The sequence below is a fragment of the Desulfonauticus submarinus genome (assembly GCF_900104045.1).
In the GTDB taxonomy this organism is placed as follows: domain Bacteria; phylum Desulfobacterota; class Desulfovibrionia; order Desulfovibrionales; family Desulfonatronovibrionaceae; genus Desulfonauticus; species Desulfonauticus submarinus.
Map to the genome: position 1 here is coordinate 288,358 of NZ_FNIN01000001.1, position 57,671 is coordinate 346,028.

Annotated in this window: 62 protein-coding genes (2 of these 62 only partly in view); 14 read left to right on the plus strand and 48 right to left on the minus strand. The window is 28.8% G+C overall.

Features of this window, described 5'->3' with window-relative positions:
* The 6 genes from recO to BLP60_RS01390 all read right to left on the minus strand — a co-directional run.
* Positions 1 to 192 carry the beginning of a DNA repair protein RecO gene (recO, locus tag BLP60_RS01365; protein WP_092062219.1) on the minus strand. It extends 531 nt beyond the left edge of the window, so 192 of the gene's 723 nt are visible here — the first part of the coding sequence; the start codon lies at positions 190 to 192; its stop codon lies off the left edge, out of view.
* Between the two features lie 3 nt (positions 193 to 195).
* Entirely contained in the window at positions 196 to 1,032 is an 837-nt protein-coding gene (locus BLP60_RS01370) for a helix-turn-helix domain-containing protein (protein WP_092062221.1), read from the minus strand.
* A gap of 63 nt (positions 1,033 to 1,095) precedes the next feature.
* Entirely contained in the window at positions 1,096 to 2,037 is a 942-nt protein-coding gene (locus BLP60_RS01375) for a SurA N-terminal domain-containing protein (RefSeq protein ID WP_092062224.1), read from the minus strand.
* Positions 2,038 to 2,041: 4 nt separating this feature from the next.
* A complete protein-coding gene (locus tag BLP60_RS01380; RefSeq protein WP_092062227.1) occupies positions 2,042 to 2,956 on the minus strand; it encodes a SurA N-terminal domain-containing protein in 915 nt (304 codons plus the stop codon).
* Positions 2,944 to 6,309, minus strand: a complete 3,366-nt coding sequence (gene mfd, locus BLP60_RS01385) for a transcription-repair coupling factor (RefSeq protein ID WP_092062230.1) — start codon at positions 6,307 to 6,309, stop codon at positions 2,944 to 2,946. Before mfd ends, BLP60_RS01380 begins: the two co-directional genes overlap by 13 nt.
* A gap of 66 nt (positions 6,310 to 6,375) precedes the next feature.
* Positions 6,376 to 6,849 carry a chemotaxis protein CheW gene (locus BLP60_RS01390; protein WP_092062233.1) on the minus strand — a complete coding sequence of 158 codons (474 nt, stop codon included), beginning with the start codon at positions 6,847 to 6,849 and terminating at the stop codon, positions 6,376 to 6,378.
* Positions 6,850 to 6,981: 132 nt separating this feature from the next.
* Between BLP60_RS01390 and BLP60_RS01395 the strand changes: the two genes are divergently transcribed.
* Complete coding sequence (locus BLP60_RS01395; protein ID WP_092062236.1) at positions 6,982 to 7,200, plus strand: hypothetical protein; 219 nt, start codon at positions 6,982 to 6,984, stop codon at positions 7,198 to 7,200.
* Positions 7,201 to 7,270: 70 nt separating this feature from the next.
* Here BLP60_RS01395 and rbp read toward each other — a convergent pair whose 3' ends face one another.
* Positions 7,271 to 7,516 carry an RNA-binding regulator gene (gene rbp / locus BLP60_RS01400; protein WP_092062239.1) on the minus strand — a complete coding sequence of 82 codons (246 nt, stop codon included), beginning with the start codon at positions 7,514 to 7,516 and terminating at the stop codon, positions 7,271 to 7,273.
* Between the two features lie 162 nt (positions 7,517 to 7,678).
* Positions 7,679 to 8,932: a UDP-N-acetylglucosamine 1-carboxyvinyltransferase gene (gene murA, locus BLP60_RS01405; RefSeq protein WP_092062242.1), complete on the minus strand. Its 1,254-nt coding sequence runs from the start codon at positions 8,930 to 8,932 to the stop codon at positions 7,679 to 7,681.
* A 243-nt stretch (positions 8,933 to 9,175) separates the two neighbouring features.
* Between murA and BLP60_RS01410 the strand changes: the two genes are divergently transcribed.
* Together BLP60_RS01410 and BLP60_RS01415 are read left to right on the plus strand one after the other, a co-directional pair.
* A complete protein-coding gene (locus tag BLP60_RS01410; RefSeq protein WP_092062245.1) occupies positions 9,176 to 10,480 on the plus strand; it encodes a phenylacetate--CoA ligase family protein in 1,305 nt (434 codons plus the stop codon).
* A 9-nt stretch (positions 10,481 to 10,489) separates the two neighbouring features.
* Entirely contained in the window at positions 10,490 to 10,921 is a 432-nt protein-coding gene (locus tag BLP60_RS01415) for an ACT domain-containing protein (protein ID WP_092062247.1), read from the plus strand.
* A gap of 18 nt (positions 10,922 to 10,939) precedes the next feature.
* Here BLP60_RS01415 and uvrC read toward each other — a convergent pair whose 3' ends face one another.
* Both uvrC and BLP60_RS01425 read right to left on the minus strand, forming a co-directional pair.
* On the minus strand, positions 10,940 to 12,724 hold the full coding sequence (uvrC, locus tag BLP60_RS01420; RefSeq protein ID WP_092062250.1) for an excinuclease ABC subunit UvrC: 1,785 nt from the start codon (positions 12,722 to 12,724) through the stop codon (positions 10,940 to 10,942).
* Between the two features lie 16 nt (positions 12,725 to 12,740).
* Positions 12,741 to 13,487 carry a hypothetical protein gene (locus BLP60_RS01425; protein ID WP_092062253.1) on the minus strand — a complete coding sequence of 249 codons (747 nt, stop codon included), beginning with the start codon at positions 13,485 to 13,487 and terminating at the stop codon, positions 12,741 to 12,743.
* 280 nt (positions 13,488 to 13,767) lie between these two features.
* Here BLP60_RS01425 and BLP60_RS01430 point away from each other — a divergent pair, with 280 nt between their 5' ends.
* Together BLP60_RS01430 and trpS are read left to right on the plus strand one after the other, a co-directional pair.
* Positions 13,768 to 14,409: a site-2 protease family protein gene (locus BLP60_RS01430; RefSeq protein ID WP_092062256.1), complete on the plus strand. Its 642-nt coding sequence runs from the start codon at positions 13,768 to 13,770 to the stop codon at positions 14,407 to 14,409.
* Between the two features lie 14 nt (positions 14,410 to 14,423).
* The gene (gene trpS / locus BLP60_RS01435; protein WP_092062259.1) at positions 14,424 to 15,410 is read left to right on the plus strand and encodes a tryptophan--tRNA ligase; all 987 of its coding nucleotides are present in this window, start codon (positions 14,424 to 14,426) and stop codon (positions 15,408 to 15,410) included.
* Here trpS and BLP60_RS01440 read toward each other — a convergent pair.
* Genes BLP60_RS01440 through BLP60_RS01460 form a run of 5 tightly spaced genes read right to left on the minus strand, consistent with a single transcriptional unit; the run spans position 15,407 to position 21,700 of the window.
* Positions 15,407 to 17,794, minus strand: a complete 2,388-nt coding sequence (locus BLP60_RS01440) for a DNA internalization-related competence protein ComEC/Rec2 (RefSeq protein WP_092062262.1) — start codon at positions 17,792 to 17,794, stop codon at positions 15,407 to 15,409. The genes trpS and BLP60_RS01440 overlap by 4 nt on opposite strands.
* A 6-nt stretch (positions 17,795 to 17,800) precedes the next feature.
* Positions 17,801 to 19,870: a DNA translocase FtsK gene (locus tag BLP60_RS01445; RefSeq protein ID WP_092062264.1), complete on the minus strand. Its 2,070-nt coding sequence runs from the start codon at positions 19,868 to 19,870 to the stop codon at positions 17,801 to 17,803.
* Positions 19,871 to 19,883: 13 nt separating this feature from the next.
* Entirely contained in the window at positions 19,884 to 20,441 is a 558-nt protein-coding gene (gene efp, locus BLP60_RS01450; RefSeq protein WP_092062267.1) for an elongation factor P, read from the minus strand.
* Complete coding sequence (gene aroQ / locus BLP60_RS01455) at positions 20,442 to 20,891, minus strand: type II 3-dehydroquinate dehydratase (protein WP_092062270.1); 450 nt, start codon at positions 20,889 to 20,891, stop codon at positions 20,442 to 20,444.
* Positions 20,892 to 20,893: 2 nt separating this feature from the next.
* The gene (locus tag BLP60_RS01460; RefSeq protein WP_092062273.1) at positions 20,894 to 21,700 is read right to left on the minus strand and encodes a hypothetical protein; all 807 of its coding nucleotides are present in this window, start codon (positions 21,698 to 21,700) and stop codon (positions 20,894 to 20,896) included.
* A gap of 87 nt (positions 21,701 to 21,787) precedes the next feature.
* On the opposite strand from BLP60_RS01460, the gene yihA reads away from it, so the two are divergent.
* The gene (gene yihA / locus BLP60_RS01465) at positions 21,788 to 22,372 is read left to right on the plus strand and encodes a ribosome biogenesis GTP-binding protein YihA/YsxC (RefSeq protein WP_092062276.1); all 585 of its coding nucleotides are present in this window, start codon (positions 21,788 to 21,790) and stop codon (positions 22,370 to 22,372) included.
* On the opposite strand, the gene BLP60_RS01470 is transcribed toward yihA, so the two are convergent.
* Genes BLP60_RS01470 through BLP60_RS01480 form a run of 3 tightly spaced genes read right to left on the minus strand, consistent with a single transcriptional unit; the run spans position 22,369 to position 24,782 of the window.
* On the minus strand, positions 22,369 to 23,445 hold the full coding sequence (locus BLP60_RS01470) for an LptF/LptG family permease (RefSeq protein ID WP_092062279.1): 1,077 nt from the start codon (positions 23,443 to 23,445) through the stop codon (positions 22,369 to 22,371). The genes yihA and BLP60_RS01470 overlap by 4 nt on opposite strands.
* A gap of 7 nt (positions 23,446 to 23,452) precedes the next feature.
* Positions 23,453 to 24,592 (minus strand): LptF/LptG family permease, encoded by a 1,140-nt coding sequence (locus tag BLP60_RS01475; RefSeq protein ID WP_092062282.1) that lies wholly within the window; start codon positions 24,590 to 24,592, stop codon positions 23,453 to 23,455.
* Between the two features lies 1 nt (position 24,593).
* Positions 24,594 to 24,782, minus strand: coding sequence for a hypothetical protein (locus BLP60_RS01480; RefSeq protein WP_092062285.1), 189 nt, complete (start codon positions 24,780 to 24,782; stop codon positions 24,594 to 24,596).
* Positions 24,783 to 24,889: 107 nt separating this feature from the next.
* Here BLP60_RS01480 and BLP60_RS01485 point away from each other — a divergent pair, with 107 nt between their 5' ends.
* The 6 genes from BLP60_RS01485 to BLP60_RS01510 all read left to right on the plus strand — a co-directional run bounded on the left by BLP60_RS01485 (position 24,890) and on the right by BLP60_RS01510 (position 29,540).
* Positions 24,890 to 25,684: an amino acid ABC transporter substrate-binding protein gene (locus tag BLP60_RS01485; RefSeq protein WP_092062288.1), complete on the plus strand. Its 795-nt coding sequence runs from the start codon at positions 24,890 to 24,892 to the stop codon at positions 25,682 to 25,684.
* A gap of 98 nt (positions 25,685 to 25,782) precedes the next feature.
* A complete protein-coding gene (locus BLP60_RS01490; RefSeq protein ID WP_234970922.1) occupies positions 25,783 to 26,712 on the plus strand; it encodes an amino acid ABC transporter permease in 930 nt (309 codons plus the stop codon).
* A complete protein-coding gene (locus tag BLP60_RS01495) occupies positions 26,699 to 27,478 on the plus strand; it encodes an amino acid ABC transporter ATP-binding protein (RefSeq protein WP_092062295.1) in 780 nt (259 codons plus the stop codon). Before BLP60_RS01490 ends, BLP60_RS01495 begins: the two co-directional genes overlap by 14 nt.
* Positions 27,479 to 27,481: 3 nt before the next feature.
* A complete protein-coding gene (locus tag BLP60_RS01500; RefSeq protein ID WP_092062298.1) occupies positions 27,482 to 28,288 on the plus strand; it encodes an undecaprenyl-diphosphate phosphatase in 807 nt (268 codons plus the stop codon).
* A gap of 15 nt (positions 28,289 to 28,303) precedes the next feature.
* Complete coding sequence (gene pyrR, locus BLP60_RS01505) at positions 28,304 to 28,843, plus strand: bifunctional pyr operon transcriptional regulator/uracil phosphoribosyltransferase PyrR (protein ID WP_092062301.1); 540 nt, start codon at positions 28,304 to 28,306, stop codon at positions 28,841 to 28,843.
* A gap of 7 nt (positions 28,844 to 28,850) precedes the next feature.
* Positions 28,851 to 29,540: an MgtC/SapB family protein gene (locus BLP60_RS01510; protein WP_092062304.1), complete on the plus strand. Its 690-nt coding sequence runs from the start codon at positions 28,851 to 28,853 to the stop codon at positions 29,538 to 29,540.
* Positions 29,541 to 29,563: 23 nt separating this feature from the next.
* Here BLP60_RS01510 and dapA read toward each other — a convergent pair whose 3' ends face one another.
* From dapA to BLP60_RS10675, 18 genes are all read right to left on the minus strand, one after another.
* A complete protein-coding gene (dapA, locus tag BLP60_RS01515; RefSeq protein WP_092062307.1) occupies positions 29,564 to 30,442 on the minus strand; it encodes a 4-hydroxy-tetrahydrodipicolinate synthase in 879 nt (292 codons plus the stop codon).
* Positions 30,443 to 30,451: 9 nt separating this feature from the next.
* Positions 30,452 to 31,273, minus strand: coding sequence for a diaminopimelate epimerase (gene dapF, locus BLP60_RS01520; RefSeq protein ID WP_092062310.1), 822 nt, complete (start codon positions 31,271 to 31,273; stop codon positions 30,452 to 30,454).
* Positions 31,274 to 31,275: 2 nt separating this feature from the next.
* The gene (locus BLP60_RS01525) at positions 31,276 to 32,124 is read right to left on the minus strand and encodes a UshA-like (seleno)protein family 2 (protein WP_420705150.1); all 849 of its coding nucleotides are present in this window, start codon (positions 32,122 to 32,124) and stop codon (positions 31,276 to 31,278) included.
* Positions 32,125 to 32,141: 17 nt separating this feature from the next.
* The gene (locus BLP60_RS01530; protein ID WP_092062316.1) at positions 32,142 to 32,417 is read right to left on the minus strand and encodes an HU family DNA-binding protein; all 276 of its coding nucleotides are present in this window, start codon (positions 32,415 to 32,417) and stop codon (positions 32,142 to 32,144) included.
* A gap of 58 nt (positions 32,418 to 32,475) precedes the next feature.
* Complete coding sequence (locus BLP60_RS01535; protein ID WP_092062319.1) at positions 32,476 to 33,282, minus strand: MinD/ParA family protein; 807 nt, start codon at positions 33,280 to 33,282, stop codon at positions 32,476 to 32,478.
* A 5-nt stretch (positions 33,283 to 33,287) separates the two neighbouring features.
* Positions 33,288 to 34,109 carry a GGDEF domain-containing protein gene (locus BLP60_RS01540; RefSeq protein WP_092062322.1) on the minus strand — a complete coding sequence of 274 codons (822 nt, stop codon included), beginning with the start codon at positions 34,107 to 34,109 and terminating at the stop codon, positions 33,288 to 33,290.
* Positions 34,096 to 35,221 (minus strand): peptide chain release factor 2 gene (prfB, locus tag BLP60_RS01545; RefSeq protein ID WP_200779092.1). Its coding sequence is split into 2 segments (ribosomal slippage): positions 34,096 to 35,145 and positions 35,147 to 35,221, totalling 1,125 coding nucleotides; the frame shifts between segments, so codons are not numbered across the junction. The genes BLP60_RS01540 and prfB overlap by 14 nt, the downstream gene beginning before the upstream one ends.
* Positions 35,222 to 35,233: 12 nt before the next feature.
* Positions 35,234 to 36,706, minus strand: a complete 1,473-nt coding sequence (lnt, locus tag BLP60_RS01550; RefSeq protein WP_289626248.1) for an apolipoprotein N-acyltransferase — start codon at positions 36,704 to 36,706, stop codon at positions 35,234 to 35,236.
* A gap of 10 nt (positions 36,707 to 36,716) precedes the next feature.
* Entirely contained in the window at positions 36,717 to 37,535 is an 819-nt protein-coding gene (locus BLP60_RS01555; protein WP_092062331.1) for a hemolysin family protein, read from the minus strand.
* A 13-nt stretch (positions 37,536 to 37,548) separates the two neighbouring features.
* The gene (locus BLP60_RS01560; RefSeq protein ID WP_092062334.1) at positions 37,549 to 38,586 is read right to left on the minus strand and encodes a PilZ domain-containing protein; all 1,038 of its coding nucleotides are present in this window, start codon (positions 38,584 to 38,586) and stop codon (positions 37,549 to 37,551) included.
* The gene (locus BLP60_RS01565; RefSeq protein ID WP_092062337.1) at positions 38,561 to 39,235 is read right to left on the minus strand and encodes a hypothetical protein; all 675 of its coding nucleotides are present in this window, start codon (positions 39,233 to 39,235) and stop codon (positions 38,561 to 38,563) included. The genes BLP60_RS01560 and BLP60_RS01565 overlap by 26 nt, the downstream gene beginning before the upstream one ends.
* Positions 39,232 to 40,221, minus strand: coding sequence for an MlaD family protein (locus tag BLP60_RS01570; protein WP_092062340.1), 990 nt, complete (start codon positions 40,219 to 40,221; stop codon positions 39,232 to 39,234). The genes BLP60_RS01565 and BLP60_RS01570 overlap by 4 nt, the downstream gene beginning before the upstream one ends.
* 13 nt (positions 40,222 to 40,234) lie before the next feature.
* Positions 40,235 to 40,735, minus strand: coding sequence for a P-loop NTPase family protein (locus BLP60_RS01575; protein ID WP_092062343.1), 501 nt, complete (start codon positions 40,733 to 40,735; stop codon positions 40,235 to 40,237).
* A gap of 1 nt (position 40,736) precedes the next feature.
* Complete coding sequence (locus BLP60_RS01580) at positions 40,737 to 41,516, minus strand: ABC transporter permease (RefSeq protein ID WP_092062346.1); 780 nt, start codon at positions 41,514 to 41,516, stop codon at positions 40,737 to 40,739.
* A gap of 5 nt (positions 41,517 to 41,521) precedes the next feature.
* Positions 41,522 to 43,408 carry a tRNA uridine-5-carboxymethylaminomethyl(34) synthesis enzyme MnmG gene (gene mnmG / locus BLP60_RS01585; RefSeq protein ID WP_092062349.1) on the minus strand — a complete coding sequence of 629 codons (1,887 nt, stop codon included), beginning with the start codon at positions 43,406 to 43,408 and terminating at the stop codon, positions 41,522 to 41,524.
* Between the two features lie 21 nt (positions 43,409 to 43,429).
* Entirely contained in the window at positions 43,430 to 44,635 is a 1,206-nt protein-coding gene (locus BLP60_RS01590; RefSeq protein ID WP_092062352.1) for a M20 family metallo-hydrolase, read from the minus strand.
* 82 nt (positions 44,636 to 44,717) lie between these two features.
* Positions 44,718 to 45,005, minus strand: coding sequence for a PxxKW family cysteine-rich protein (locus BLP60_RS01595; RefSeq protein WP_092062355.1), 288 nt, complete (start codon positions 45,003 to 45,005; stop codon positions 44,718 to 44,720).
* Between the two features lie 30 nt (positions 45,006 to 45,035).
* On the minus strand, positions 45,036 to 45,341 hold the full coding sequence (locus BLP60_RS10675; protein ID WP_092062358.1) for an IscA/HesB family protein: 306 nt from the start codon (positions 45,339 to 45,341) through the stop codon (positions 45,036 to 45,038).
* 142 nt (positions 45,342 to 45,483) lie between these two features.
* On the opposite strand from BLP60_RS10675, the gene BLP60_RS01605 reads away from it, so the two are divergent.
* Positions 45,484 to 46,968, plus strand: a complete 1,485-nt coding sequence (locus BLP60_RS01605) for a LysM peptidoglycan-binding domain-containing protein (protein ID WP_092062361.1) — start codon at positions 45,484 to 45,486, stop codon at positions 46,966 to 46,968.
* Between the two features lie 9 nt (positions 46,969 to 46,977).
* On the plus strand, positions 46,978 to 47,310 hold the full coding sequence (locus BLP60_RS01610; RefSeq protein WP_092062364.1) for a hypothetical protein: 333 nt from the start codon (positions 46,978 to 46,980) through the stop codon (positions 47,308 to 47,310).
* A 5-nt stretch (positions 47,311 to 47,315) separates the two neighbouring features.
* Here BLP60_RS01610 and hisA read toward each other — a convergent pair whose 3' ends face one another.
* The 12 genes from hisA to BLP60_RS01670 all read right to left on the minus strand — a co-directional run.
* Complete coding sequence (gene hisA, locus BLP60_RS01615) at positions 47,316 to 48,047, minus strand: 1-(5-phosphoribosyl)-5-[(5-phosphoribosylamino)methylideneamino]imidazole-4-carboxamide isomerase (RefSeq protein ID WP_092062367.1); 732 nt, start codon at positions 48,045 to 48,047, stop codon at positions 47,316 to 47,318.
* On the minus strand, positions 48,044 to 48,661 hold the full coding sequence (locus tag BLP60_RS01620) for a hypothetical protein (RefSeq protein WP_092062369.1): 618 nt from the start codon (positions 48,659 to 48,661) through the stop codon (positions 48,044 to 48,046). Before BLP60_RS01620 ends, hisA begins: the two co-directional genes overlap by 4 nt.
* Positions 48,658 to 49,242, minus strand: a complete 585-nt coding sequence (hisB, locus tag BLP60_RS01625; protein WP_092062851.1) for an imidazoleglycerol-phosphate dehydratase HisB — start codon at positions 49,240 to 49,242, stop codon at positions 48,658 to 48,660. The genes BLP60_RS01620 and hisB overlap by 4 nt, the downstream gene beginning before the upstream one ends.
* A gap of 27 nt (positions 49,243 to 49,269) precedes the next feature.
* The gene (gene tatC, locus BLP60_RS01630; protein ID WP_092062854.1) at positions 49,270 to 49,998 is read right to left on the minus strand and encodes a twin-arginine translocase subunit TatC; all 729 of its coding nucleotides are present in this window, start codon (positions 49,996 to 49,998) and stop codon (positions 49,270 to 49,272) included.
* An 81-nt stretch (positions 49,999 to 50,079) separates the two neighbouring features.
* Positions 50,080 to 50,382 carry a Sec-independent protein translocase protein TatB gene (tatB, locus tag BLP60_RS01635; protein ID WP_092062372.1) on the minus strand — a complete coding sequence of 101 codons (303 nt, stop codon included), beginning with the start codon at positions 50,380 to 50,382 and terminating at the stop codon, positions 50,080 to 50,082.
* 86 nt (positions 50,383 to 50,468) lie between these two features.
* The gene (guaA, locus tag BLP60_RS01640; RefSeq protein ID WP_092062375.1) at positions 50,469 to 52,019 is read right to left on the minus strand and encodes a glutamine-hydrolyzing GMP synthase; all 1,551 of its coding nucleotides are present in this window, start codon (positions 52,017 to 52,019) and stop codon (positions 50,469 to 50,471) included.
* An 11-nt stretch (positions 52,020 to 52,030) separates the two neighbouring features.
* Positions 52,031 to 53,491: an IMP dehydrogenase gene (gene guaB / locus BLP60_RS01645; protein ID WP_092062378.1), complete on the minus strand. Its 1,461-nt coding sequence runs from the start codon at positions 53,489 to 53,491 to the stop codon at positions 52,031 to 52,033.
* A gap of 41 nt (positions 53,492 to 53,532) precedes the next feature.
* Positions 53,533 to 54,237, minus strand: a complete 705-nt coding sequence (locus BLP60_RS01650) for an ABC transporter ATP-binding protein (RefSeq protein WP_092062381.1) — start codon at positions 54,235 to 54,237, stop codon at positions 53,533 to 53,535.
* Positions 54,230 to 55,048 (minus strand): ABC transporter ATP-binding protein, encoded by an 819-nt coding sequence (locus BLP60_RS01655; protein WP_234970924.1) that lies wholly within the window; start codon positions 55,046 to 55,048, stop codon positions 54,230 to 54,232. Before BLP60_RS01655 ends, BLP60_RS01650 begins: the two co-directional genes overlap by 8 nt.
* Positions 55,032 to 56,231 (minus strand): high-affinity branched-chain amino acid ABC transporter permease LivM, encoded by a 1,200-nt coding sequence (livM, locus tag BLP60_RS01660; RefSeq protein WP_092062384.1) that lies wholly within the window; start codon positions 56,229 to 56,231, stop codon positions 55,032 to 55,034. The genes BLP60_RS01655 and livM overlap by 17 nt, the downstream gene beginning before the upstream one ends.
* 18 nt (positions 56,232 to 56,249) lie before the next feature.
* Complete coding sequence (locus tag BLP60_RS01665; protein WP_092062387.1) at positions 56,250 to 57,152, minus strand: branched-chain amino acid ABC transporter permease; 903 nt, start codon at positions 57,150 to 57,152, stop codon at positions 56,250 to 56,252.
* A gap of 135 nt (positions 57,153 to 57,287) precedes the next feature.
* Positions 57,288 to 57,671 carry the 3' end of a branched-chain amino acid ABC transporter substrate-binding protein gene (locus BLP60_RS01670; RefSeq protein WP_234970930.1) on the minus strand. The gene runs 705 nt beyond the window's last position, so 384 of the gene's 1,089 nt are visible here — the last part of the coding sequence; its start codon lies off the right edge, out of view — the gene reads right to left on this strand; it ends in the stop codon at positions 57,288 to 57,290.

A 57,671-nucleotide genomic window follows, 5' to 3' on the forward strand; every position in this document is an offset into this window, starting at 1 on the left:
CTTACTTTTTTCAATTTTACCATATAATAAATTAAATTCATCTAAACAACCACAAAAACGTTTTTTGCTAACTAAACCACCAAAAGCAAAAAAAGTAGTTAAACCAAAATGGGGAGATAATACTTTTAACCATAAATCAACTTCTTTAAATCTCCCTTTTCTTAAAATAATAAAATTTTCATTGATTTCCATAAATTACTGAGTATTCAAAGGAAAATGTAGGGTTTTTACTTCTCCTTTTTCAGCATTTAAAGATATTTCCTTATTATTTAAATACACTTTTACTCCACCTGCATTACCTAACTTTAATTGTAAATTATTATTAAATTCTATAGTTATTCTCTCATTAGGATACAAATAATATTCTTGCGTTTTATTATTGTCTAAATTGGCTTGTACCCAACACTGGTCTTCAGCAACAACTTCTACTTTTTGAGTAGATATAAAAGATGATTTTTTCTCTATATTTTGAGTTTCATTAATATCAGAGTTATTTTTGTTTATATTTTTTTGTAAAGTATTATTTTTCTCTGCCCAAGAAAGTGTTTCATTAATATTTCTACTTTGCTCTTCTAAAACATTTTCTTGAGGTGTACTTTCATTTATCTGAGAAGAATTATTATAAACAGCACTTTCTTCAATAGGATTCCCTTTTTTAGAAAAAAAACTAAAAAATAAAATAATCACCATTACTAAAGCAATAATGCTAAGATAAAAACCTATTTGGCGATAATATTTTTTATTATCTTCAATTGTGGTTGGTAATTTATCTAGTTTATCTATTTTATTGTCAAATTTATACAAATCAGAATATTCTTCTCCTATCTTTTTCCAGTCTAAATCCAAAAATTTAGCATATGCTTGGATAAAACTTTTAGCATATATGGGGTGTGGTAAAGATTTTTCATCTCCTTCTTCTATGGCTTTTAAAATATGAATACCAACTTTAATATGCTCATGAACCTCTTTTAAATCAATGTTTTTAGATAACCTAGCCTCTTTTAAAATTTTTCCAATATCTTCTAGAGACATGGCATTCTCCACTTTTGTTAAATGTTAAAAAAAGACATCTATATAACCCCTTATAACTAAAATTTAAAGTTTAATTTCTATTACAGCCTTTTTTCTAAGATTATTTAAAAACTCTTTAAACAGCTTTTCAAATTTTTTAGCATAAAGCTTTTGTCTAATTTTATTTTTTACCTTATCTAAAGATTCAAGAATACCACTCTGAATATTAACTAACTTTAAAATAACTCCCTTATCTCCATATTCAAAAGGTCTTGAAATCTCTCCTGCTTTTAATTTATCCAGAACTTCCTTCCATTTAGAATTTAAGTCAGAATATTCTAAACATCCTAAATCACCACCATTTTGGGCATTAGGCCCTATAGAATACCTTTTTGCTGCTGTTTCAAAATCAATATTAGATTGTATCTCTTGATAAATCTCTTTAGCTTTACCATATGAGGGTAAAAGAATTATTTTTAAGCAAACCTTTTTATTTTTTTTATATTCTTTCTTATGTTCTTCATAATAGCTTTTAATCTCTTTTTCTGTAACAAGCACTTTTCTTTTTACTAATGCAGTTATAATTCTATGTCGTAAAATATCATCTCTTACTTTATTATAAAATTCTTCATATGTCATACCTTCTAATTTAAGTTGTTGTTTTAATTCTTCAGTTGTAAGATTATTTCTCGTTCTAAAATTATTTATATAGTTTTTTATTTCTAAATCAGATACGTTTATTTTATATTTTTTTGCTAAATTTTTAATTAAAATATCATCAATCATATCATTTAAAACTTTTCTTTTTAATTTCATAATTAAAATTTTATCATTATCGGATAGTTCTTTACCCTTAAATTTTTCTAAATATGGAGCCAATCTTTTATTTAAATCCACTAAAGTTATGATTTCTCCATCAACAACAGCCACAATTCTATCTACTATTTCTACAGAATATCCTCTATGTATAAATATTAAGAGAAATATAAAAATTAACAAGAATATATTTATAATTTTTTTATACATCTAATTACCCCTCCAATAAAGACTTATTGATCTTTATTTCAGCATTTCTTAAAGACTTTATAAACCAGTTATATAAGTATTGATTAATTTTTTTAGATAAAATTGCTCGTTCAATTAAAGGGTAGGCCTGAGCTGGTTCAAGATATTTAGATGAATATTTTTTATTAACTTTAAGTAAATAAAAACCCTTTTTATCATTTTTTATTTTACTGAAATGCCCTTCTTGAGTAAATTCCAAAGCAGTTTTCCATAACATAGGAGTCTGTTCTAAACTTAATTTATAATCATGAACAATTACCTCAGGATATTTATTTTTAATCGATTCTATAGATAATTTATTTTTCCTTATCTCTTGTAATATATTTTTATTAGCACAATAGAATAAAGTGAAACTAATCATATTTGGAATATAAAAATCTTTAATATGATTTTTATAATAAGATTCTACCTCTTTAAAATTTATTTTAATATTAGGTTTTATTATTGTATTAATAAATTTATTAATACTTAACCTAATTCTTAAAAACTTTTTCCAGCTATCATAATCAATATATTCTTCTATTAAAATTTTTTCAAATTCTCCTGGTGGATAATCTGACTTTATTTTTTCTTCTTCTTTTTGCACTTCTTCATCTGTAACAGCTAATCCTCTTTTTTTAAGTTCTTGATCAATTAATTTATATAAAAATAAATTCATTAATTCATTTCTATATTCTTTTTTTACTTTTGCAATATTTAAAAAATCTTCATCATATTCAAAATGAATAAAATCATATTTCTTCTCTATTTCATCTAAATATATATATTCTCCATTAATAGATGCTATCACTCCTGGTGGAGCATTATCTATCTTACAAGAAATAATAAACAAAAAAAATAAAATTATTATAACAGGGATAAAAGTCTTTATTTTACACATAACAAACTCTCTTGAAGATTTTTAATAATAAGAGAAAAATCATTAATTATTTTAGAAGAATCAAAACATTTCTCTTTATTATGATAAATTTTAATTTCTCCAGAAGGTAATAATTGAGCATTATTTTTTTCAACCCATGCCAAAACTTTTTTAACATCAAATTGAAAATCTTCTGCTTCCCATTTAATCATATAATAATTATTTTTAATAGAAAGTTTAGAAATACTTATTTTCCTTGCTTCCTGTTTTAACTTTATAAGTTCTATGAAATTTTGAAATTCTTTAGGAAAAAATCCATACTTATCTTTTATTTCTTTTAAAACCTCATCAAAAGAATTATCTTCATTTTTAGCCAATAAACGATAATACCTTAGCCTCTCTTTTTTATCTAAAATATAATTTTGCGGAATATAAGCACTTAAATTTATTTCTATTTCAGGCTCTTTCTTTTGTGTTATCACTTTTCCTTGTAATTTCTTTATTTCATCATCTAACATTTCTAAGAAAAGGTCTAATCCTACCTTTCCTATTTGTCCACTTTGAGCTTCTCCTAAAATATTCCCAGCTCCTCTCAGACGTAAATCTTCCATTGCCAAGCGAAAACCTGCACCTAAATAGTCTAAAGATAAAATTACTTGTAAACGTTTCTTAGCTTTAGGTGGAAGTTCTTTTAAGCTTGGAACCAAAAAGTAAGCAAATGCTTGTTTTTCTGACCTACCTACTCTACCTCTTAATTGATATAGTTGCCCTAACCCAAAGAGGTGGGCATTGTCCACAATTAGAGTGTTTGCATTTGGAAAATCAAGTCCAGATTCTATAATGGAAGTACAAACAAGAATATCTATATTTTTTTTATAAAAATTGTGCATAACTTGTTCTAAATCTTTCTCTAACATTTGACCATGGGCAATTTCTATTTTTGCGTGAGGTACAATTTTTTTTATCTTCTCAGCAACAGCAGCTAAACCTTTCACTCTATTGTGCACCCAAAAAACTTGGCCTTTTCTATCCAATTCAAACTCTAAGATAGATTTTAAAGCAGCAAAATTTTTTTCTAATAATTGAGTTTTTACGGGTTTTCTCTCTGGTGGAGGAGTTTCTATTACACTTAAACTTCTAATCCCAGATAAAGAAAGCTGTAATGTTCTAGGTATAGGAGTTGCTGTAAGAGTAAGCACATCTATTTCTTTTCTCATTTTTTTCAATTTTTCTTTATGTTGAACTCCAAACCTTTGTTCTTCATCTAAAATAAGAAGCGCCAGTTGAGGGATTTTAACATCTTTAGAAAGAAGCCTGTGGGTTCCTATTATAATATTTATCTTTCCTTGTTCCAACTCTTGAATAATTTTTTTTTGTCTTTGAGAAGCTACAAACCTACTTAATACTTCTACTCGTATTCCAAATGGTTCCATTCTCTTCTTAAAATTATGAAAATGTTGCTCTGCTAAAATAGTAGTAGGACACAATACACATACTTGATGTCCATCTTTTACAGCCCTAAATGCAGCTCTTAATGCTACTTCAGTTTTACCAAACCCCACATCACCACAAACAAGCCTATCCATAGGAATAGGATTTTCCATGTCTGCCATTACTTCTGCAATGGCTTTAGCCTGATCTGGAGTTTCTTCAAAACCAAAATTGGCTTCAAATTCATAGTAATCTTCGTCAAGAGGACTATAAGAATGACGTTTAGCTATCTTTCGATATGCATATATTTGAACTAAATCTTTCGCTATTTTTTCAACTTGTTTTCTAACAGCTGCCTTAACTTTATTCCATCTAGAGCCTCCTAATTTATCTAAAGGAGGAACAACTCCTTCAGGACCTTTATACTTTTGAATAAGATTAACCTTTTCTACAGGGAGATATAATCTATCATCATTAGCATATAGTAAAACAAGATATTCTCCTGTAAGATTATTAATACTTAAAGTTTTTAAACCAGAAAAATAAGCAACACCATAATCTCGATGAACTATTAAATCTCCTTCTTCAAGATCATCATAACTTTTTAGTCCAGAAAATTTTTTTATTCTATATCCTGCTGAAGGAAGTAATAAATCAGAACTTATAACAATGCTATTTTCCCATTTTAAAATATACCCTTTGGTTGTAGGCGAAATTAAAGCATAAAACCCTCTTTGATTTTGATTAAATTTATAAAATATATTTCTAGGTAAAACACTATTTAATGTTCGAATAAATTTATTTCTACTTTGTTCAGATTTAAAACTTATAATAACTTGATTATAGTTTTTTATCCATTTTACCAAATAATGTTTTAAAGTTCTTATTGGCCTAATTTTCTCTTCTGGCTTCCAAAATAAATCATCATAAGATATTATTTTTTCTTCTTCTAATTTAAATTTAGTTAAGTCTGAGTTTTTAGAATTAATTAAAGATGGAAAAAATATCTTTTTTCTATGGGATAAATATTGTTTGATTTCATTTTTTTGAAAAAAAGTATAAATAAAAGGAATACAATTTTTTCTACAAAATTCTTTAATTTTATGTTCATAACTCTCTAAATTCAAAGATAATTCTTCAGATGTAGGTATAAATAAAATACTTTCATTAAAATAATCCAAAATATTACATAATTTTTTTATGTAAAAATTAAAAAAATAAAGCTCTTTTTCTAAATAATCATTTATATCCTTTTTAGTTTCTCCAATCTGATTCAATTCTTTAAACTCTATGCTTTTTTCAGGAGGTTTGATAAAAAAAGGTATTATAAAAACCTCATCAACCTCTTTTATAGATTTTTGAGAAATAGGATGAAATAGTTTTATTTCTTCAATAAAATCTCCAAACAAATCTATTCTTATTGGATATTCATAATAAGGAGAAAATATATCTAAGACACTTCCTCTAACCGCAAATTCTCCTTTATCTACAACTTGAACAACTCTTTTATAATTAAACTTTATTAAAGTATCTATAAAATTCTCTAGCAAAATATCCTGACCTTTTTGAAGCAAAACAGTATGTTCTAAAAAAAATTTTTTTTGGGGAACTCTCCAAAAAAGTAAGGACAATGGAACAAATATGATTTTAAAATGATTATGTTGATTTAAGAATAAAGAGTAACAAGAATAAAATAAATCAGACCAAAAGTTAGAATTTTGTTTATCATATAAAAAATTAGGGAAAGTTATTATATCTTGTTTTGGATAAAATAAACGTCCTAATTCTAAATATTCTTTAAAATTATCTTTAACTAGAAAAATAACATTCTTATTTTTATTATAAAAATAATTAGAAATTTTAATTTGTGTGCAAGGACCTGAGTTATAAATATAAATCTCATTATGTTTTATAAGTGAAGACTCTATTTTAGAAGTTATCATAATCAAAAAGTTAAAGCCGCCTTTAAAATAAAGGCGGCTAAAAAAATTATATTCCTATATTTTACTTTATACTTGAGATAATTCTTCTTGTTCTTTATGTGTCAATAACTTATCTAAATCTAAAAGGATAAGCAATCTATTATCTAATTTGCCAACACCACTTATATATTCGGAGTCAACTCCTGCAACAACAGGAGAAGGAGGCTCTACAGTATCCTTTGGAATACGTAAAACTTCGAAAACAGCATCTACAACAAATCCAACTACTGTATTGTTTATTTCTATAACAATTATTCTTGTATTTTTATCATATTCTTTTGCTTTCAATTTAAACCTTTTACGCAAATCTAAAATGGGTATTACTTTACCTCTTAAATTAATCACCCCTTCTACAAAATCAGGAGCATTAGGAACCTTTGTTATATTTAACATACGGATAATTTCTTGGACCTTTAAAATGTCCACTCCAAATTCCTCTTCTCCTATCCCAAAAGTAACTAATTGCAAAATCTCTTTTTCTCTTTTAGTGTTTTCTTTCATATCTCTGACTCCATTTTCTGAAGTATAAAAAAATCAGTTATTTCTTTAGGTTATTAACCGAAAATTAAAAGTTGTCAAATTATTCACTCCTTTGCTATAACAACTTGAAATTACAAGGAGGGATTATTTTAGATGGGAGAATTTATAACCGAAGAACAAGAATTTAGTTTAGAAGAACAAATAAAATCATTAGGGGATGAAGAATTATTAGATTTTTGGGAAGAAACCCATTTTTTTAATCAAATAGTAGAAAAAGATATTTCTTTAACCACATTATCTAAAAATAATTATGAACGTCTTATTTTAAATGAGTTAAAAATTAGAACTTGTCGAAGGATTTTAAATAAATAGAATATAAAATTAAAAAAGCCCGCTTTAAGCGGGCTTTCATTGTGTTTAATTAGTTTTCAAACTAAAAAGATTAGAATTTTTTAGGACGAGCGTGGTTTACCTTTAAATTACGACCTCCAAATTCAGTGCCATCTAAGGCAAGGGCCTCATCACCACCACTACTCATTTCCACAAAACCAAAACCTCTTGACCTTCCTGTTTCCCTATCAGTAATAATTTTTACTGAAGAAACTTCTCCATACTGGGCAAATAGGTCAAACAATTCTTGTTCTGTGGTCCTCCAAGGCAAATTTCCTACATACAAATTAGCAGACATAAAACAAAACTCCAAAAAAACTAAAACGTTTACCTTTTTTCGCTGCTTAACTCACCCTTTGAGTTAGAAAAAAACCTCTCAGCGAAAACTCTTTTTTAGAAATGACATGTTTTCATAATTATGGCAAGCTTTTTATTAAAAAAAATTTTAATCTCATTAATTTTATTTTATTCGCCAAATTTTGGCCCCTACTTTAGAAAGCTTTTGTTCTATTTTTTCATATCCTCTATCTAAGTGATATACTCTATGAATCTCTGTAACTCCTCTCGCAGCTAAACCAGCTAAAACTAAACTGGCACTTGCTCGTAAGTCTGATGCCATTACAGGAGCACCCCTTAAAAAAGAAACTCCTCTAATCAAAGCTGTATCTCCGCTCAGTTTAATATTCGCCCCAAGACGCACTAATTCTAAAACATGCATAAATCTATTTTCAAATATAGTTTCTTTTATCATTCCGCTTCCCTTTGCCACACACATTAAAGCCATTATTTGAGCTTGCATATCTGTAGGAAATCCAGGATAAGGAGCAGTTATTACATCAATTCCTTGAATATCTGTAGATTCCAAAATCTGAACTATCTTTTTCTCACTATCTACACTGCATTTTACTCCCATTTCTTTAAGTTTAGTAATAACAGCATCTAATTCTTCTACAGGACAGTTCGTAATTGTTATCTCTCCTCTAGTAATTGCTCCTGCTATCATATAAGTACCTGCTTCTATTCTATCTGGCATGACTTCATATTTTATTCCTTTGAGTTTATTAACTCCTTGAATTTTAATTATACTTGTACCATGGCCTTGAATTTTTGCTCCTGCTTCAATTAAAAAATTAGCTAAATCAATAATTTCTGGTTCTTTAGCTGCATTTTCTAAAATTGTCTCTCCTTCAGCTAAGCAAGCTGCCATTAATAAATTTTCTGTTCCGCCAACTGTAGGAAAATCAAAATAAATATGAGTTCCCTTTAATTTGGAGCAGGTACCAATAATATATCCCTGTTCCAATTGAAAACTGGCCCCCATTTTTTCAAGCCCTTTTAAATGTAAGTCCACAGGCCTAGAGCCAATTGCACACCCTCCTGGTAAGGCAACCTTTGCCTTTCCCAACACTGCCAACAAAGGCCCTAAACACAAAATAGAAGCCCTCATTGTCCGCACTAAATCATAAGGAGCTTCGGGCTGAATTTTTGAAGCACAAACTTTTATAATTCCTCTATTTTTATTTACCTTGCAGCCTAAATATTCGAGAAGTTTTAATGTAGTATTAATGTCCCTAAGATTAGGTACATTATACAAAGTAGTCTCTTGCGAGAGCATTAAACAAGCCATTAAAATAGGTAAGGAGGCATTTTTAGAGCCACTAACCTGAATCTCTCCATAAAGAGGACGTCCACCTTCTACTAACAACTTATCCATAAAATTTTTCTCCTATTGCTAGAATAAAAAAGACTTGACTTGTCACGTCTATATAAGGCATTTGTAGTTTATGCAATTACTAAATTACGCTACGGACAAATTTAATTTTCCCTTTTTTGCCTTTTTTAACTTTAATAAATATTATATGTCCGTGGCGTAGAAGAGATAATATAAAAAAAACAAAGCCACGGACCTAAAAGTTCGTGGCTTTTTTTATAACCAACAACTAAAAGGGGTGGGAAGATGTTATATGATGTAGAGCGTGAAACCATGCCAAGAGATGAACTCGAATCTTTGCAACTTAAAAGATTAAAGTATTTGGTGGAAAAAGTTTATCACAACGTTCCTTTTTACAAAAAACGCTTTGATGAACTAGATCTAAAACCCGAGCACATTAAAACCTTATCAGATTTAAAATACTTACCTTTTACGGAAAAACAAGATTTAAGAAATAACTATCCTTTTGGACTTTTTGCAGTGCCCAAAGAAAATGTAGTAAGAGTGCATGCATCTTCAGGAACCACTGGTAAAGCTACTGTAGTTGGATATACTAAAAGAGATATATCCATTTGGGCGAATCTTATGGCCAGATCATTTGTTGCCACAGGTGTAACAAGGCGAGACATTGTTCACAATGCCTATGGATATGGATTATTTACTGGTGGCCTTGGAATGCATTATGGAGCAGAAACTTTAGGCGCTACGATTGTTCCTATTTCTGGAGGAGGAACAAAACGCCAAGTTATGTTAATGAAAGATTTTGGTTCTACTGTACTTTGCTGTACTCCTTCTTATAGTCTATATTTATATGAAACAGCTCTAGCTCAAGGTATTGATATAGATAGTTTAAAATTAAGAATAGGCATTTTTGGAGCAGAACCATGGACAGAAAAAATGCGCTTAGAAATAGAAAAAAAGTTTAAAATTAAAGCATTAGATATTTATGGTCTTTCTGAAATTCTAGGCCCTGGTGTAGCTATTGAATGTGAAACAGAACAACATGGTCTACATATATGGGAAGACCATTTCCTCATCGAAATTATAAACCCTGAAACAGGAGAACAACTTCCTTTAGGAGAAACAGGTGAGCTAGTAATAACCACTCTAACTAAAGAAGCTCAGCCCTTAATTAGATATAGAACCAGAGACATTACTTCTATCATTCCTATCCCATGTAAATGTGGTCGAACACATTATCGTATAGAACGATTAAAAGGACGTAGTGATGATATGCTAATTATCCGAGGAGTAAACGTGTTCCCATCTCAAATAGAAAGTATCTTATTAGAGACTGAGGGATTAACCCCTCATTATCAAATCATTGTAAAACGAGAGGGAGCTTTAGATGTTTTAGAAATTCAAGTAGAAGTAGATGAAAAAATATTTTCAGATGAAATAAAACACTTACAAAGATTAGAAAGGAAATTAATTCAAACTATTAAAGAATTTTTAGGTGTAAGTACAAGAGTAAAATTGGTCGAGCCTCAATCTATTACTCGCTCAGAAGGTAAGGCAAAACGAGTCATAGACTTACGTAAACAATCTTAGGAGGTAAAAATGAAAGTAGAACAAATTTCTGTATTTTTAGAAAACAGAGCTGGTAGATTAGAAGAAGTAACCAAAATATTAGCTGAGGCGAAAATAAATATAAGAGCTTTATCTCTAGCAGATACTTCTGACTTTGGCATCTTAAGACTAATAGTAACAGACAACAATAAAGCTAAACAGGTATTAAAAGAAAATGGGTTTACTGTAGGAAAAACTAATGTAGTAGCTGTAGAAGTAGATGACAGACCAGGAGGATTATATAATATTTTATCTATTTTAAGTAAAAATAAAGTAAATGTTGAATATATGTATGCCTTTGTTCAACAAAGTGGTAAAAATGCTGTCTTGATTTTTAGATTTGATAGAACAGATGATGCAATCAAAATACTAAGTGAAAATAATATTAAGATTATACCAGGAAAGGAATTATACAATATATAAAATAATACCTTAAATACATTAAGATTTATAAAGACAACTTTTTACTTTATTAAATTGTTTATAAAAATAAAGTGCCTTTTGAGGCCCAATACCGTTTACTTTTTGTAAATCTTGCGGACTAGCATTTAAAATATTTTCTAATGTTTTAAATTTCTGCCATAAATTTAAAGCAGTATTGGGCCCTATTCCTTTTACTTTCAAAAGGATATCGTCAATTTTCTCTTTGGAATATTTTTTAGTTTGAGCTTGCAAAACAAATCTATGAGCTTCATCCCTTAGGCTTTGTAAAAACAATAATAAATCATTTTTTAATTCAAGATGGTCCTGCTCATATTTAGAATAAATTTTATCATCTAAATTACCTAATCTTCTACTTGAACCTTTAGCAATAGCTAATACTTCAATATCCTTAGGAGCTTGTATTTCTTTAAGTACCTTTAAAAAATATTGCAGATGCCCTTTTCCCCCATCGATTAAAAATAAATCTGGCCATGTTTTTTTTTCTTTCTTTTTTTGTAAAAAAAGCTTATATGGTAGAAAATCATTTCCATTTATATTATCAAATTTAAACAATCTATATTCATCTCTAATAAACTTATTACCTTTAAAAACAATAGAAGCTAAATATGTATATTGACCATAAAAATGAGAAATATCTATAGCTTCTATGCTATATATCTTTTTATCTGCAAAAATAAAGTTTAGTAAATCACAATCATATAACTTAATTTTTTGTTTAAAATTGAAATAAATATTTTTTTTAGCAATATCTAATAACGATAAGATATCTTTATTTTTAGGTAACATAATTTTTACATCTTTATTAAATTTATATTTAAAAAAATTAACAATATTTTTACTATCTATATGTTCTGAAACAACTATTTTTGCAGGTAACTGTTGTTTAAATAAATAAAATTGGCTTAAAATAAAAAACCACAGTTCATTTTTATCTTTTAAAATGATATTAGAAAAATTAAAGTTATCTTTATCTATAACTCTTCCCTCTCTAACATATAATATACTCAAGTATATATTTTCTTTATGTATTTTTAAATAAAAAACATCTATAGATTCGTTTTTAAAATAAACTACCACTTGTTTTTCCAAACTACTAGAAATAGCCTGAATTTGATCACGTAACAAAGCAGCCCTTTCAAAATCAAAATTATTAGCATAATTCCACATTTGTTTTTCTAATAAACTTATTAAATCTCTTTTTTCTCCTTTTAAAAAAAGTTCAACTTTTCTCACTTCTTCCCAATATTTTTTTTCATCTACCTTATAACAACATGGAGCAAAACAACGTTGTAAATGATACTGAAGACAAGGACGAACTCTATTTTTAAAATTTTTATTATTACATTTTTTTAATTTAAAAATTTTATTAATAATCCTCATTGTCTCTCTAGCTTTATATGCAGAAGTAAAAGGTCCAAATACAATATCATCTTTGGAAAATCTTCTCGAAATTTTTAAAGATGGATATTTTTCTTTTTTATTTAAAACAAATAACAAATACTGTTTATCATCTCTAAAATAAACATTATATTTTGGTTTATATTTTTTTATTAAATTAGATTCTAAAATCAATGCTTCTTTTTCTGAATTAGTGATAATAAAATCTATATTTTTTACTTTAGACACCATCTTTTTGACTTTTAAATCATTCTGACTTCTAAAATAGCTACTTATTCTTTTATATAAATTTTTTGCCTTTCCTACATAAATAATCCTATCATTTTCATCTTTCATTAAATAAACACCGGGTTCTTTTGGGACATTACATGTTAACTTGTTCATGATAAATACGAAACATCTATTTGAATAAACTTTGAATTTTTTTTCTATGATCTCTATAAATTATGTTCAATAAGGAATTAATTTTCTTGATCAATTTTTTATTTAGAGAAGGAATATCTGGATATTCCTTTAATTCAAACTCCGATAAACTTAATTTATTAAATTTAAAATCATTATCTATATCATAAACAAACATTGAACCAGTTACATTACTTTTGTCTAAAGATGTAATAGATGAAGAAATTTCTTTAGAAAATTGTAAAAATTTACTTGGAGAATAATATGTATTTATTTCATCAATTTTTTTATTAATCTGTTTTATAATTTTAATTAATAGATAATAGTTAAATGATATCTTTTTTATTTTTTTTTCTTTATCATATATTTCTTCACCATATTTATATATTTCTATCTTTTTAAACAATACATTATAATAATAAAAAAAACATTTTTTATATTTTGATTTTAAAAATAAAGAAAAAGGACAGGCTGATATTTTTTTTATTTCTACATTAAAAGAACCTAGATCTACCCCTAAAATATCAGAAAATTTCATCCAATTTTCTTGAGTTATTACCATTAATTGAATAATATTTTTAACATCTTCTATTTGTTTTGCTTTTAATTTTAATTCTTCTATTTTATTTTTAATAAATTCTATTTCCGTTTCTAAACGACTCCTTCTTCCAAAAAAATTATCTGCAGAGTCTTTTAATATGCCAAAAATAAGTTCTTTATTTAAATCTTCTGTATTGGTACTCATTTTTTCTTGCCAACTTAACCATTTTGGATAAAAATAGATTACATGTCCAATAAAACTAAAAAAAAGAAGCTACCACCATTTTGTCCTTATTGCAAAAATGTTTTAAAACTAAAACCATCTTGAAAAAAAATATATCTTTATTGCAAGGTCTGCAATAAATACTTTGATATTTCTAAAAATACAATATCAGATATTTTAGAAGAACATCTAGCCAATATCCCCTGTGATCGTTTATAATTTACTTGCACCTTTTAAAACTAACTGTTAATCTTTACTAATTATGGAATCACTTTATTCTAGTTTACGAGAGCTATCTATTTTTATTTTTCCACTAATTTTAGGTATCACTCTTCACGAAGTTGGCCATGGATATGTAGCTTATCTTTTAGGTGATCCCACAGCTAAAAATGCTGGGCGTTTGACCTTAAATCCACTTAAACACTTAGATCCTATAGGCCTTCTAGTTCTTATAGTAACAAGAACCATTGGCTGGGCTAAACCAGTACCTATAAATCCTAACTATTTTAAAAATTTAAAACAAGGACTTTTACTAGTCTCCATAGCAGGACCTTTAGTAAACTTCTTTTTAGCTCTTGTTTTCTGGCTTATTTTTAAACTTAGTATTTTTTTTAATCCATTTGGAATATCTTTTGGACAAGTATATATAGTATATCCTGTTTATCAAATATCTGCTGCAGGAGTAATCGTAAATATTATTTTAGGAGTTTTTAATCTTATCCCTATTCCTCCTCTTGATGGAAGTAAAGTTGTAGCTTATTTTCTACCCTCTTCTTGGCTACCTAAATATTTAGGATTAGAAAAATACGGGTTTTTTATTATTCTCTTATTTGTATTTACTGGCCTTTTAAATGGTTTTTTAGAAAATACTTTAAACATTATCTATAAATATATTCTAAGTTAAAGGAGTAATTTTGTATGACTAAGGACAAAATTGTTTCTGGAATGAGACCCACAGGACCATTACATTTAGGACATTACTTTGGTGTTTTACGAAACTGGATAAACTTTCAAAATGAATATGAATGTTATTTTTTTGTAGCAGACTGGCATGCCTTAACAAGTGAATATAATAATCCTCAAAAAATAAAAACTTTTATTACCGAGTTGATAAAAGATTGGTTTTCTGTAGGATTAAACCCAGAAAAATGCATCATATTCTTACAATCACAAGTAAAACAACATGCGGAATTACACCTTATCTTATCAATGCTTACCCCTTTAGGTTGGTTAGAAAGAAATCCAACTTATAAAGAAGTAAAACAAGAACTAGTTGCAAAAGATTTAAATACCTATGGCTTTTTAGGATATCCTGTTCTTATGGCTTCTGATATTTTAATTTACAGGCCACAATATGTGCCTGTAGGAGACGATCAATTACCTCATCTTGAACTTACTAGAGAAATTGCGAGAAGATTTAACTTTTTATATGGAAACACCTTTCCTGAACCACAAGCTAAATTAACAGAAGCATCACGTCTTCCTGGACTAGATGGTCGTAAAATGAGTAAAAGTTATGGCAATGCTATTCTTTTAAACGAAGATATGAATTCTGTCCAAAAAAAGATAATGTCTATGCTTACCGATACCAATAGAAAACGAAAAACTGATCCAGGAGATCCTAATAAATGTAATTTATATCCTTACCACAAACTCCTTACTCCTAAAGAAATACGAGAGGAAATAAAATTAAACTGTACTCAAGCAAAATGGGGATGTGTTGATTGTAAAAAAATATTACTTACAAATTTAGAAAAATTTCTCATACCTATTCATGAAAAAAGAAAACAAATAGATAAAGATAAATCTTTAGTTGAAGAAATATTAAACAAAGGAAATAAAAAAGCACAAGAAGAGGCTGAAAAAACTATGTTATTGGTTAGAAAAAATTTAAATTTCTTTTAATTATTGATACAAAAGTAGGTCAATTGTTGTTTTATTTTAGAATCAAAAACTACTTTAATTTTTTTATTATTTAAATTGATAATATCTATTTGTCCTAAATTAGCTGTAGTATAGAGAGGAATATTTTTACTTTGAAAATAGGTTAAAATAGTTTTATCAGGAAAATTAAAATGGTTTAAAAAACCACAACTAACTACTACAATCTCAGGATTAACTTTTTGATAAAATAAAGGATAAAATGCTGTTTTACTACCATGATGTGGTATAATTAGCACTTTTGATTTTAAATTCTCTACACGGGATGCTAAATACTTTAATCCGTCTTTTTCTATATCTCCACATATTAAATAGTTATTTTTCCCATTTTCTACTACTTGTAATACAAGAGAATTGTTATTTTTACTTTTGAAATGATAATCCACAGGTGGATGTAAAATCCTAATATAATCATCATCACTGATTTTTATAAGGTTATCTTTATATAATATTTGATACTCTACTTTATTTAAAATCATTTTAAAAATCTTTTTATCATAAGAAGATGCTGGCAAACTTCCATTAAAATAAAATTTCTTATATTTAAAATTATTTAATATATAATAAAGTCCTCTCAAGTGATCTATATCTGGATGAGTTAAAAAAACAAAATTTAAAAAAGGTCTCTTTTGATAAGTTAATATTTTTGATAAAATCTTTCTTCCAAAATCATAATTTTGATTAAAACTCCCTCCACCATCAATCAAAACCCTTTTTCCTTTTCTTTCATAAAGAATCGATTGACCTTGACCAACATCATAAATAACTAATTTAGAATAAAATTTGTTTTCCAATTTAAAAATTATAACCACAAAAATAGAAAAAGATATTAATAGGACATAAATTTTATATCTCTGTTTTTTAATAAACAACAGAGAAAGCATTATATAATATAAAATAATTAAATATCCATTTGGTCTAAATGATAAAACAATTTTTAATAAATCGTTCTTATTTAAATAATGTAAAAAAATTAAAAATTTATCCAAATTTAAAAGCATTATGTGAAAAAATATTTTAGAAATATAAGGGAAAAATGAAAAAATTAATCCCAAAAATCCACTTGGAATAATTATAAACGATAACCATGGGATCCAAATAATATTAACCCATAAAGATAAATAGATTTGATTAAAATAATATACTTGTAATGGCAAAATGAACAAATTTGCAGCAACAGTTGAAATAAATATATAAAATATATACCTTGCTAATTTAAACTTAATATTTAATTTCGATATATAAAAAGTATAAAATAAATATATACCAATAACAGCTAAAAAAGAAAACTGAAAAGATATATCAAATAATGACTGGGGAGAATAAATTAAAATAAAAAAAAGAGCTAAAAAATAACCATCAAGAAAAAAATTTTTTTTATTGAATAAAAATAATAATCCCCAACAAAAAAACATTATTTCTGCCCTCACAAGAGAGATCGGATAGCGAGCAAGAAATAAATAAAAAATAGAAAATAAAATAGAGAAAATTATACCTAACTTTATTCTAGGTATAAATAAGCCAGTATTGGGAAAAATGTAAAATATAATCCAACTTAAGACAAAGCCTAATAATAGGATAACACTTAAATGAAGTCCTGATAAAGCTAAACTGTGAGACAACCCCCCTTTTCTAAATATTTCTATCAAATTAAAATTTAAATAAGATTTATCATTTAAAAGAAATATTAAAGATAACGCTTTTGCTTCATTACTATATTGCCTCAAGGTAGAAAAAATCTTCAAAATACGATTTTTAACCTTTTTCCAACCTTTAAAAGCAAAATATTTCCACGAATTACTTCGAGTTTTTTCTATTACAAAATTTTTTTTATTGTATTGATATGTCTTAAAAAATATATTTTTCTTTAACCAATAAAAACTATAACCAAAATAACCTTTATTTTTTAATCCAGTTATTGGTTTAACCTTAAATACTCCCCTTATTTTATCTCCTATATCTAATTGTTTTAATTGATAATTTAAATTAATAACTAAATTATGACCAACTGGATTCTTATTAAATTTTAAATTATCTAAAATTATTCTACTATAGCTGTTTGGAAGAAATAATATATTTTCAATACAGCCCTCTACATATATTTTACTTTTAAAGAAACTTAAATCTTTTTCTATACAAAATGATGGTAACCTATAATATAAGTAAAAAATACCACTAATATAACTTAATGAAAAACAAAAAAATAATTTTGTTTTATTTTGTTGAAAAAATATAAAAAATAAAGCTAAAAATAAAATAGAACCATAGAAAGGAAATCTAAAGGTAAGGATCCCAAGAACAAAAAACAAAAGACATTTTTGCCATAAAAAAAGACTTACTTTATTCAAAACAACTTATTTACTAATTAATACCCGTCTAGGTTTACTACCTTCTTGAGGACCTATAATCCCATCTTTTTCCATTTGTTCAATAAAAAGAGCAGCTTTATTAAATCCAATTCTAAATCTTCTTTGAATTAAAGAAATCGAAACTTTTCCATTTTCTATAGCATATTTTACTGCCTCTGAATATTTAGGATCATCTATGATATCATTTCTACCATTTTCCAATTCAGTTTCTGTTTGAGCTGTTTTCCAATTTTGAAAATCAATTAAATATTGAGTAGGTTGTTTTTTCTGCCAAAATTCTACTATCCTACCAATATCTTCTTCTCCAACGTACGCTCCATGCACCCTCTTCAACTCTCCACCACTAGATTTAAATAACATATCTCCCATTCCTAAAAGATATTCAGCCCCATTACTATCTAAAATAGTACGCGAATCGTGTTTAGAACTAACCTGAAATGCTATTCTAGCAGGAAAATTTGCTTTAATAATACCTGTTACTACATCAACAGAAGGTCTCTGTGTAGCTAAAATAATATGGATTCCTGCAGCTCTAGCCAACTGAGCTAACCGTACAATACTGGTTTCTACTTCTTTTCCCCCAGTCAACATTAAGTCAGCCATTTCATCAATTATAACAACAAGATACGGTAATTCAGCATCTTCTTGCTCTACTTTTTGATTGTAAGTTTGAATATTTCTAACGCCTAATTGAGCCATTAATTCATATCTTTGTTCCATTTCTGCAACAGCCCATTCTAACGCTACTTTAGCCAAACCTGATTCTGTAACTACTGGATGTACCAAATGAGGTAAATTATTGTATACAGAAAGCTCTATCCTTTTAGGATCTATAAGCAATAATCTTAAACTTTTCGGTGGATGAGCAAATAATAAGCTAAGCAAAAAAGAGTTTAAACAAACACTTTTTCCAGCTCCTGTAGCACCTGCAACTAAAAGGTGGGGCATTTTAGCTAAATCGACTACTATTGGACGGCCTTGAATATCTTTACCCAAGGCTAAGGGCAAAGCATTGCTTTTTATATCAAAGACCTTGCTTGCCAAAATTTCTTTTAAATACACATACTCTCGTGTAGGATTAGGAATTTCTATACCTACAGTATCTTTTTTAGGTAAAGGAGCTATAATTCTCACTCTAGAAGATTTTAAATTTAAGGCTAAGTCATCACTTAAATTTGCTATTCTACTTACTTTTATACCTGGAGCAGGTTTAAACTCTAACATACTTACCACTGGCCCAGGAGTAACCTTTTCTACTTCTCCTTGAATTCCAAAATGTTCTAAACACTGTTGTACTTTTTGAGATAAGTCTTTTAAATGTTCAGAAGAAAAAGAAGATTTTTGCTTTGGAACATCTTTTAGTAAATTAATATCTGGTAGCTTTAAATTACTATTAACAAGATATTTTTGCTCTTTATTTACTTTAGACTCAATAATATCTTGTTTTACTTTCTTTTTAACTGTTTTAATTTTAGATAAACTTTTGGATTTTGGTAAATTTTGGGGAATAAAATTATCTCCATTTTCTTCAGTTGGAACTAATTTTTTAAATAAACTTAACCACGAGAAGTTAAAAGTACATTGCACACTAACGATAGTAAAAGTAGATAAAATTATAATTCCGCCCCAAAACTTTAGGTAATGATTTAAAAAATAGTATAAATACTGCCCTATAAATCCCCCCCCAGAAATAGAGTGAAAAGAAAATGTTTTTAAATAAGGATAACAAAGCCAGGTAAAAATACAAAAACAAAGACAAATTAAACTAATCCAGCGCCAAGTATAAAAATATTTATGACCTTTTAAAATTAAAAAAATTAAAAAAAATAGAATAGGAACAAAAATAAAAGCTCCCAAACCAAATAAATCAAAAAGCAGGCCTGCCAGATATGCCCCAACTAAGCCTGCTTTATTATTAACTTTTAAATTAATAAAGCCAGAAGAAGTAAAAGAAGGATCTTTTGGAGAATAAGTGAGTAAACTTATAACTAACAGAATTGTAAATGCAATTAAAAAAATAACCCCTGCTTCCTTAAAAAGCTTTTTTTCTCCCAATGATTATTACCTCTTATTCCCTACCAATATATTCACCACTTCTAGTATCAACTTTTACTTTATCTCCTTCAGAAATAAATAAAGGCACTTGAATTACTAAGCCAGTTTCTAATTTTGCAGGCTTAGTAGCACCGGACACAGTATCACCCTTTACTCCTGGTTCTGTTTCCACAACCTCTAAAATTACTGAAGCAGGTAAATCCAAATCAATAGGTTGGTTTTTATAAACAAGAGCTTTTACTTCTTCTCCCTCTTTTAAAAAACCTACTTTATCTCCAAAAGTATCTTTACTTACATTTATCTGTTCATAAGTAGTCATATCCATAAACACAAAGCCATTATCTTCTTTATAAAGATATTGATAACTTCTAGTTTCTAAATCTGGTTTATCAAACTTCTCTCCAGCTCGAAAAGTTTCATCAATTATACTACCTGTGAGTAAATTTTTTAATTTTGTTCTAACAAATGCTCCACCTTTCCCTGGCTTTACATGTAAAAACTCCAAAATTTCATAAGGGGTCCCTTCTATCTCTATTTTTAATCCCCTTCTAAAATCTGTTGTAGAAAGCATTTAACCTCCTCTAACCTTAATTTTCTTTATTAGGGCTTCCACCCCTAACACATAACTATCAATTCCAAATCCACAAATCACACCAACAGCATTTTTAGCAATAAAACTTTTATGTCTAAAAGACTCTCTTGCATATACATTACTTAAATGAACCTCTATATAAGGTATATTTATCCATTTTAAACAATCAGCTAATGCAATACTCGTATGAGTATAAGCTCCAGCATTTATAACTATACCATTTCCTTTATTTATCCAAAACTCCTCAATATAATCTATTAACTTACCTTCTGAATTAGATTGATATATATCTAATTCTAAATCCTTAACATTATGTATATTAGCAAGAATATATTTTCTTAAGTCTTTTAAAGAATGCTTACCATATATATTTGTCTCTCTTTGTCCAATAAATTTTAAATTAGGACCATTTATAATTGCTATTTTCACCTTTATTTAGATTCCTTAGGTAAATTTGGTTCTTCTAAGTATTTTGGTTCTACTACAATCTCTTCTTGCTGAGAAGTCGTTGATCCAACTACTGGCTCATTAATAGCCCGGACTTTAATAATTGGCAAGAAAATCAAATCGCCTTTTTCAATTTCTTCTTGAACTTCATAAAGCTCTCCTTGAACTAACAACTTATATCCCTTATCTTTATCTTTTCCTACATTACTTTCTGGGATAGCCTGAACAATTCTACCCACACCCACGATCCTTACTATATCTTCTTGAGGAGAAAACTTACCAATAAAAAAATAATTCTTCTGTAAAGCCAACGGGTGATAAATACCTATATAACAAAATTCATATTCACCAATCGTATAACTATTTTCTTTTAAACTAATTACTCTGCCTGCCAACACAAAGTCAGGAATTAATTCTACATTAATTTCAAAGTTTTGAATATATTCATTAGAGTAAGAATTATAAATAGGATTTAAGTCTCCAGATTTAGAAAAAAGAATTTGTTCAGGATTAAGACCAATATTTGTAGGTCTCACAATAAGCTGTTCTTTTAATATTTGCCTATTTATTGCTACTAAGCCTTTTTTTAAAGCCTTTTGCCATAAAATATCTTTTCCTTGCTCTTGATATTCTTTTTTACTTATCTTTACCTTTACTTTAATAGACTTGGAAACTTTTTGTAGAGCATTTTGAGGTTTAAAAATAAGTTCTTTTTTTATTTTAGGCTTAGAAGCACAACCACTTCCAATCAACAAAAACAAACTTACTAAAAATAAAAATAATCTTCTCATTTCTTAACTCCTTTTTTAATATTATAAACAAATTCAGTTCGTATTAAACTCTATACTTTTTCAAAAAAAAATTCTAGACTTTTCCGCATGAAAAGAGAATTAAAATTAATTAAAACTATTTATACCCTAGAGCAATTAAAATGTGAACCCCTTTCTCAAATAGCCATAGCAGGTCGTTCTAATGTAGGCAAATCATCTTTAATCAACTGCTTAGCAGGACAAAAAAAACTTGCTAAGACAAGCTCTTCTCCTGGTAAAACTCGCAGTCTTAATTTTTATCTAATTCTTCCAGAAAAATTTTATTTAGTTGATTTGCCTGGATATGGCTATGCAAAATGTTCTAAAAAAGAAAGAGAAAAATGGGCAAACCTTATCTACCATTACTTAAATAACAACCCCTATTTAAAAGCAATAATCATCTTACTTGATTCTAGACTAAGCCCCCAAAAACTAGACTTAGAATTAATTTCTTTCCTAGAACAAGAAAACATAAAAATTGTTCCAGTACTAACAAAAATTGATAAATGTACCCAAAAAGAAATATCGCGCCAAGTGAAAAACTGGCTACCTATTCTTAATACAGATCCTAAAGACCTAATACTTTTCTCTAGTAAAACAGGAAAAGGGAAAAATAAATTATGGCAAAAATTAATAGATCTAGGCAAAAATTAATTTTTTAAAATTATTGGAAAAAACGATATACATACACCTAAAAATAATAAATTTGCCAACCATGCTCCTATAAAAGGAGATAATATCCCTTCCTCAGCAAAAGAAATTCCTGTTACAAACAAGGCATAATAGATAAATATACAAATTAAGCCAATAAAAAAGCTTTTATAGATATTTTTTACAAAAAAAACAATAATTGAACTTAAAAAAGATAAAATAAGGATAGAAAAAGAATAAGAAAATTTGCTATATAATGTAGTTAAAATACCTGTAATATTGCTACCGTTCTTTTTAAAATGTGCTAAAATACCTTTTAATTTCCACACAGAAAGAGCTTCCTTAGGAAAATCTGATTTTAAAGTAGCAATAGATTCTAAGTCCAAGTGTGCTTTTAACTCTAATTTATTATATTTAGAATTTAAAAACTTATTTGGAGAAATGCTAATCCCATTTAATAAAATAATTCTTTTTTTATTTTTTAAATATAAAAAATTTGTTGCATAATAAAGTTTTAAAACTTTTTGTCTTTCTAGATCTACAACATAGCAAATAATGTTATTACCTTTCTTTTTCTTTAAATTATATTTATTAAAATAAATAATTTTGTTTTTATCTTTAACCCAAGAATTAAATATTTCTTGTTTTACTAAATGCTTATTTCTAACTTCTTTTTTCCAAATCTTAGCAGTTTCAAATAAACCATAACTACCTAATTCTTGAATAATAAAAAAATGAGTAAACATAAATATTAAAGAAATTGAAAATATAATAAAAACTAATTTTTTATATTCTATACCACCTGACATCAACGCAACCATTTCATTTCTATTGTAAACAAGTGATAGAAATAAAATGATAGATAAAAAAAATATTCCTGGAGATATTTGGGATATTATTAGAGGTATTTTCCACAAAAAATAGACAATAATAGTTTTAATAACGACCTTTTTTTCTATAAACTCATCAACCCTATCTAGAAAATCAAATAATAAATAAATTGATATTCCTGCTATAAAAAAATTAAAAAGTAATAAAGAAAGATTTTTAAATATATATTTTGTTAAAACTCTCATAATAAATTTATGAATCAACTCTTAAAAATTTTCTATTTTGTAACCAATAATACAATTTTGAATCAACTAAATTCACTTGATAATTTAAAATTGATAAAATCAAAAAAATTATATTTGGCATCCACATAGATAAATTAGGGGAAATTTTCCCTGTTTCTCCAAAAGAATAAAACAATAAATATAAAGAGTAATAAATTATAAAAAATAATAGACAAAATATAACACCAAATTGTTGCTTAATTCCAGATAAGTTAAAGGCAAAAGGCAGGGTAAAAAATACTAATATCAAACAAGAAAAGGGCAATGCTATCCTTCTTTGTAATTCCATTTTAGCTACTCTAATTATTTTGCTATCTTTACTATTTTTTATAGTATTTTTTATTTCTGAAAAATACATTTCTTTTGGTTTTTTATTATCTAATTTTATTCCATAAAACATGTTCTTCAAATCTATACCAATTTTATAGGAATTAAATTTAATTATATAACACTCTTTTTGTGATAAATTATATATATTCCCATCACTTAAATCTATGATAGCTAAATTATCATTTTTATTAAATTGAATCTTTCCTTTACTAGACAAAATAACTCTATTATCTTTGCTATCTTTGTAAACAATAAAAATATTTTTCATTATGTTGTTAGCACGATCTATATCTTTAAAATAAATAGTTATACCTGGAAAATTAGAAATAAATATACCTGGCTGTAAAGAAATTTGGGTTTTTGATTGTAAAATACTAATACATTTCTCTCTAAACATCTCTATTCCCTTAGGAATTAAAAAAAATGAAGTATATAAAGAAAAAAGAACACATAAAAAAGAAAAACCAAGGGGGAAGAAAAAAAAGTGCTTATAGCTCATGCCAGAAGTCTTTAACGCAAGAAGTTCTCTTTCTGAACTCATCTTTAAAAAAACTAGAAATACGCTAATCATGCAAGAAGCTGGTACTAAAATAATAAGAAAGGAAGGGGCTAAATAAAGAAAAAGTTCTCCAATATCTTTCAAAGAAATATTTTGTCCTAAAAAAAAATCTTTTAGATGTAATAATTTGCCAATCAATAAAAAAATAAGAAAAGAAAACAAACAAATAAAAAAACCTAATCCTATTTCTTTAGCTAAATACCGATTTAAGATCGTCATTTTATTTTGTTTGCATATCCTTACTATTGGATTTAAAAAATCTTTCTAAAAAGGCTGTCTCTTTTGGTCCTAAATTAAATCTCATACCAACTTCTTGTAATAGTTGGGATAAATTTTTACCTTCTTGAAGAGACTCATCTATCCATTTAATTGCCTGCTCTAATTTTTTATTATCCATAATTGTACTCATTCTATCCCCCTCTTTTATCTTGCAACTTTGACTTACTTAGCTTAAGAGAATTCAGGTCAAAAACACCAAATTATTAACTCTTAAAAAATTCAAAAGGAGGTTAGTCAGTGAAACGCTTATTGGCAAGCTTTTTATTTTCTGTGCTTTTTTTATCATTAATTTCAACTAGCTATGCTAAAGACAACTCATGGGAAAGAGTAAAATCTAAAGGAATCCTAGTTATTGGTCTAGACGATGCCTTCCCACCTATGGGCTTTAGAAAAGCAGATGGAACTTTAACTGGTTTTGATATTGAGGCTGCCGAGACTTTAGGTAAACGTCTTGGAATTAAAATAAAATGGCAACCAACTGCTTGGGATGGAGTTATCCATTCTCTTTATGCTAAAAAATTTGATTGTATCTGGAATGGAATGACCATAACCCCTGAACGAGCTAAAAAAGTTAATTTTACCAAACCATACATTATGGATGGTCAAGTAGTAGTGGTGCGTTTTAATGAAAATAAAATAAAAACTTTTAAAGATTTAAAGAGTGCTATTATCGGAGTTCAAAAAGGATCTTCTGCTGTTGAAGCTGTAAAAAAACTTCCTGTATCCCCTCAAGAGATAAGAGAATATGATTCTAATCCAAAAGCGTTTTTAGATTTAGAAGCAGGACGACTTGATGCTATGGTAGTAGATAACGTGGCAGGAAGATATTATATATCTGTTAGACCAGGAAAATATAAAATTTTACCAGGATTTATTACCAAAGAACCTTTTGGCGTTGCTTTTAGAAAAGAAGATAAAGAACTTTTAAAAGTAATCCAATCTGAAATAGATAAAATGGTAGCAGATGGCACAATGGCAAAAATTTCTGTTAAATGGTTTGGAGAAGACATAACTAATCCTAAAAAATGGTAATGAATACAAAAAAAATAAATACCAAATTAAAGAACAGGGTCTTTAAGACCCTGTTCTTTTGTTTTCTGTTTTCAATATGCTTTAACCACCAACAGGTATTGGCTAATTTATACAAGCAAGGAGAACAAGCACTAACACTAGGTAATCTACAAAAAGCAGAAAATATACTCCATCAAATTCCCCCTTTTATTCAAAATAAAAAAAACCCTGACTTTTTAAAGGCAAGATTATTACTTGCTCGTCTTTACTATAATCAACAAAATTATAAACTAGCAAAAAAAGAATGCCTATCTATATTAAGATACTTTCCTAAAAACAAAGAAGCAAATCAATTATTAAAAACCATAGATGAACTAAGCACTCCGGTCATTATAAATTTCTTTAGAGATACATATAAATATTTACCAGCCCTTTTAAAGGGGACTTTAATGACCTTAATTTTAGTATTATTTACTATGCTTGTTTCTCCATTTGGAGGTCTTATTATTGCTTTAGGTAGAATAAGTAAGTTTTATCCTTTAAATATAACTTGCTGGTTTATTATCTGGCTTTTTAGAGGAACACCTTTATTATTACAACTTTTCTTTATTTATTATGGTCTTCCAGCTTTAGGTATAACCCTAAAACCATTAACTGCAGCCTTTTGGGGGCTAGGTTTAAATTACTCAGCTTATCTTGCAGAAATAATAAGAGCAGGAATCCAAAGCATTGATGCTGGACAAATGGAAGCAGCCAAGGCTTTAGGTATGACATACTCTCAAGCAATGAGAAGAATAATTATTCCTCAAACTTACAAACGCATCATGCCTCCTATAGGAAACGAATTTATAGCCTTAATAAAAGATACTGCTTTAGTCTCCACTATTGCTATGGTAGAATTGATGCGTTCAGCAGACCAGTTATTTAATACCTATTTTGATGTAAAAATATTGATTTTAGCTGGTATTATTTACCTCCTTTTAACAACAATATTTACACTTACATTTGAAAAAATAGAAAGAAAAGTTGGAGCATATGAAAAAAGATAAAATCCCTTTAATTGAATTGAAAAATATATATAAAAAGTTTGGTGATATTGTAGCCATTAACAATGTTAATTTAAAATTATATAAAGGAGAGAAATTGGCTATTATTGGGCCTTCTGGTTCAGGCAAGTCAACTCTATTACGAACAATAAATTTTTTAGAACAAATAGATAAGGGACAAATTTTCTTTGAAGGAAAAGAAGTTGGTTATATCTATAAAAAAGGTAAACGTATTCTTGATAAACCTAAAAAAATATGTGCTCTTAGGGCAGAAATAGGAATGGTCTTCCAACATTTTCATTTATTTCCCCATATGACAGTTCTAGAAAATGTAATGGAAGGACCCAAAACTGTACGCAAAAAAACAAAAGAAGAAGCTAAAGCCATAGCCTTGGATATGCTTGCCAAAATGGGACTTTTAGATAAAAAAAATGTTTACCCTGCTTGTCTTTCAGGTGGTCAAAAGCAAAGAGTAGCAATTGCAAGAGCTTTAGCAATGAAACCCAAATTAATGCTTTTTGATGAGCCTACTTCTGCCTTAGACCCAGAATTAGTGGGAGAAGTATTTGAAGCTATTAAAAAGTTAGCGCAAGAAGGAATGACAATGATCATTGTTACTCATCAAATGGGATTTGCAAGGGAAATGGCTGACAGAGTAATTTTCATGGAAAATGGATCTTTCTTAGTAGAAGCAAAGAGTAAAGAATTTTTTTCTTCTAAAGCATCAAACAGCAGAATTAAAACCTTTTTGCAAAAAATATTGGATTAATACATGTTGTACTTAAAAGCTGTTATCCTAGGTATTATAGAAGGTTTGACTGAATTTTTACCTATCTCTTCTACCGGGCATCTGATTATTGCTGGTCACTTTCTTGACTTTAACGGAGCAAAAGCTGAGACATTCGACATTGTTATTCAACTGGGTGCTATTTTAGCGGTTATATTTTTATATAAAAATACCTTTATTGATTTGTTTTTTCCTAATTTTTCCCAAGAAAAAAAACAAAAAAAATTTAAAGGATTGTATGGAATATGGTTACTATTTTTAACTACTTTACCTGGAGGAATTCTAGGATTACTTAGTCATCATTATATAAAAAAATACTTATTTTCACCCTATACTGTTGCTTGGGCATTAGGAGTGGGAGCTTTATTCATCTTAACTGTAGAACACTTTTGTCCTAAACATAAGATAGTTGACTTAAATCAAATAACTTCTAAAAATGCCTTTTTGGTAGGATGCTTCCAATGTCTTGCTCTATGGCCAGGATTTTCCAGATCTGCAGCAACTATCTTAGGAGGCATGCTTTTAGGAATGCAAAGAAAATTGGCTGCTAAATATTCTTTTTTAGCAGCTGTTCCAATTATGTTTGCAGCAACATTTTACGATTTATTAAAAAATTATTCTTTATTTTCTATTAATGATTTTATTATCCTAGGAATAGGATTTATAACATCTTTTATATCTGCCTGGTATGCAATTAAAGGATTTATATACCTATTGGAAAAAATAACTTTAAAACCGTTTGCTTACTATAGATTAATTGTAGCAACCCTTATTTTATTATTTATCACTTAAAAATAGGATGTCATTATGCCAAAAAAAAGAATTATTTTAACAGAAAAAGAAATCGAGAAAATCATTGAACGACTGGCCTATGAAATCTTAGAAAAAACAAAAGATAATTCTAAATTAGCTTTAATTGGAATCCAAAAAAGGGGAATCGATATCGCAACTAAATTAAAAACAATATTAGACTCTAAAACATCTTTAAATATTCCTATAGGAAGCTTGGACATTAACCTCTATAGAGATGATTGGACTACTTTAAATAATACTCCTTTTGTAAATGCGTCTTATATTCCCTTTAATATAGAAAATAAAGAAATAATTTTAGTCGATGATGTTATATTTACGGGAAGAACAATCAGAGCAGCTTTAGAAGCTATTCTAGATTTTGGACGTCCTAATAAAATAAAACTAGCTGTCTTAATCGATCGAGGCCATAGAGACTTACCAATCCATCCAGATTTTATAGGTAAAAAAATTAACACATCCCTAAAAGAAAAGGTCCATGTGTTAACCTTACCTCAAGATGGAAAAGAACAAGTTCTTTTAGAAGAAGAGGTATAATCAATTTATGTGGTTACATTGGAGTTATGAGCTAGGGCTTGCATTTATATATGGAGGCCTAATCGGTTTTGAACGAGAATACCATGGGGAGCCAGCAGGCCTTAGAACTAATATCTTAGTATGTATTGGTGCATGTTTATTAATGAATCTTTCTCTTTATCTTCCAGAAGTATACCATAATTTTACTGTTTCTTCAGTAATCAGAATGGACCCCGCACGTATTGCTTCTTATACTATAGCTAGTATAGGTTTTTTAGGCGGAGGAGCAATAATAAAAGGCAAAAACGTGATTAAAGGATTAACTACTGCTGCTGGATTATGGCTAGTTACTGCTATTGGTTTAAGTTTAGGAGCAGGTTTTTATTTCCCTGCCACTCTTACCACAATTCTTAGCCTTTTTGTTCTTTATTATCTGCGTCAAATAAGAAGACATATCCCCAAACAATATTCTGCCTTACTAGTAATAGAATGTACTTGTAATTATGAAAGTTTAGAATATATTAAAGAAATACTCTCTGCTTACCCTTTTAAAGTCAAATTTATTAACTTTTCTTATAAAAAAGGAGAAAATAGAATGATCTATAAGATATATATTACATCTCATCAAAAAATCGAACCTAAGAATTTATTAGACGAGTTAACAATTATACCTAGTATTGATTATGTCAATTGGACAGAAGGGGGAAATATTCGTTAATTTTCCCCCTTCTGGTATAATTTTTATAAAAGGCTTTTTTCTTTTAAAACAGCAATCAATTTTTCTTTATTTTGAGGCTGCATCTCTACTAAAGGCAAACGAACCTCCATCTCAATCCTTCCCATTAAAGCAAGCGCAGTTTTTACTGGAATGGGATTTGTTTCTATAAACATAGCTCTGCATAAAGTTAATAATTCTATCTGAATATCACTAGCTTTTTCTAAATTACCTTTAAAAAATTCTTCACACAGCTGATGTGTCAGCTTGGGCACAATATTAGAAACTACCGAAATAACTCCTTTACCACCTAAAGATAATAGAGGCAAAATAGTAAAGTCATCTCCAGAAAGTACAGTAAAATTTTTACCGCACGATTCAATAATCTCAGCTACCTGCCTTAGATTACCAGAAGCTTCTTTTATTCCTATAATTTCTTTTACTTCTGTAAAAAGCCTTTTGGCAACTGCTGGAGTAATATTTAAACCTGTCCTAGATGGAACATTATACACTACCATAGGAATAGAAACTTCTTTAGCTATTTCTTTATAATGAGCAATCAATCCATCTGGAGTAGGTTTATTATAATAAGGTGTAATTAAAAGAGCAGCGTCTGCCCCTGCATCTTTAGCAAACTTAGTTAATTCAATTGCCTCACGAGTAGAATTAGATCCAGCCCCTGCAATAACTGGGACTCTACCCTTAACCTGCTCTACACATATCTTAATTACTCTTTTATGTTCCTCATGACTAAGGGTAGCAGATTCTCCTGTTGTACCACAGGGAACAAGACCATCTATTCCTTGTTCAATTTGCCATTCTATATGCTTTCTATAACTGTCTTCATCAATTTCTCCTGCTTTAAAAGGAGTGATTAAAGCAGTGATTGCACCTTTTATTTCCATCTTCACCTCCTAAATATTCTCCAATATTTTTTTATTTAAAAAACCTTTATACACTAATATAGTTTTTCCTTGAAGAAAAATTCTTTCACCTTGAAGAAAAATTTTTAATTTTTCACCTCCACTAGTAACCACATTTACTTCTCTATTTAAAAGTCCTAAAGCAAATCCAACATATACACTTGCTGCTGCTCCTGTTCCACAGGCATAGGTTTCATTTTCTACACCTCTTTCATATGTTCTAAGCAAAATAAAATCTTTTTTTACAATCTGTACAAAATTTACATTAGAACCACTAGGACTAAAATAATCATGAAAACGAATTCTTCTTCCTATTTTATTTACATCAATCTCTTTTATATTCTCTGTAAAAAACACAACATGAGGAACACCTGTATTTACATAATGAATATTAAAATCATTTTCATCTATAAAAATTTTAACATCCAATTTTAAATCTTTTGGCTCAGTCAGTTCTACTTTTACTTCATTTTCTTTTACTATCTCTGCATGAATAACTCCAGCTTCTGTTAAAAAAGCCTGTTCCTTACCCGCAAGACCTAAATAATTAGCTAACCAAGCAGCACATCTAGCCCCATTCCCACACATTTCAGCTTTAGTTCCATCAGCATTATAAAAATGCCATTTAAAATCTATCTCACCATTTCTAACCTCTTCTAAAAAAATTAACCCATCTGCTCCCACTCCAAAACACCTTTGACATAATTTTTTTGCCCAAGCTGACATTTGAGATATATTTACAGGCACACTATTTAAATCAAATAAAATAAAATCATTGCCGCTTCCTTGCATTTTATAAAAAACTAAATCCATTATTATCTCATCCTTTTAACAATATCTTTTATCATCTGATCATCCTTAATATCATCACCTAATCCAAAAACTTTCCAATAAATATTTTTTTTATAAATCCATTTTTTAGTTTTTAAAAAAGAAATATAATCTTTTATATCGACATAATTTACTGCCTTGCCTTTAGAATATGGTCTTACCCATAATGTACTCTGATTATTAACTAATTCTCCAGAAAATCCAGGGCCATCTCCACTTCCAAATAGTATTTCTATTTCTTTAACATTATTTAATAGTTCTTTTTCCATATAATACCCTAATGCAGATATTACAATTATAGGAAGGTTTTTATACTTATATTTTATTTTATGATAAAAAGATGATAATTTTTTAGAAAATATCTTTATATTTTTCTTTTTAATAGTTGGCAAAACAATTATTACAATTTTTTTCTTTAAAAGAAAAAAATTTATATTTTCATCTAAATGAAACCAGTTTTTAGGAAAATCAATAGAATACTTTTTAAAGATATTAAATTCTTCTTCATTTACAACACCTATGTCATATCCTGATAATAAATAAACTTTTTTTAAATCTTGAAAAAACTGTTTATTTTCCAATGCTTTATTGCATAAAAACTCATCAGGACCAAAAATAAAAAAAGTATTCTCTTTTCTTCTAAAATCAAAAAAACTTTTTCTCCTGGCTAAACCTCCAAGAGTTTTTCCCCCTCAAGCAGGACAAGGCTCTATCTTACATTTAGTATTTGCAACATAATATATTTCTGTGCCACTAAATGCTTTAAACGGCCATGAGAAAAAAACTAAAATAAAAAATATAAAAATACTTCTTTTCATCTTCTTATCAAACATTACTTAACATTCAATTATTAACTATTAACAAAATCCTTTAAATTTTTACCAACTTTAAAAAATGGAAGCTTTTTAGGTCTTACCTCTACCTTTTCTCCTGTCTTAGGATTTCTTCCAACATAGCCTTTATACTCTTTAATTTTAAAACTCCCAAACCCCCTAATCTCCACTCTTTTTCCAGCAAGCAATGCCTCTCTCATAGAGTCAAAAAAAGTATTTACAAAGTCACTTGCTTCTTCAGGAGTTAGATTCTTATCTTCTGCCAATTGCTTTATTAAATCACTCTTATTCATCCTTTATAGCCTCCTTTTTTTGCTTTCATATCCTCTTCATTACCTTCAATCAAGTACCTTACTTTTTAAAATTATCTATTAAATTTAATCCCTTTTTAACTAATGTTGTTTTTTCTGTAAAATTTATAAGCTTTTTAGCTATATTTATCAAATCTAAACAAGCCTTTGAAGTAGGATATAACTTAAATAAAGGTTTCTGTTGCCTTACTGCCTCTGAAAGATTTTTATCCTCTCGTACATATCCCAAATACATTAACTCTATCCCTAAAAATTTTTGGCACGCAACATTTAACCTTTCAAAACTTTTTTTAGCTTCTTGTTGATTTTCCACCATATTAACCAAAATAAAAAAATTAGATTGATTATAATGATTTTTTAATATTTTAATTAAAGCATAACTATCAGTCAGAGAGGTCGGTTCTGGCGTAATAATAACAATCCTTAAAGACGTTGATAGAGCAAAAGATAAAATTCCATTACTAATACCAGCGCCTAAATCCAATAATATAAAATCATATTTAGATAGGATAGTATCTAATTTTTTAGCTAGTAAAAATTGAATATCACTTTCATATTCTAATAAATCTAAAACACCAGAAGCTGCTGGAATAAAATCTAGTCCTGTTTTATCTAAACTTAAAATGATTTCTTCGGGCTTTATATCTTCACTTAACAAATCTTTTAGATTTTTTTTAGGAGTTACTCCCAATAAAATATCTAAATTTGCTAATCCTAAGTCACAATCAATAACAATGACTTGATTAGCAAGACTATGTAAAATATAAGCAAGATTTAAAGTAATATTTGTTTTTCCAACTCCTCCTTTTCCACTCACAATTGATAAACTAATATTTTTTCTTTTCATAATCCTTAACTCTTAAATAAAATATTTTTCTCAGCCTCATTTACTAAAGTAGCACTATCTTTTTCTTCTTCAGAATAAAAAGATATATAAAATCTATTTTTACCATTTCTTTTAGCTTTATATAAATTAGCATCTGCTATCTCAAATAATTTACTTGACTCTACTTTCCCATATCCTGAATATACTACTCCACCTGCAGAAATTGTTATTTTAATATCAAATTTTTCTACCTTAAATCTAAACTTTTCTACCTCTTTTAAAATTCTTTCTGCTATGCCATAAATATGCCTAATACTAGTTCCTCTAAAAATAACAGCAAACTCCTCTCCTCCTATTCTACATGCAAAATCATTTCCTCTAATTTGATTTTTTATAATCTGAGCAACTCCTTTTAAAACTATATCCCCAACTTGATGTCCATATGTATCATTTACACTTTTAAAATTATCTATATCAAATATTAACAAAGATAAAGGGATTTTAAACTTTCTAGCATCTTGTATCTCTCTAACAAAAGTCTCTTCAAAAAATCTTTTATTATATAAAGAGGTAAGAAAATCCATATTTTTATATTTATTCAAATATGAAAACAATTCGAATAAGTGTAAAGATAGACTAAATTTATCTTTTTTAATTGGTAGTAAAAACCACTTATTATCTTTATCTACCTCACAAATTACCTTTTTTATCTTATCAACATAATTAGAATGAAAAAATGTAAATAAAATATAAGCTAAATTTTTATCTAATTTATCTTTTTTTACTAAAAGCTCTAACTTTTTTAATTCATTTAACAAATCTTGTTTATTTAATTCAGTTGTTACCATTGTCTCTAGTTCCTGAATTTAAAAATATTAAATATTCTTTAATAAAAATATCGATATTACCATCTAAAACATCTTCTACATTACTCGTTTCATAGCCAGTCCTATGATCCTTTACTAAGCGATATGGATGTAAAGTATAAGTTCGAATTTGATGACCAAAAGAAATTTGCGTTTTTGCCTCATAACTTTCCTGTTTTTTCTCTTGCCTTTTAGCAAGTTCCATTTGAAGTAGCTTGGCTTTTAAAATTTTTAAAGCTATTTCTTTATTTTGAAACTGAGATCGCTCATTTTGAGATTGAACTACTAACCCTGTAGGTTTATGAATAATTCTTATCGCCGAGCTTGTTTTATTAACATGCTGTCCACCAGGACCACCAGCTCTAAAAGCTTCTATTTCTAAATCTTCTTCTTTAATTTCTATTTTAATATCTTCCCTTTCGTAAGGATATACATCTACTGAAGCAAAAGATGTATGACGTCTCTTAGAAGCATCAAAAGGAGAAATTCTTATTAAACGATGTGTTCCCTTTTCACCTTTTAAGAACCCATAGCTATAAGTTCCTTTTACATGCAAGGTTACACTTTTTATTCCAGCCTCTTCTCCTCCTATATAATCTAAATATTCTATTTTAAAAGAATGTCTTTCCGCCCACCTAGTATACATTCTAAGCAACATTTCAGCCCAATCTTGAGCTTCTATGCCACCTGCTCCTGGATGAATCTCGAGTATAGCTTCTGCGTCATCTCCCTCACCACTCAATAATAGCTCCATTTCTAATATCTCTAAGCTCTCCTTTAAAAATCTTAAAGTTTTTTCAGCTTCTTGCAAACATTCTGATTCTCCTTCTTCTACTAGAGCTAGCCATACTAACAAATCTTCCTTTTTAGAATAAAGATTTTTTATCTTTTCCAATATATTTTCTAATTCTCTTTTCCGTTGCAAAAGAGGAGTTACTTTTTCATGATTTGACCATAAAGAAGCATCACTTAATTTTTTCTCTATTTCTGCTAATTCTTTTTCTTTAACTTTTAAGTCAAAGACGCCTCCATAATTCATCTAGTTTATTTATAGTATCTATACTTGATATTTTCAATTCATTCAAATCTAACATCCTTTACACCACCTAGAAAAAAATTTTTAAAAAAAATATAATTAATATAATAAAGGGAAATGAATAAATGTAATAAAAATATTTATTAAAAAAACTCTTTTCTTTTATTGTATAAACAATAAAATCAAGATACCCCTTTTTAAAAAGATCTATTTTTTTTAAAACAACACCTTTATTAGAAATAATAGCTGTTATGCCACTATTTGTACATCTCAATATATATCTTTGCTGTTCTATAGCCCTTAATGTAGTTAAAAAAAGATGTTGATAAGGAGCAGAGGTATCTCCAAACCAGGCATCATTAGAGATATTAATTAAAATTTCAGATCCTTTATTTACTCTATCTTCTACTAAATGCGAAAAAATTGCTTCATAACAAATAAGTACTCCAAGAGCAAGATTATTCATTTTAAGAGGATCAGTTAAAAGACCAGGCGAAAAATCTCCCACACCAGTATAAAAAAATCTAAACACAGAGTATAAGAAATTAAATGGCAAATATTCACCAAATGGCACTAATTTTTGCTTATCATATATTCCTATAATATCACCTTTATCGTTCAAAAGATATGCTCTATTAAAAAGTAAATATTTTTTTACTGATATAAATTTATAACCAGGAGATCCAAATAAAAGATATACTTTATTATCTCTAACGAACTTTCTAATTATATTAGAAAGTTTACTTCTCTCTTGAAAGTAAAAGGGCATACATGTCTCAGGCCAAATAACTAAATCTAATTTTTTATTTTTATAAACATTTTTTAAAGATAAGTTAATATAAGTATGAACGGTATTTTCTTGATATTCTTTATCCCATTTATGTTCTTGATCAATATTTCCCTGAACTAACCTAACTTTTAATTTAGAAATAGTCTGAGGAACAGAAAGTAAACTAAAAATATTTAATAAAATTAAAATCATAAAGATAGAAAAGGAGACGAAAACATATTTTCTATTGATTAGAAAAAATGTTATTAACACCACAAAAAAAGAAAATCCTTTTGCTCCTATAAACTTTAAACATTGTAAAAAAAAAGGATATGGAGAAAAAATCAAAGCTAAATCTGGCCAGGGAAAGCCTGATAAAAAATATTCTCTAATAATTTCTAACGACATCCAAAGACCCGCGGCAAAAATCCCAAGCCATAAGAAAGAAAGATATCTTCGCATTAAACGTATTAAAATATAGTATACCCAAATATAAATAGACAAATAAAAACCCATTAATATAGGAAAACACCATGAAAGATAAAAGGGAATATTACCATATTTATAACATGGATAATAAATCCAATAAAAAACAACAGCATAACCAAAACTTGCATAAATATAAACGAATTTAGAATAATTTCTTTTTTCTATAGCCAATACATGTAAAGATCCTAATAATAAAAACAAAAAAGGAGGAAAACAAAAATATGGATTAGGATAAGAAAAAAAACAGCAAAAAGATATTAAAACTAAATAAAAAACACTCTTCACAAACAAAATTTTACCTATCAGAAGTATATACTTTTACCCAATGAACATGTTTCAAATCAGCATCTTCTATAACTATTTTAAAATTATCACCCTCTAATATTTCTCCCTTCTGAGGGACATGTCCCATTTTCTCACATAAATATCCACTTAAAGTGTCTACCTGTTCGGAATGTAAATTTATTTTTAACTTTTCATTAAATTCTTCTAAATCTACTCGTCCTGAAACTAAATAAACTCCATTACCCTGTGAGATGATTTCCTCTGGTCTTGGCAAATCATATTCGTCTTCTATTTCGCCAACAATTTCTTCTAAAATATCTTCCATTGTAACTAGGCCAGCAGTTCCTCCATATTCATCTAACACAATTGCCATATGCATCTTTTTTGATTTTAGCTCCAATAATAAATCCCTTACTCTTTTTGTTTCAGGAACAAAATAGGGTTTTCTAATTATCTCGCTTAATCTTATATTTTCTTTGTCTAGATAGTAAATTTTCAACAAATCTTTTGCATGGATAATTCCAACAATCTGATCCTTAGTTTCTTTAAAAACAGGAATTCTAGAGTGACCACATTCAATTACAGTCTTTACCACTTCATCAATGTTCTGATCAATCTCTGCACAAACCATATCAGTCCTAGGAACAATAATTTCATCTACACGTAAATGAGCTAACTTTAATACATTTAAAAGCATTTGATATTCATCATACTTTAATAATCCTCTTTCTTTAGCCTCTTTAAGTAACTCTTTTAATGAAGAATTATCTTTTGACGAAAAAAAATTTTTAATCCAATCCCAAAATTTAATTTCGCCTGAATCTTCCAATTTATTCCCCCTTTTATACTGTTCCTTTCTGGCGATATATTTCCAAATATTTTTCAAAAAGCCAATTACCCAAACTTTCGCATCCCTGTTCCAAAGGAATTTCTTTCCATTCTATTTGAGTAGAATTAGCTTTTACTTTACCTTCTGCCACAAACTGAAAACCAAAAAAATAAAACTCTTGATCATCAGCTAAATAAACGTTTTTTAATTTACATATAAAATAAAAAAACATATTAGTATTGGTATATGTTGGATTTAGATGTAGATACAAAAATATATATTCATTATCTCTTTTAAATTTAACAACATCAGATACAATCTTCTTTTTTATACCTAGCTTAATTCCACCTCCAGATATATCCTTAAGAAATATATTTCTTTTTCTCTCATCGTATAAACCTAAAGGTTCTCCCCACTCTGAAATATCTTTTGAAAATCCAGCATATTTATCTAAAAAAGCAGGCCACAATTTAATACTTTTTATATACTTAGAAGGTATTTCTATTCTTAAAAATCTTCTTTTTTGTCCTAAATATAATTTTTCAGGAAGCTTTAATTTAATAATATATGAACCTTTATTTACATAATAATCAACAACAATAGATTTAAAATTATAAAAAATAGCATTTAATTTGCCTGAACCTATCTTAAAAAAACAAGATAAATTTTTTTTAAACCAAACTTTGCTTATTTTTAAATAAGAAGGCATTTCTAAATATATAAATTCATCATCATAATCAACCAATGTAGCATACACCATGGAATCAGACCGTCCAATACTAATATCAAACCTACTACGCTGGATCAAAGCAAAATCAAAAATATTTTTGATTGTCTCTTTATCAGAAATAGAACCAAATTCGTTAGAATCATCTCTAGATTCTTTCCATTTAACATATAGATGTATTAAAAATAGTATTGGGAAAAAAAGAATGCAAGATATTACAAAGTAGTAAAGGAAGTTGATAAAATCACTATTTAATCCACTACCCTCAAAAGATCGTTTGATTTGATTTAAAATATAACTATTTGAAATAATATAAATCATCATTAAAATCACAATTTTCTAAAGAAGACTTTAACACCTCCAAGTGTTTGTCTGCCTCCTTAGAAGAAAAAAATCTTTTTTTCAATTTCCAATCTTCCACTAAAAACAATGTCCATCCATACTTTTTATCAATATTAAAAGCCAATGTTAAAAACTTCTTTTTCCATTTTATAGGTGCACATTCTACAACTTTACGTGAATATACAGATATATAAATAGGATTTTTCTCTTTATTAATTTTTAACCATAAACTATGATATTTTTTTTGTTCCACCATTCGTTTATATATTAAGTCTTTTGAAGATGAAATAAAATTGGATAACTTTTTACCTAAATAATATTCACTACACTTATAAAATCTAATCCTTTCTTCCCCGATATATTGGTATAATCGATATAAATAATAAAAATTAAGACCTATCATCTCAACTTTATCATGAGTTGCAAAAATTAAATTTGATTTATTAAAATAAATTTTAGCATCACAAAATTTGCCTTCTAAAAAAGAATTCAAAAATTTTATCCTATAAGAATAAGCAGAATCAACTAAAGAACTTTGAACAAAAGGGCTTTCTTTTTTAACACTAATAGAACAACTAAATAAACAGACCAATAAAAAAGCAAATATAATTACAAATTTAAAATTTTTCATGGTTTTGGCATCTCAATATTTTTTATAATTTCCTTATTTGTTTTAAATGGCCATTTATCTTGAAGTCCACTTAAGATATCATTGCTTTTCTTTAAAGTATATTCAGCTTCTATCTTAAGACGATAAATATCTTTTGTAGCTTTTTTTAATTCCAGAGTTATATCTTTAGTATTATCAATAATAGGTTGTAATTCTTTACGAATAGTTTTTAAATCTTTTACAAAAGATTTAACTTCTTTACTAATTTTAAAAAATTCTTTTTCTATGGGCCTAACATCTTCTATTGCAAGTGTAGCATTCTTTAAAAAAGTATTCATAGTAATAACTAATTCATCAGAATGTGATAACAAAGAGTCAAATTTTTTCACAGGCCGATTGTCTTGAGTTAAATAGTATAAAAAACCTTTATTTTTTAATATATTATCTGTAATTTTTTCAAAATTAACAATAGTTCGTTGAATACTAGATTTTTTATCTAAAAAATCATCTGTAATTTTTCTCATATTAGCAACTATTTTCTTCATATCTTCAATAACAGGTTGAGCTTCCATAAGCAACTCGTTTATTCCTCCAACTTTTGTTAAGGTTAAAGTATATCCAGATGGCAAAATAGGACTTTTATCACTACCTGGAATAACTTTAAGATATGGATTCCCAATAATTCCTTCCTGATCCAAAATAATTCTTGTATCTTTTCTAAACCATTTTCTATATTTTTCAAGAATACTAATTTTAATTTTTATATAATCTACTTTATCCAAATATAACTTTTCTACTTGTCCAATTTTAAATCCTGAGAGTTTTACAGGAATCCCTCTTTCTATATTTTCCCCTGACTTACTTATAATATAATAATTAACTCTTTTAGCAAAAATATCCTTTTTTATTCCTATATAAATCAAAAAAAATACTAAAAATAAAATAAACCAAAATAAAACAAATCCTACCTTATACTCAAATTCTTTAAACTTTTTATCCCAAAACATAATAAATTACCTATTACAAAATTATTTTCTTAAACTCAACATCATTAAATACAACTTCTTCACTTTCCTTAACTAAAACCCAAAGATAATGCCGAGATTTTAAGGTATGAATAAAATTTTTAACAAAGTCAAACTCTTCTCTTGTTGGATATTCTAAAAAAATAATTTTAGAATCTACGCTAAGGGCCCGTAAAAGCATACTTTTAAATAATTCAACTCCAGTTAATTTTTCCTTTCTCTTCCACAAAATATCCTCTAATTGTAATTTATCTATAAAAGTCTTAAATTTCTTATAACAGGACTTTAAAGATATATTATTTTTATACATCAATGGTAAAAAAATATTTTCCAGCATCTCTAAGTTAGATAAAAATGGAACTTTTTTACTAATAATACCTATATCAGCTGGATGAATAGAAAAAAATTCAAACAAATATCTTTCTAGATTTTTATTTTTCAAAATAATAATTAAGTCTTCGTCTTCTTTTTTTAAAATATTAGTTAAATTTTTCATATCAAATCAAATAAAATAGTATTTCAATTAAAATTATCGCAGTAACAATACTCATCATACCATTAATTAAATTAATAGGGACCTCTGTAATGGAATTAGTAACCGATATCCCTTTTTGAATAGATATCAATGAAAGAATTAAACCAAAAATTGATGACTTTAAGACAGTAATAAATAAATCCTTAAATCCTAAAAAATTTGTTATTTGATAAATATAATTTTCATAATTAATTTCATGTAAAAAACCCAAGGTCAAATATCCACCTATCAAAGAAATAATTATAAAATAAAAATTTAACATTACCGAGCTAATAAAAAAAGCTAAAATTCTTGGTAAAAACAAATATTCTACTATTGGAATATCAAAAAAAACCAAAGTATCTATTTCATTATACAGCTTCATAACAGATAACTCTGAAATAACTGCTGTAGAAGACCTTACTAAAATAATAATAGAAACAATTAATGGGCTAATTTCATAAAATATAACTTTAACTATAAATTCTCCTATCCTATCATAACTATTTAAACTAATTAAAAGTTCTAAAATATAATTAACAATAATACTACCTAATAATAAAGCTGACACTAAAATAGGGAAAAAACTTTGTACTGCTGTGAAATATAATTGTCTAATAAATACTCTAAAAATAGCCCTATTAAATATTTTAAAACTAAAAAGAGATGGAAGAACAGATAAAAATATATTTAATGACTGAATATAAGTAGTAAATCTGTCAGTAAAAACCTTTCCTAAAAAATATATTATTCTATGAAACATTTTGATTAAATAAAGTTACATTTTTTCAAATAAATTTCTAAACATTGGATAGCGGCTGGAGTGATACCAGAAATTCTACTTGCCTGTCCCAAGTTAAACGGTTTTATCTTTTCCAATTTTTCTACAATTTCTTTAGAAAGTCCAGGTACTTTTTTATAATCTATATCTGGAGGCAATTTAATATTTTCTAAATTTTTAAAAGCAGCTACTAATTCTTCTTGTCTTTGTAAGTATCCTTCATATTTTATCATTATCTCAACTTCTTCTTTTACTTCCGAAGAAAACTCTGCGATTTGCTCACAAAAAATTTTTAAAGAATCAATAGTTATCTGAGGCTGTTTTAAAATATCAGCAAGTTTCACCTTTTTTTTCGGTAAAGCTGCCTTTATATCTTTCAATTTAACAATTGTATTTTTATCTGGCTTTATCTCATATTCAATTAAAACTTTTTTTAATTTACTAATCTGGTCCATTTTTTTGGAAAATTGTTCCCATTTCGTATCATCTATTAAACCTAATTTTCTACCTATAGGAGTTAATCTTTGATCAGCATTATCTTCTCTTAAAAGCAGTCTATATTCAGCTCTTGAAGTAAACATCCTATACGGTTCTTCAGTGCCTTTTGTAACCAAATCGTCAACTAAAACTGCCATATATGCTTCATTTCTAGCTAAAATAAAATTTTTTTCTCCTCTAACTTTACAAAATACATTCAAAGCAGCCCAAAGCCCCTGAGCTGCTGCTTCTTCATAACCAGAGGTACCATTAATTTGACCAGCACAAAACAATCCTGAAATATGTTTGGATTCTAATGTAGGTTTTAATTGAGTGGGGAAAATAAAATCATATTCTATTCCATAGCCTGGTCTAACAATTACAGCGTGCTCCAAGCCTGGAATAGTTTTCAACATCTTTTTTTGAATATCTAAAGGCAAGCTTGTAGGAATCCCATTAGGATAAACCTCGGGGCTGTCCAAACCCTCTGGTTCTACAAAAATTTGATGGCGTTCTTTATCAGGAAACCGCACTATTTTATCTTCTATAGAAGGACAATATCTTGCCCCTATCCCTTTTATTATTCCTTGAAAAAGAGGAGAACGATCAAATCCTTCTTTTATTACTTCATGGGTTTGTTCATTAGTGTAGGTAATATAACAAGGCAATTGAGGCAAAAACTTACATTTATAATAAAAGCTAAAGGGTTTAATATCCTTATCACCTTCTTGAATTTCTAATTTACTAAAATCTATACTATCTTTTAATAACCTAGGAACTGTACCTGTTTTTAATCTTCCTAACTTTAAACCTAATTTTTTTAAACTTAAAGAAAGCCCCTTACTGGCAGGATCACCAAATCTTCCTCCAGAATAATTATTAAGTCCTATATGAATTAATCCTTGAAGAAAAGTTCCTGTAGTTAAAAGTACATTTTTCGCTAGAATAACTTCATCAATTAAAGTCCTTACCCCACAAATTTTATTATCTTTTGTTAAAAGCTCTTCAACACAACCTTCTCGCACCCACAAATTTTTCTGAGCAAAAATATCCCTTTGAACAACATTCAGATAAACTTTACGATCAATTTGAGCTCTTGTGGAGCGAACAGCAGGCCCCTTTCTAGTATTTAACACTCTAAATTGAATAGCTGATTCATCTGCCCACTTTCCCATAACCCCACCCAAGGCATCGATTTCCTTTACCATATGCCCCTTTGCCAACCCTCCAATAGCAGGATTACAAGAAAGATGACCTATTCTATCTATATTAATCGTAAGAAGAAGAGTTTTTAATCCAAGACGACTTGCAGCCATAGCAGCTTCACAACCTGCATGGCCAGCTCCTACCACAATAAGATCATATATTTCTGGCGGATTCTCTTTTAAACAAGACATGTAAAGGATTATTGAACAATTTTAGTCAAAAAGCAAGTTGAACATCACTTTAGCGTCATTAAGAGTATTGTTAATAGAAGAGCATTCATTTGGCTGATGGGCAAACCCCATCAAAGAAGACCAGACTGCTGTGGGATAACCTTTACGTCTTAGAATAGCAGCTACAGTTCCACCACCTATACCCATTACTTTTGCTTCTTTTTCCAAAACAACTTTAATAGCATTTTTTAATTTTGTAACTATTTGACTATCCTCTGAAGTAGGTGGAGCTGCTTGTTCTTTCATTACTACTTCATATTTAATAGTAACACCATATTTTTTTTCTATTTTTAAACCAATGGATTTAATATGCTCAAAAATATCTTCTAAATCATATTGAGGCAACACCCTGGCATCTAAATAAAACACATCTCTACCAGGAATAGTATTAATGTTTTCTACATTTGCCTCTTTTTTAGTAGGATTAAAAGTAGAAACAGGTGGAGAAAATAAGGTATCCTTTAAATTAAAAATATCACCTAAATTTGAAAGTTCTATAATAAACTCAGAAGCAGCAATTAAAGAATTAATTCCTAGCTGAGGCATTGAGGCATGACACTGCTTACCTAATACCTCTATTTTTAACCAAAACATGCTTTTTTCAGAAATCTCAATCTCAACACCTTGAGGAGATCCGTGATCTGGGACTAAATACAAATCATCTTTAGCAAACAAATGACTATGATTATCTACTAAAAATTTAAGCCCATAATTACTTCCAGTCTCCTCATCAGAAACAAATATTAGCCCAAGAGATAAATCAGGAACTATTTTTTGGTCTATTAAAGCCTTTAAACTTAAAAGCGACGATACAATAGCCTGCTGATTATCTTCTACGCCCCTTCCATAAATCAAATCATCTTCTACTTTTAATTTATACGGATCACTTTTCCATAAGGCAAGATCACCTTCTGGGACTACATCTAAATGAGAAATAATCCATAAAGTAGTTTTCTTTTTTCCTTTATATCGAACTACCAAGTTAGGGCGAAATCCAATCTCTACCCTATTATCTGGGGCATTATAAAAAGTCGGCTCAAGATCCAACTTTTTTAAATAATCAGCCAAAAAATTAGCCTTCTCATATTCTCCTTGTCCGCCATTTTCAGGACCTAAGGCAACTCTTTTAACCAATTCTTTTTGAAGAAAAATTACTTCATTTCTATAAGAGTTAATTATCTTGTCCATTGTTACAATCTTAAAACATTAAAGGCTAGAACCTTTAAGATTCTAGCCTAAAATTAACATTAAAATCAATTAATAAAAAAATCTATCTCCCTCTAGCTGCTCTCTTAGAAGCTTTTAAAGGATTAACTTTAACCTTTCCTTCATTATCTACAACAGCCTTTACATGAGTAGCAAAATTGCAAGCCTTATGAGCCCATTTTATAGCAGGCTCAGGATAACTTAAGCAATACTTTTCACCATTAAACTCTTTAATTCTTTCACATCCTTCACATTGTTCTACTACAGGATAACAACGCCCGCCCTTATAAGAACATCCATTTTCCGTCATAAAAGCACACTCATATCCTGGCCTAATAGTAGTACATTTCATTAGCAATTCCTCCCTAATAAAAAAGAAAGTTTATCCGCAAGATGTACAAGAACTGCAGCCTCCAGAAGCATCCATCGGAAGCTTAGAGCGAACAATAAAACCCATCTCGTTTAAATCCACAGTGATCGGAGCTGCACTATCAAATAAACTTTCTTCTACCAAAAAGGTAAATCCATCTACATCAAAGACCTTATCATTTTCTCTTTGCTCATCCAGAGCAAGTGCCAAACGTGGCCCACCTCAGCCAGCAGCCATATAAACCCTTATAGGTGACTTTTCTTGTTCTGCAAAATAACGTTCCAATTGGGTCTTTGCCCTTTCTGTCAAACTAAACATACCAAAACCTCCCAAAAAATTAAGGTCTAACTATCTAAGCCCTGTTTTTACTTTTGTCAATTTTTTAATATTAAAACTTAAATTCAAAATTCCTCAAAATAATTACTTGAAATAAAACAAAAAAGTGATAAAATTATTTTCTATGAAATATAAGTCGCTACTTTTTTTTCTTGTGATATTATTATTTCTCTTTAACTCTATAGCTATTCCCCAATATATTCCGCGTCTTTTTTTTAAAAAGAAAATATCTTTTAAAAATGAATATATTGAATATAAAGTTAAAAAAGGAGAGTGGCTATATAAAATTTTAAGAAGCTATAATATTCCTGAGAATCAGCTTCCTTTGGTTGTTAAAATAATTAAAAAATTAAATCCTCATATCAAAGACCTATCTAATCTAGAAGCTAATCAAATTTTGCGAATTCCTAAAATTTATACTAAATACAAAACACTAAATTATCTAAAAAAATATAAATACAAACCAAAAACTTATAGAGTAAGAAAAGGAGATAATGTTGTTAAAATACTAAGAAATATATCAGGAGTACCTACTAAATTAATTTTTAATGAATACCTAACAATTTTTAGGTTACTTAATCCTACTGTAGATGTAAACAATATCCAAACAGGTACTAAAGTAAAAGTACCTATACCACTACACCCTGTCAAAAATTTTTATCCAGGCGCACTAAAACCAATAAAAACACAAAAAAACAACAAATTCTTAACCAAAAAAAGAAATAGATCAAAAAATAAAATACATTCCCCTAAAAAAACATTTACAAATTCAATAGATCCTAAAAAAACTTTAATCACTATTCTTCAGAATCTGGGATTTGGAGTAGCGCCTGGCTTAAAAGCCTATTTTCCTCAAGCAGACGGTAGTTGGTTAGAGATTGATTTAACTAAAAATATTCTTCTTACTCTAACCTCGCATAAAAAAGTTCTCTTAAGTTTAGAAGATTACTTCCAAGAAGGTTTAAAATATCCTTTTAAAGTCATTAAAGTATCTTCATGGAATCCAAGTGAAATACTTTTACAATTAAACAAAAATTATCCTTCGTTAGTAAAACTGTGGCCTAAAAACCAAACTTTTATTTTTAACAATACCAATTTTTCAACAGAGATAAAAGCAGACTTTGTAGTTAAAATAAAAAACAAAATCTTTACCATTATATTTTTAGATAAAAAGGCCTCTACAGATAATATGAATATTGTATATAGCTTTCTAAAAAATATAGGAGTAAATGTTCTATATCTAAAGAATGATGATATAAAACAAACTATAGAAAAAATAAAATGTAAACTAATTAATCCAAAACTAATTTATGTTCCAACTATAGTGGAAAAAGATATATTAAAGTTTATTAAAAAGAAATATATTCCTAAACAAAAACATAAAAATATATTGAGTTATCTTAGAAAAAATAAAATTATCGTAAAGAAAAGAATTGGATTTTATATTTTTAGAGATAAAGATAAATTTATCAAACTATATTCTTATCTTATAGTAATAAGAGATAAATTCTCATCTAAAAATAAATCAATTTATATATATAGAGGAAATAATCCTTATATTTCAACTTTATTACATTTAAATGGATATAAAGTATATATCTTACAATAAATATAATTTATGAACTCTTACTTATATAAAATTTATGGCTTTTTTGAAGATGATTCTAATATAATAGATAAAATACAACATACTTTAAGTAATTTAAATATTTTTGAAGTTGAAAAATCTCAGGATACAAGAATTGACTTTTTTTATTGGGGAAATTGTTTTGTCGATTTAGATTCATTAATAGAAGATTTAAAAAAATATTTTACTCCACATACCTATGGTCAGATAGACTTCATTGACTTTGATGAATGGAAAATGAAAAGAATCGAAATAAAAAAAGGAAATGTGTTAGCTAAACCCATACCTTTAAATAAAAGCTGGGATCCTTATACTCTATCCTAGTAAAATCAACTTTGAGCCGCAATCCAATTAAGAGCTTCTTGAAGATTTAATGTTTTTTCATAAATAGCTCTGCCTGTTATAACGCCTTCTAGACCTAATTTAGTAAATGGATAAAGTTTTTTTATATCATCTAAATTCGAAACTCCTCCTGCTATTAACACAGGCATATTAGAAAGTTTCAGAACTTCTTCTAAAGCTTGTAAATTAACACCTTTCTGCATCCCATCTCTAGAGATATCCGTATAAACAATAAAACCTGTTTTTATCTTATTTAACCAAGGGATTACATCATAAATAGTTTTATTAATGTCTTCTACCCATCCTTTAATTTTTAAATATCCATTTTTGGCATCAAGAGAAACTCCTATTTTTTGTTTAAAACTTTCTACTAATTTTTCAAATAAATGAGGAGATTGTAAAGCCATGGTGCCAATAATTAAACGCTCAACCCCTGCTTCTAAATAATATTTAGCCACAGTTAAAGATCTTATACCTCCACCTAATTGGACAGGGATACTTACTTTAGTACAAATTTTTTCTATTAATTTTAAATTCTTAGGCTCTCCTTCAAACGCTCCGTCTAAATCTATAACATGTAACCACTTAGCTCCCTGATTCTGCCAAAAAACTGCAGCCTCTACAGGATCTTCAAAATAAGTGGTCTGCTTATCTGCCTCTCCCTGTTTTAACCTAACACACTTGCCACCTTTTATATCAATTGCTGGAAAAATTATCATAAACCTATTTCTCCTAACCCTACTTTAAGGCCCTCTAAAAACAATTCTTTAGCTGTTATCCATTTGCCTTTTCTAGCAAAAAACTTACCTAAGCTTAACAAGTTCTCACTTAAAGAAACTTGAGCTTCGTCAAAATGGAATCTATAAACTAATTTCTTTTTTTTAATATCAAATAAAAATAAATCAAAAACAACGTGAGCAGGCCTTTTTACTCCATATTCTCCACCTTCTCTCTTTTGATATTTATAGATATAGGGAATAAGCAAAAAATCAGTCGGGACACATTGCCCTACTTTAATCCAATACTGAAAAATTGATTTTTTCTTAGAAAATTTTATTAGTTCAATACACTGTTTGGTAATTTCTGCTCTTATAAATTTAACTTTTCTTTTTTCTAATGTTTGAAAAATTAATAAATCAAGTTCTTTTAATACATTTGTATTGATATTCTTATCTGATTCTATATATCCAGCTAACATATCCCAACCATAACGAGGATGAAAACACGGAGCTACAGCTAAAACAACTTTTTCTTCTTTTGGAAAAGAAAAATAGGTATTCTTACTTGCACAAGAAAATAAAAAAAGAAATAAAACAAAAACAACTTTTTTCAATCTAACACACCCTTTGTGCTATTTTGAATAGAATACTTTACTTGTAAAGCATGTTGCAAAGCCAATCCTAAAGCTTTAAAACTTGCCTCTAAAAGATGATGACCATTTGTTCCATATTTCCAAAGCATATGTAAATTAAATTTGCCACTAAAACTCAAACTTTTAAAAAATTCTCTAAAAACGTCTTTTTCTTCACCAAATACTATTGAGGGAATATTTTCATATCCCTTGGCTACAAAATAAGGACGTCCGGAGATATCTACAACAACTTCTACTAAAGCCTCATCCATTGGAACTTTAACATCTGCAATTCTGACAATACCTATTCTTTCTCCCCATCCTTTACATAAAGCCTGTCCAAGACAAATTCCAATATCTTCAATAGTATGATGAGAATCTACCTCTAAATCACCTCGTGCTTTTAACTCCAAATCAAACTTAGCCCAGAAAGTTAATAACTCTAACATATGGTTTAAATATCCCAATTGGGTATCAATAGTCGCTTTTCCACTTCCATCAATGTTTAAAAAAAGTTCTATGCTTGTTTCTTTTGTCTCTCTTTTAATTTTTGCACTTCTCATCATTTCTTCTTCCTTAATATAACTTCTTTAAGCAGAGCTTTTTTGTTTATGGGGCTCTTTTTTGCCAAAAAAGTACGCTATCCAAACTCCTATCTCATATAATAATACAAGTGGTCCAGCCATTAAAACCTGAGTTACCACATCTGGAGGTGTTAAAATGGCAGAAACTACAAAAGCAATTAATATAGCATATTTTCTCTTTTTTCTAAGTCCTTTACTGGTAACCATACCTAATCTAGCTAAAAAGAAAATAAAAAGAGGAAGCTCAAAAATAACACCAAAAGCAAATAAAAGTTTAATACAAAAACTTAAATACTCTCGTAAGGTTGGCATAGGACGAATAAGTTCTGTAGCAAATCCCATAAAGAATTGAAATCCAAAAGGAAAAACAACAAAGTATCCGAACATAGCACCTACAATAAAAAACACTCCTGAAAAAAAAGCAATTGGTAAAAGATACTTTTTTTCACTCTCATATAAACCAGGAGAAATAAATTTCCATAATTGATAAAAAATATAAGGAGAAACAGCAAAAACGCCTGCTACTAAAGAAACTTTCAAATAAGTAAAAAAAGCCTCTGGCAAAGAAGTAAAAATAAGAGTACTTTTTGGAGGTAAAACCTTCACCAAAGGCTGCATGAGATAATTAAAAATTTGTTTAGAAAATCCATATGAACCTATAAAACCAATAACAATAGCAATAATACATCTAACCAATCTCTGTCTCAGCTCTTCTAAATGTTCAGTAAGAGTCATCTCATGAGCTGAATGGTTATTTTCAGCTTTATCTTTTTCTGAAGTTTCTGTTTTTAATTTTAAATCTTCACTCATATAAATCTATTTCTCCTCATCTTTTGAAGATTCGTTTAAATCTTTACTATTTTCTTCTATCTCTTTTGTTTCTATATTTTCTTGGATCTCACTTTTTTCAAGTTCTTTTTTTGCTTCTTGATAGGCTCTTTTTTCTTCTTCCTTTTCTATTTCTTCTTCAATGGTCCTTTTAACATCTGTAGATACTTTTTTAAATTCAGCCATTGCTTTGCCTAAAGTCTTGGCTATTTCAGGTAATTTAGACGGACCTATAACAATCAAGGCTACAACCAAAATCAACATTAATTCTGTAGAACCTATTCCAAACATATCCTTATCCTTTTAGAGTAAACATTATTCTCTTACAAACTATCACTCTTAACACGCTATTTATTAAAAAAACATCTTTTTTTATATTACTCCCATTCAATAGTACTAGGAGGCTTAGAAGAAATATCAAAAACTACTCTATTTACGCCCTTTACTTCATTTATAATACGATTAGAAATTTTTGCCAACAATTCAGAAGGTAATCTTGTCCAGTCAGCAGTCATAGCATCTATGCTATCAACTACCCTTAAAGCAATTACATGTTCGTAAGTACGTTCATCTCCCATTACTCCAACTGTTTTTAAAGGTAAAAGAACAGCAAAACCCTGCCATACCTTTCTATACCAATCAGAAGCTAAAAGTTCATTTTGAACGATCTTATCTGCTTGTCGAAGAATATCCAACCTATTAGGAGTAATTTCACCGATTATCCGAATAGCTAAACCAGGTCCTGGAAAAGGATGTCTCCAAATAATAAAATCAGGCAAGCCAAGCTCAATACCTACCTTTCTGACTTCATCCTTAAATAATTCTCTCAAAGGTTCTATTAACTTTAAATTCATTTTTTCGGGAAGACCGCCAACATTATGATGACTTTTTATAACAGCAGAAGGACCTTTATAAGATACACTTTCAATAACATCAGGATAAAGAGTTCCCTGAGCAAGCCATTTTACCTTTTTAAGTTTATTGGCTTCTTTTTCAAAAACTTCTATAAAAGTATGTCCTATTATTTTTCTCTTTTTTTCTGGGTCTTCTACTCCTTTTAACCTATTTAAAAACAAATCTTGAGCTTGAACATAATGTAAATTCAAATCAAAGTGTTTCTGTAGATAAGAAACAACTTCTTCTCCTTCATTAAGACGTAAAAGTCCATTATCTACAAAAATACAATGTAATCTCTTGCCTAGAGCTTTATGTAATAAAACTGCAACTACAGTAGAATCAACTCCTCCACTTAAAGCACAAACTACTTCATCTTCGCCAACTTTATTCTTTACATCTTTAACTACATTTTCAATAAACGAACTCATAGACCAAGATGGAGTCAAATTGGCTATTTTAAATAAAAAATTAGCAATAATCTGTTTACCAAAATCAGTATGAACAACTTCTGGATGAAATTGAAGAGCATAAAGTTTTTTTTCTTTATTTCCTATAGCTGCAAAATCTATACTCTCTGTCTTAGCTAATACCTCAAAATCATTAGGAATATTTAACACAGTATCTCCATGAGACATCCAAACGGTAAATTTTTTATTTTCAGGCCAAATATTAGACCATAGAGGAGAATCTTGTAAAAGCTCAAGTTCGCTTCTACCATACTCCCTATTAGAAGAAGGAACAACTTCTCCTCCCAGCAACTTATTCATAAGTTGCATGCCATAACAAATTCCTAAAACAGGAATCCCCCATTCAAAAATTTTAGGATCAATAGAAGGACTATCCTCTGCTGTTACGCTGGCTGGACCTCCAGACAAAATAATTGCCGATGGTTTTAGTTTTTTTATCGCCTCTAAAGATAAATTACAGGGATGAATTTCAGAATAAATACCTTCTTCTCTTACTCTTCTAGCAATAAGTTGAGTATATTGAGATCCAAAATCCAAAATAATAACTTTATCACCTTTAAACATAAAAACAACCTCTAATAATTTTCTATTCTATAATTTGGGGCTTCTTTTGTAATAATAACATCATGCACATGACTTTCCTTAAGACCAGAATTTGTTATTCTGACCATTTTACTTTTTTCTTGTAAATCTTTAATATTCCTACACCCTAAATATCCCATGCCCGAACGTAGCCCACCAATTAATTGATAAATTGTTTCACTAACAGGACCCTTAAATGGTACTCTTCCTACAATTCCTTCTGGAACCAATTTATGAGATGCATCCTGAAAGTATCTATCTGAACTTCCAGCCTTCATTGCATCAATGGATCCCATTCCTCTATATATTTTATATGTTCTACCTTGATATAATATGGTTTCACCAGGACTTTCCTCTGTACCTGCCAACATACTTCCCATCATCACAGAATCAGCCCCTACAGCAATAGCTTTTACAATATCCCCAGAAAATTTAATTCCTCCATCAGCAATAAGACATCTATCAAATTTCCTACATGCCTTTACTGCTTCCATGATAGCTGTAATTTGAGGGACCCCAACTCCAGTTACAACTCTAGTTGTACAAATAGATCCAGGACCTATACCCACCTTCACAGCATCTGCTCCTGCTTTAATTAAAGCCATTGCTCCTTCATAAGTAGCAATATTGCCAGCTATCAACTGACAATCTGGAAAACTCTTTTTTATAATACTCACTGTATCTAAAACATTTTTAGAGTGACCATGTGCAGAATCAACAACAATAAAATCAGCTCCTGCCCTTAATAAAGCTTCTACTCTATCTTCTCTATCTTTACCAACTCCAACAGCTGCACCTACTCTAAGACGTCCATACTCATCTTTACAAGCATTTGGATATTTTCTAATTTTCTCAATATCTTTAATAGTAATAAGACCCTTTAATCTATTTTCCTTGTCTACAACTAACAATTTCTCAACTTTTCTTTTTTGTAGAATCCTTTTGGCATCTTTTAAAGTCGTACCTACCGGCACAGTAATAAGATTTTCTTTTGTCATAACCTCTTTAACTTTCGTTCTTAAATCCTCTACAAATCGAACATCTCTGTTAGTAACAATACCCTTTAATGTATCTCCTTCTACAACAGGAAGTCCTGAAATCCTATATTCAGCCATTAACTCCAATACATAAGCAACATTATCTTCAGGATTCACAGTAACAGGATCCAAAATCATACCACTTTCTGATTTTTTAACCTTTTCTACTTCTAACTTTTGTTTTTCTATAGTCATATTTTTATGAATAACTCCAACCCCACCCATCCTGGCCATAGAAATAGCCATTCTAGCTTCAGTTACAGTATCCATTGCTGCACTTAAAAGTGGAATATTTAAATCTATAGTGGGAGTGAGTTTAGTTTTTAAGTCCACCTGATCTGGCAAAACTTCTGAATAGGCTGGCAATAATAAAACATCATCAAAAGTTAGTCCTAATCCAATTACTTTATCTTCCATAAATCCCCCTAAGCATTAAATAGCAAAAGATTAAAAATTCTTTACAATCCTAAATAAGCCTTTTTAACCTCTTCATTTGCTAAAAGATTTTTTGCTTTATCTGCAAGTACAATCCTTCCATTTTCCATCACATATCCTCTATGGGCAATTCTCAGTGCTTGGTGAGCATTTTGTTCCACCAAAAAAATGGTTGTTCCTGTCTCATTTATCTTTTTTATAATCTCAAAAATTTGCTTTATTACCAAAGGAGCCAAACCAAGAGATGGCTCATCTAGTAATAATAGTTTTGGTCTCGCCATAAGAGCTCTAGAAATAGCGAGCATTTGTTGTTCCCCACCACTTAATGTTCCTCCAAGCTGATTTTTTCTTTCCGCCAAAATAGGGAACAATTCAAAAATATACTCTAAATCTCTTTTTATCTCCGACTTATCATTGCGTAAATAAGCTCCCATATCTAAGTTTTCCATAACACTCATTCTAGGAAAGATAAGCCTTCCTTCTGGAACCTGGACAATACCTTTACTTACTATTTTATCAGGAGGTAAAGAATTTATTTCTTCTCCTTGAAAAACCACACTTCCTTTACGAGGTGGCACAATACCACAAATAGACATTAAAGTAGTAGTTTTTCCTGCACCATTAGCACCTATTAAGGTAATAATTTCACCTTCATCTACAGTTAGACACACATCATAAAGTGCCTGAATTTTTCCATAAAATGAACATACTCCTTTTAACTCAAGCATCATGATCCTCACCTAGATAAGCTTTAATAACTCTTGGGTCTTCTTTAATTTCCTGAGGTGTTCCCTGGGCCAATAATCTTCCATATTCCATTACATAAACCATATCAGAAATATTCATTACTAATTTCATATCGTGCTCAATAAGTAAAATAGCTACTTTTTCTTGCTCCTTAATCTGCCTAATTAATTCTTCTAATTCTTTTGTTTCCTGAGGATTCATTCCTGCTGCAGGCTCATCTAAAAGCAAAAGGCTTGGCTCAGCAGCAAGGGCCCTTGCAATTTCAAGCCTTCTTTGAGCACCATATGGTAAATTAGAAGCTATTTCATTAACATATTTTTCCAAATGCAATTTTCTTAAAATATTATAGCTTATTTCAATAGTCTCTTGTTCTTCTTGAACAGTTTTCTTATCTCTAAGTAAAGCTCCAAAAATCCAAGCCTTTGTCCTAGTATGACGTCCAATCATTACATTTTCTAAAACAGTCATATTAGGGAAAAGGCGAATATTTTGAAAAGTTCTTGCTAACCCTAACTCTGTAACTTTATTAGGCTTATAGCCATTTATTCTTCTTTTTTTACCTTTTCTATCTAAAACAAAGACATCTCCTTCGGTAGGATTATATATTCCAGTAACGCAATTAAAAAACGTTGTTTTCCCTGCTCCATTTGGACCAATTAAAGCAACAATTTGATCTTTACTAACCTGCAAATTTACATGATCAAGCGCTCTTAAGCCGCCAAAATCCATACAAAGTTCTTTTACTTCCAATATTGGCTTTACCATTGCTCTTTTCTTACTCCTTACCTTCATAAATATATTTTCTTCTAACATTTGGAATAAGGCCTTGAGGTCTAAACACCATCACTAAAACCATTGCAGCTCCAAATAAAAGCATTCTATATTCAGAAAACGCACGTAAATATTCAGGTAGCAAAATCATCAAAAAAGCAGCTAAGATTACTCCCACAATTGAACCCATGCCTCCTAAAACCACAATAGAAAGAATAATTGCTGACTCGAGAAAGGTGAAACTAGCAGGGTTAATAAAAGTAGTTTTAGCGGCAAAAATTACTCCAGCAAAACCAGCCCATGTAGCTCCCAAGGCAAATGCTGCCAACTTAGTTTTCATTCTATCTATTCCCATTGCTTCACAAGCAACCTCATCTTCTCTTAAAGCTAACCAAGCTCTCCCAAGTCTAGAATTTTGAAGCCTATTAACTACAAAAATTGTCACTATAGCCATTGCAATAATCAGGTAGTATATATATATAGTAGCTTGTTCTACGCTTAAATTTAAACCAAAAAACCCAGGTCTAGGAATATTTGAAATACCACTTGGTCCAAAAGAAAACTCATCCCAGTTTTCTAAAATTAGTCTTATGATTTCTCCAAAACCTAAAGTAACTATTGCTAAATAATCTCCTCGCAATCTTAAAACAGGAATACCCAATAAAATACCAAAAATTGCTGCTAGAAGCCCGCCTAAAGGCAAAACAACCCAAAAACCTAAATGAAAATGATAATTTAAAAGCGCATAGGCATAAGCTCCTACAGCATAAAAAGCTACATATCCAAGGTCTAACAAACCTGCAATTCCCACTACTATATTCAAACCTAATCCCAAAACAACATAAATCAAAGCTGAAATCATAATGTTAGTCTGATAAGTTGAAAAAATCCATGGAAAAATAATTAAAAACATAAAAATAGAGGCAAAAAGAGGCCTATTGTACCGTGGTTCTGAGACCAATTGTTGAATAAAAGTTAATTTTTCTTCTCTACTTTCTTCTTTATCTTTTGCCCCCTTTTCTTTTCTTTCCATTAAAAATCGCCAAACAAAGGAAAGCAGAAACGAACCTATACCTACATAAAATAAATTTTTCCATCTCCATAAAACAGTTTTTTCTATTATATCAACCTTTATTACCATTATAGGAAAAGTTAAAAACATAAACCACAGGGCAATTTGAATGGACTTAATAAAACTTTTCATAGTTCCTCTCTTACCACCTTAAACTTTTTGTGTATTTGTTCTTCCTAAAATACCTGCAGGTCTGAAAATCAAAATAATAACAAGCAAACAAAAAGCAAATACATCTTCATAGTCACTAGAAACATAGCCTGTAGCAAAGCTCTCAGTCCAGCCCAAAATAAGTCCACCTAAAACTGCTCCAGGAATAGAACCAATACCTCCCAGGACAGCCGCAGTAAAGGCTTTAATGCCTGCAATAAATCCAATAAAAAAGTTTATTTGCCCAATATGAGAAGCAATCAATACACCACCCAAGGCAGCTAAAGCAGAGCCTATAATAAAAGTAACAGAGATCACTCTGTCTACATTTACTCCACAAAGCAGAGCCATCTTTCTATTTTGAGCTGTAGCTCTCATGGCCTTTCCAATCTTTGTAAACTTAATAAACAAAGTAAGTAAAATCATTGCAACAGCAGTAACTACAATAATAACTAATTCAGAAGAACCTAAAAATTCTTCAAAAGGCTCCATAAACTTAAAATCAGGAATCAAATTAGGAAAAGGTACAAATTCTGAAGTTTGCGCTAAAAGCACATAATTTTGTAAAAATATTGACATACCAATAGCACTAATTAAAGGGGAGAGTCTAGGAGCATTCCGAAGCGGCTTATAGGCTATTTTTTCTACTGTATATCCATAGGCTGAAGCATATACCATAGCAATTACTATGGCCAAAGATAAAGTTGAAATCAAACTAAATCCTAACAAAGAACAAATACCAGCAACTAAAAGACCTGTAAAAGCTCCTATCATATAAATTTCGCCATGCGCAAAATTGATCAATTCTATAATCCCATAAACCATTGTATAACCTAAAGCAATTAAAGCATAAATACTACCGCGTGTTAAGCCACTAAAAAACAACTCTAAAAAGTAATCCATTGTCCCTCCCACATATTACAACAGTTCCTAGCACTTAACTAATTAAAAATAAAAAGCATTAAAAATAAAAAATTCTGATGTCTTTTTCTCCAGGAGAAAAAGACATCAGAATCACAGCATAATAAATACAAGGCGTTATTTAACCTCTACAAATTTTCCATTACGTACCTGATATACAGAGAATCCTACACCCTCTGCATCGCCTCTTTGATCAAATTTAATTTTGCCTAAAGGAGTAGATACATATTCTGTACGTAAAGCCTTAACAATATCTTCATACTTAGTAGAACCAGCCTTTTCAATAGCATTCAAAAGGGCTTCTATAGCTGCATACCCATTTTCAAAAAATGGTCCTGGAGCAGAACCAAACACTTTTTTATGCTCTGCCAAGGCCTCTTTATATTCAGGATTCCCAGAAACATCTTTTGGACCAGAAGCATAAACACCTTCTGCACTTTTTCCTGCTACTTTAATAAAAGCTATATCTTTTACCCCATCACCAGCAATAAAAGGAATTTT

Coding starts and splice junctions, on each gene's coding strand:
- BLP60_RS01370 (WP_092062221.1), bottom strand. CDS start 1,032: ATGTCTCTAGAAGATATTGGAAAAATTTTAAAAGAGGCTAGGTTATCT.
- BLP60_RS01375 (WP_092062224.1), bottom strand. CDS start 2,037: ATGTATAAAAAAATTATAAATATATTCTTGTTAATTTTTATATTTCTC.
- BLP60_RS01380 (WP_092062227.1), bottom strand. CDS start 2,956: ATGTGTAAAATAAAGACTTTTATCCCTGTTATAATAATTTTATTTTTT.
- mfd (WP_092062230.1), bottom strand. CDS start 6,309: ATGATAACTTCTAAAATAGAGTCTTCACTTATAAAACATAATGAGATT.
- BLP60_RS01390 (WP_092062233.1), bottom strand. CDS start 6,849: ATGAAAGAAAACACTAAAAGAGAAAAAGAGATTTTGCAATTAGTTACT.
- BLP60_RS01395 (WP_092062236.1), top strand. CDS start 6,982: ATGGGAGAATTTATAACCGAAGAACAAGAATTTAGTTTAGAAGAACAA.
- rbp (WP_092062239.1), bottom strand. CDS start 7,516: ATGTCTGCTAATTTGTATGTAGGAAATTTGCCTTGGAGGACCACAGAA.
- murA (WP_092062242.1), bottom strand. CDS start 8,932: ATGGATAAGTTGTTAGTAGAAGGTGGACGTCCTCTTTATGGAGAGATT.
- BLP60_RS01410 (WP_092062245.1), top strand. CDS start 9,176: ATGTTATATGATGTAGAGCGTGAAACCATGCCAAGAGATGAACTCGAA.
- BLP60_RS01415 (WP_092062247.1), top strand. CDS start 10,490: ATGAAAGTAGAACAAATTTCTGTATTTTTAGAAAACAGAGCTGGTAGA.
- uvrC (WP_092062250.1), bottom strand. CDS start 12,724: ATGAACAAGTTAACATGTAATGTCCCAAAAGAACCCGGTGTTTATTTA.
- BLP60_RS01425 (WP_092062253.1), bottom strand. CDS start 13,487: ATGAGTACCAATACAGAAGATTTAAATAAAGAACTTATTTTTGGCATA.
- BLP60_RS01430 (WP_092062256.1), top strand. CDS start 13,768: ATGGAATCACTTTATTCTAGTTTACGAGAGCTATCTATTTTTATTTTT.
- trpS (WP_092062259.1), top strand. CDS start 14,424: ATGACTAAGGACAAAATTGTTTCTGGAATGAGACCCACAGGACCATTA.
- efp (WP_092062267.1), bottom strand. CDS start 20,441: ATGCTTTCTACAACAGATTTTAGAAGGGGATTAAAAATAGAGATAGAA.
- BLP60_RS01460 (WP_092062273.1), bottom strand. CDS start 21,700: ATGAGAAGATTATTTTTATTTTTAGTAAGTTTGTTTTTGTTGATTGGA.
- yihA (WP_092062276.1), top strand. CDS start 21,788: ATGAAAAGAGAATTAAAATTAATTAAAACTATTTATACCCTAGAGCAA.
- BLP60_RS01470 (WP_092062279.1), bottom strand. CDS start 23,445: ATGAGAGTTTTAACAAAATATATATTTAAAAATCTTTCTTTATTACTT.
- BLP60_RS01475 (WP_092062282.1), bottom strand. CDS start 24,592: ATGACGATCTTAAATCGGTATTTAGCTAAAGAAATAGGATTAGGTTTT.
- BLP60_RS01480 (WP_092062285.1), bottom strand. CDS start 24,782: ATGAGTACAATTATGGATAATAAAAAATTAGAGCAGGCAATTAAATGG.
- BLP60_RS01495 (WP_092062295.1), top strand. CDS start 26,699: ATGAAAAAAGATAAAATCCCTTTAATTGAATTGAAAAATATATATAAA.
- BLP60_RS01500 (WP_092062298.1), top strand. CDS start 27,482: ATGTTGTACTTAAAAGCTGTTATCCTAGGTATTATAGAAGGTTTGACT.
- pyrR (WP_092062301.1), top strand. CDS start 28,304: ATGCCAAAAAAAAGAATTATTTTAACAGAAAAAGAAATCGAGAAAATC.
- BLP60_RS01510 (WP_092062304.1), top strand. CDS start 28,851: ATGTGGTTACATTGGAGTTATGAGCTAGGGCTTGCATTTATATATGGA.
- dapA (WP_092062307.1), bottom strand. CDS start 30,442: ATGGAAATAAAAGGTGCAATCACTGCTTTAATCACTCCTTTTAAAGCA.
- dapF (WP_092062310.1), bottom strand. CDS start 31,273: ATGGATTTAGTTTTTTATAAAATGCAAGGAAGCGGCAATGATTTTATT.
- BLP60_RS01530 (WP_092062316.1), bottom strand. CDS start 32,417: ATGAATAAGAGTGATTTAATAAAGCAATTGGCAGAAGATAAGAATCTA.
- BLP60_RS01535 (WP_092062319.1), bottom strand. CDS start 33,282: ATGAAAAGAAAAAATATTAGTTTATCAATTGTGAGTGGAAAAGGAGGA.
- BLP60_RS01540 (WP_092062322.1), bottom strand. CDS start 34,109: ATGGTAACAACTGAATTAAATAAACAAGATTTGTTAAATGAATTAAAA.
- BLP60_RS01560 (WP_092062334.1), bottom strand. CDS start 38,586: ATGATGATTTATATTATTTCAAATAGTTATATTTTAAATCAAATCAAA.
- BLP60_RS01565 (WP_092062337.1), bottom strand. CDS start 39,235: ATGAAAAATTTTAAATTTGTAATTATATTTGCTTTTTTATTGGTCTGT.
- BLP60_RS01570 (WP_092062340.1), bottom strand. CDS start 40,221: ATGTTTTGGGATAAAAAGTTTAAAGAATTTGAGTATAAGGTAGGATTT.
- BLP60_RS01575 (WP_092062343.1), bottom strand. CDS start 40,735: ATGAAAAATTTAACTAATATTTTAAAAAAAGAAGACGAAGACTTAATT.
- BLP60_RS01580 (WP_092062346.1), bottom strand. CDS start 41,516: ATGTTTCATAGAATAATATATTTTTTAGGAAAGGTTTTTACTGACAGA.
- mnmG (WP_092062349.1), bottom strand. CDS start 43,408: ATGTCTTGTTTAAAAGAGAATCCGCCAGAAATATATGATCTTATTGTG.
- BLP60_RS01590 (WP_092062352.1), bottom strand. CDS start 44,635: ATGGACAAGATAATTAACTCTTATAGAAATGAAGTAATTTTTCTTCAA.
- BLP60_RS01595 (WP_092062355.1), bottom strand. CDS start 45,005: ATGAAATGTACTACTATTAGGCCAGGATATGAGTGTGCTTTTATGACG.
- BLP60_RS01605 (WP_092062361.1), top strand. CDS start 45,484: ATGAAATATAAGTCGCTACTTTTTTTTCTTGTGATATTATTATTTCTC.
- BLP60_RS01610 (WP_092062364.1), top strand. CDS start 46,978: ATGAACTCTTACTTATATAAAATTTATGGCTTTTTTGAAGATGATTCT.
- hisA (WP_092062367.1), bottom strand. CDS start 48,047: ATGATAATTTTTCCAGCAATTGATATAAAAGGTGGCAAGTGTGTTAGG.
- hisB (WP_092062851.1), bottom strand. CDS start 49,242: ATGAGAAGTGCAAAAATTAAAAGAGAGACAAAAGAAACAAGCATAGAA.
- tatC (WP_092062854.1), bottom strand. CDS start 49,998: ATGACTCTTACTGAACATTTAGAAGAGCTGAGACAGAGATTGGTTAGA.
- tatB (WP_092062372.1), bottom strand. CDS start 50,382: ATGTTTGGAATAGGTTCTACAGAATTAATGTTGATTTTGGTTGTAGCC.
- guaA (WP_092062375.1), bottom strand. CDS start 52,019: ATGTTTAAAGGTGATAAAGTTATTATTTTGGATTTTGGATCTCAATAT.
- guaB (WP_092062378.1), bottom strand. CDS start 53,491: ATGGAAGATAAAGTAATTGGATTAGGACTAACTTTTGATGATGTTTTA.
- BLP60_RS01650 (WP_092062381.1), bottom strand. CDS start 54,237: ATGCTTGAGTTAAAAGGAGTATGTTCATTTTATGGAAAAATTCAGGCA.
- BLP60_RS01655 (WP_234970924.1), bottom strand. CDS start 55,048: ATGAAGGTAAGGAGTAAGAAAAGAGCAATGGTAAAGCCAATATTGGAA.
- livM (WP_092062384.1), bottom strand. CDS start 56,231: ATGAAAAGTTTTATTAAGTCCATTCAAATTGCCCTGTGGTTTATGTTT.
- BLP60_RS01665 (WP_092062387.1), bottom strand. CDS start 57,152: ATGGATTACTTTTTAGAGTTGTTTTTTAGTGGCTTAACACGCGGTAGT.